This window comes from Ectopseudomonas toyotomiensis (assembly GCF_900115695.1).
Taxonomy (GTDB): Bacteria; Pseudomonadota; Gammaproteobacteria; order Pseudomonadales; family Pseudomonadaceae; genus Aquipseudomonas; species Aquipseudomonas toyotomiensis.
The window spans coordinates 507,762-552,739 of sequence record NZ_FOXK01000003.1 but is presented as its reverse complement, the minus strand read 5'-3'; the positions used below and the strand labels follow the sequence as shown (position 1 = coordinate 552,739).

Genomic DNA, 44,978 nt, shown 5'->3' with positions numbered 1-44,978 from the left:
GTGATTTCCATCGACGTGCCCAACAGCTCGCAGTGCGAAGTGGTCACGGCAACGATGACCTACCGCAACAGCGCGGGTGACGTGGAAGTTCTCGACTACGAACAACTCTCCAGCGTTTGCACCAACCAGAACTGACAACCAGCCGCCCAACTGATCGACAGGAGTTTGACCATGAAATTTTCTCGCACTCTGACTGCCGGGCTGCTCGCCCTGGCCATCAACAGCAGCTTCGCCGCCGGCAGCCCCGGCGTGGAGCGCAACACCCAAGGTTTCCTCGATGCCCTGGCAGCCGGTGGTGGTCAGCCGCTGGAAACCCTCTCGCCGAAAGACGCCCGCGCCGTACTGGTAGGTGCTCAGGCCAACGTCAAGGTGGACCTGTCCGGCATTATCGTGGACACCAAGGTGATCCAGGTTAATGGCCAGTCGCTCACCCTCAAGGTGGTACGTCCTGAAGGCGCTCGCGGCATTCTGCCGGGCTTCATGTTCTTCCATGGCGGTGGCTGGGTACTGGGTGATTATCCGACCCACGAACGCCTGATCCGCGACCTGGTAGTAGGCTCTGGCGCCGCTGCAATCTACGTCGACTACACGCCGTCGCCGGAAGCCAAGTACCCGACCGCGATCAACCAGGCCTATGCCGCCACGAAGTGGGTGGCCGACAACGGCAGCCAGATCGGTGTCGACGGATCGCGCCTGGCAGTGGCCGGCAACAGCGTCGGCGGCAATATGGCAGCCGTGGTCGCCATCAAGGCCAAGGAAGCCGGTACGCCGAAACTGCGCGCCCAGGTGCTGCTGTGGCCGGTGACCGACGCCAACTTCAACAATGGCTCCTACAACCAGTTCGCCGAAGGCCACTTCCTCACCCGCGGCATGATGGAATGGTTCTGGGACAACTACACCACCGACCCGAAGCAGCGTAACGAGATCCATGCGTCGCCCCTGCGCGCCAGCCTGGAACAGCTCAAGGGCCTGCCGCCAGCACTGGTGCAGACCGCCGAGATGGACGTGCTGCGCGACGAAGGCGAAGCCTACGCTCGCCGCCTGAACGCCGCCGGCGTACCGGTGACCGCCGTGCGCTACAACGGCATGATCCACGACTATGGCCTGCTCAATGTGGTGTCCGAAGTCCCGGCGGTACTCTCCGCCATGGATCAGGCAGCACAGACGTTGAAAAACAGCCTCAAGTAAGCGGCTGAAAAACGAAACCCCGCCACCGTTACCGGTCGCGGGGTTTTCTTTTGATCATCGTCCTTCGCGGCTGAAGCGGAATGCCGCCCAGCCGCTCCTACAGACACTGCCTTTGCGTAGAAGCGGCTTCAGCCGCGAATTGCTGGTCATACAGCGCTACGCACCTGCTCCCAGGTCAGATCCAGGCACTTGCGCGCTTTCTCCACCAGCTCATCGATCTCGGCAAGGCTGATCACCAGAGGCGGCGCAATGATCATGGTGTCGCCCACGGCGCGCATGATCAGACCGTTATTAAAGCAGTGGCCGCGGCAGATCATGCCTACCGCCTTGTCACCCGGATAACGTGTGCGCGTCGCCTTGTCCTGCACCAACTCGATGGCGCCAAGCATGCCGACGCCGCGCACTTCGCCCACCAGCGGGTGATCGGCCAGCTCACGCAGGCGCTTTTGCAGGTAGGGCGCGGTTTCTGCCTTCACCCGCTCGACGATGCCTTCTTCCTTGAGAATGCGCAGGTTCTCCAGGCCCACCGCTGCCGCCACCGGATGGCCGGAATAGGTAAAGCCATGGTTGAAATCGCCGTGCGCCTCGATCACCTCGAACACCTTGTCGCTGACGATCAACCCGCCCATCGGTACGTAACCGCTGGTAAGGCCTTTGGCGATGGTCATCAGGTCAGGCTTGAGGTGGTAGTACTGGCTGCCGAACCACTCGCCGGTACGGCCGAAACCGCAGATCACTTCATCGGCGACGAAAAGAATGTCGTACTTGGCCAGGATTTCCTTGATGCGCGGCCAGTAGGTCTCCGGCGGGATGATCACGCCACCAGCGCCCTGGATCGGCTCGGCAATGAAGGCTGCAACGTTTTCTTCGCCCAGTTCGAGAATCTTCTTCTCCAACTGGTCGGCAGCCCAGATACCGAATGCTTCAGGCGACTGGTCGCCGCCCTCACCGAACCAGTACGGCTGCGGGATATGCGCGATACCGGGGATCGGCAGGTCGCCCTGCTCGTGCATGAACTTCATACCGCCAAGGCTGGCGCCGGCCACGGTGGAGCCGTGGTAACCGTTGTCGCGGCCGATGATGATCTTCTTGCTCGGCTTGCCCTTGCACGCCCAGTAGTGGCGTACCAGGCGCAACATGGTGTCGTTACCTTCCGAGCCCGAACCGGTGAAGAACACGTGGTTCATGCCGGCCGGCGCCAGCTGGGAAATGGCATGGGCCAGCTCCAGCACCGGCGGATGGGCGGTCTGGAAGAAGGTGTTGTAGAACGGCAACTGGCGCATCTGCTGAGCTGCCGCTTCGACCAGTTCCTCGCGGCCATAGCCGACGGCCACGCACCACAGACCGGCCATGCCATCGAGGATCTTATTGCCCTCGCTGTCCCACAGGTGCACGCCTTTTGCCTCGGTGATGATGCGCGGGCCCTTCTCGGCCAGCTGCTTGTAATCACTGAACGGCGCCAGGTGGTGGGCCTGGCTCAGGGCCTGCCAGTGTGCGGTTTTCGGGTTGTTCTGGGCGTTGTTCATGTCGCCTCCTTCGATCCGAGACATCACAGGTACCAGCGATATTCGCGCGGGCTGATGTCGTGCATGAAGGCCAGGTGATCCTGGCGTTTGTTCTCGCAATAGACCATGACGAACTCGCTGCCGAGGCCAGCCGCGACGCGCTCGCTGACCTGCATGCGGCGTACGGCGTCGAGCATGTCCTTGGGAAAGTCGACGCCGCTTTCGCGGTCGTCATTCAGTGATGCGATGGGCTCGGCCTGGGCGTCGAGGCCCTGCTCGATGCTGGTCAGCAATGCCGCCAGCACCAGATAGGGGTTGGCATCGGCGCCCGGCAGGCGGAACTCCAGGCGCAGGTTGCGCGCGTCCGACTCGGGGATACGTACGCAGGCGTCGCGATCCTCGAAACCCCAGCTGGCCTTGCTCGCCGAGTTCACTTGGGCGCCGAAGCGGCGGTAGCTGTTGTGGTTCGGCGCGTAGATCGGCATCAGCTCCGGCAGCAGTTCCAGGCAACCGGCCACGGCATGACGCAGCGGGCGCTGCTCGTCGCGGGCCAGCAGGTTGTCACCGGCCTCGTCGTACAGACTGACATGGATATGCATGCCGCTGCCCGGATACTGCAGGTACGGCTTGGCCATGAAGCTGGCCCGATGGCCATGCTTGAGCGCCACGCCACGGCTCACCCGGCAGAACAGCGCCGACCAGTCGGCCGCCTGCATCGGGTCAGCGTTGTGGCTGAAGTTGATCTCGAACTGCCCCGGGCCGATCTCGGCGGTGATCACCGTGGTGTCGATGCCCTGCAGGCGCGCGGTTTCGCTGATGTCGTCGAGCACCTCGGAAAAACGCGACAGCCGTTCGATATGCATGTTCGGCTGGTCATCGGCATCGCCACTCAGGTCATCGCGCGGGTACTGCGGCAAGCCGTCCTTGAGCGCCTTGTCGAACAGGTAGAACTCCAGCTCGAAGGCCACCACCGGATGAATGCCACGCGCGGCCAGGCGCTGCACCACGCGCGCCAGCACTTCGCGCGGCTCGAACTCGATGGGCGCCTCGGTACCGTCGGAGCTGATCAGCATCTGCCCCAGCGGCTGGTGCTCCCAGTTCACCAGCTTGAGCGTGCCGGGGATCAGCCGCCGTGGCGCGTCCGGGTCGCCGTCATGAAAGCAGTAGTCGCCGATCTCGTACAGCCCGCCCTGAGCGCCGAGCAGTACACAGTTCTGCGGCAGTTTCAGGGCGCTGCCGGCGGCGACCTTCTCCAGCATCTCGATGGGGTAGCGCTTGCCATAGAAATGCCCGGGAATGTCCAGGCAGATCAGGTCGACGAAGCGCACCTCGGGGTGGACCTGGCGAAATTGACGGACTTCGTCGAGCAGCTCGACTCGGGTGGCGTTCATTGTGGTTATTTCCGGGTTCACGAGAAGGTTCAGGTGTAGATCCATAACACCCGCGCGGGGGTGTCGCCCTGATTGGCATAACGCAGGCGCGCATAGCTCGGCACCTGGAAAACATCGCCGGGATAGAGGGTGGCACTCTCTTCGTCCTCACCCAGCCACAGCGTCAATTGGCCTTCGAGCACATAGCCGGCCTGCTCGGAACGATCGCTCATCTGCCGCTCGCCACTGCTGGCGCCTGGCTCGAGCAGGCTGTCGACGACCATGAAAGCCCCCTGCAAAGTCGGCGAAGCCATGATGTCGGTGATGCCACCAGCCAGGTAAAGGGTGCGGCGTTCATCCGGCCGGGTGACCCAATCCAGGGCCTTGGGCTTGGGCAGGCTGTAGAAATAGGTGGTGGGTACGTCGAGCGCCTCGGCGATGGCGGTCAGATCCTCCACCGTCGGGCGTGACAAGCCACGCTCGACCTGCGAGAGAAAGCCCACGGAACGACCAATACGCTCGGCCAGCTCGTTGAGGGTGACCTTCTTGTGCTTGCGCAGGTCGTGGATGAGCACGGCCAGGGCCGCCATCTCCAGGTTCTTGTCCATCTCTGGGCTGTCCATTTCAGAAGCTGTCTCTTAGTCGGTACCAGGCCTTGCCAATGGCCTCGAGCGGCGCCGCCAGGCGCTCGCCGAATGGGAATTCGGGATTGCGCAGTTGCTGATACAGCGCCAGTTCGTCGTCATTGCCGAGAATGGCATCACTGACTGCCCGCGCCGCCGCCAGGGTCGGCAGCACACCATGCCCGGAAAAGCCCTGCAGCCAGTAACGACCGTTCTCGCCGCCAATGTCGGGCGTGCGAGCACGAGTCACGTCGATATGCCCGCCCCAGGCAAAGTCGATGGCTACGCCTGCCAGTTGCGGAAAGACGCGCTCGAGGAACGGCCGCGTGGCAGCAGCCATGTCCCTCGGTAGGCCGCCCAGATAGGTGCAACCACCACCGAACAGCAGGCGGTGATCTGGCGTACGGCGGAAATAGTCGAGAACGAACTGGTTGTCGGTGACGCAGGCATTGCGCGGCAACAATGCCTCAACGCGCTCTGCGCCCAACGGCTCGGTGGCGATCTGGTAGGTACCGACCGGCAGGATGCGCCGCGCCAGACGCGGCTCGAGGTGATCGATATAGGTGTTGCAGGCCAGCACCAGGGTGTCGGCCTGCGCGCTGCCCTGCTCGGTACGCACACGGTAGCCCGTGCCCTGCTTGTCCTGACTCAGCACACGGCTCTGCTCGAAGATCTGCCCACCGGCGCGAACGAAGGCTTCGGCCAGCCCGAGCGCCAACTTGAGCGGGTTGAGGTGCCCGGCCTCGGGGTCGTAGAGGCCAGCGCGGTAACGCTCGCTGGCGACCCACTCCGGCATCTGCTCGCGAGAGACGAACTGCAGCGTGCGATGGCCCCACTTGCGGGCGGCCTCCTCCTGCCACTCGTGCAGCAGCGCCACCCGCCGCGGCAGTACCGCGGTCCACAGGTGGCCGCGGCGGTAGTCACAGTCGAAGCCATGGCGCTGCGGCAGCTCGCGCAGCTCGCCGGCGGCCCAGGCCATGCCGTCCCACAGACGGCGGGCGCGTTCGAGGCCCAAGGCCTTCTCCAGCGGCGGCATATCGCAGGACCAGCCGAGAATCGCCTGGCCGCCGTTGCGCCCAGAGGCTGCCCAGGCCACACGGCTGGCCTCCAGCAGAATGACCTTGCGCCCTGCTTCGGCCAGGCGCAAAGCAGTGTGCAGACCACTGAAACCAGCACCGATCACCAGCACCTCACACTGCAGATCACCTTGCAGCACGGGATGATGCGTCAGTCGATCCTTGCAGCTATGGGCGTAATAGCTGTCGACGTGCTCACTGGCATGGCGAAACATAGATGACTCATGAAATTTAAAATAATTAATTTCATGAAAATCTATATAGATAATTTCACAAAGGCAAGCCTGAGCGGCTCAGGCGACCTGCTGCTGCAACTCCATACCGCATTCGAGATGAGTGAACAGCCCTTCATTTATCGCCTGGGCCAAAACCCGACGCAGGCCTTCGCTGCCGAGGAAAGCATCGCGTGCCGCTGCCGAACGCCACTGCCCTTCTACCTGCCATATCAAAGGATCACTACGTAGAGAGAACACACGCAGGCGTTCGCAACCTGGGATATCTCGACCAACCTCATGCAATCGCGCCAGGCACTGCCCCAACCGATTTGAACGGTCGTGGCGGGCGCGAACGGTCATACGGTGAATGATGCTCATGGCAACCTCCTGGAACTGAATCAATACATACCAGCAGCGTTTCGCTGCAGAACATGGGGTGCTGCGTCCGGCTCGGCAAAAGCCGCTTCACCAACGGCTCTTGAGTCAAGCCAGGCCGTGGCGAGCAATAACAGAGTCAGCGGTGCGATCAGCCATTTGCTGGACATGGTTCGCTCCTTTCGTGACGTATGTGAGCACCACTTAGCGGGTGATATGGCTACTGCACGTGTTCGAGCCGGTGCAGAGGCACCGCTCGATGGCTACAAAGATCAGGCAGAAGGTCATCAGAGCGTTAGTCGATTACTGGTAAATCCTTGCCTAAAACTCCATAGCAATGAAATTGCCGCACCGAGTTCATCGCACCCTGACCACCCTTGAAATACTCTGTATCACTGGCAATTTGCCCATTACTGGCAAATATTTGCCTAATCCTGCCGCCCCTCATGACTTGCCTGAAAAACCTGGATAGGCTTCGCTGACTTTCCGGAGGCGCGCCATGCAGTCACCCATTCACACCGCCACAACTCTCGACACCCCCCTTGCCGAACTGAGCCACGAAATGGCACGCCTGGTCGATCGCTTCGTCCCCGAGGACGGTTTGCATCTCACAGCGATTCCTGGCCTGAAACTGGCTCGCGCCACGACACCCAGCCTGCCGATGCAGACAGTCTACGACCCCTGCCTGTGCATCATCGCCCAGGGCCGTAAAGAGATACGTCTGGGTGACGAACTCTACGTCTATGATCCGCTGAATTACCTGGTGGCGTCGGTGGTGCTGCCGGTAACCGGCCGGGTGATCGAGGCCAGCCCGGATCACCCCTATCTGAGCATCGCTCTGGAGATCGATCCCGCGCTGATAAGCAGCCTGCTCACCGAAATGCCGGCGATTCCAGCCCCGGACGCGGCCTCCCAACGGGCGCTGTTTCTCGATCGTCTCGACCCGCGCCTGCTGGATGCGGTGATCCGCCTGCTACGCCTGCTGGAAACCCCATCCGACATCGCCATGCTGGCGCCATTGGCATTGCGCGAGATTTTCTACCGCATGCTGCTCAGCCCGCAGGGCCATCGCCTGCATGAAGTGGTGATCGCCGACAGCCAGAGCCAGCGCATCTCCCGCGCCATCGAGTGGCTGCGCAAGAACTTCGATCAGCCGCTGCGTATCGAGGAACTGGCCCGCGAAGTGAACCTGAGCCCCTCGACCCTGCACCACAGATTCAAGGCCGTCACGGCGTTCAGCCCGCTGCAGTACCAGAAGCAATTGCGCCTGCAGGAGGCCCGCCGGCTGATGCTGTGCGACAACCTCGAAGCGGCAGCGGCCAGCTATCGCGTCGGCTACGAAAGCCCATCGCAGTTCAGCCGCGAGTACAGCCGTCTGTTCGGCGATCCACCGCAGCGCGACATCGCCCGCCTGCGCCAGGCGGCGCAGAATCAGCAAGCATCCTGAACGCCGCCTTCCGTGGGAGGCGCTTTAGCGGCGACGGTGCTCAGCAGCGCCTCTGATCGCGGCTAAAGCCCCTCCCACGACATCTGCTACAGCCCCATCTGCTTGGCGATGATCTCGTTCATGATCTCGCGCGTGCCGCCGCCAATGGAAAGGATGCGGTTGTCGCGGTACAGGCGCTCGACCAGGCTTTCGCGCCATAACGGCCCAGATGCCGTTTTCTACAGCCCCATCTGCTTCGCGATGATCTCGTTCATGATCTCGCGCGTGCCGCCGCCAATGGAAAGAATGCGGTTATCGCGATACAGGCGCTCGACCAGAGATTCACGCATGTAACCCATGCCACCCATGATCTGCACCGCATCGTAGGTCAGGCGAGCAGCGATATCGGTGGCGAAGTTCTTGGCCATGGAAATCTCCTTGATCACGCTGCGGCCGGCGGCCATCTGTGCCGCCTGGCGGTAGGTGAATTCGCGAGAAACCTCGAGCTGCGTCGCCATTTCGGCCAGGCGATGTTTGAGCACCTGGAACTTGCCCACCGGCTTGCCGAACGCCTGGCGCTCGCGCGCCCATTTCAGGGACTCCTCCAGCGCCAGTTGTGCGGTCATGTTGGCCATGATCGCCAGGCTCAGGCGCTCGCTCTGGAAGTTGGCCATGATGCAGGCGAAACCGGCGTTCTCCACGCCGATCAGGTTCTCCACCGGCACCTTGCAGTCGTCGAAGAACAGCTCGGCGGTATCGGACGCCCACCAGCCCATCTTCTTCAGCTTGCGGCCGACACTGAAACCTGGCGTGCCCTTCTCCACCAGCAACAGGCTGACGCCACCGAAGCCCTCGCCACCGGTGCGCACCGCCACCGTGTAGTAATCGGCGCGCACGCCGCTGGTAATGAAGGTCTTGCTGCCGTTGATGCGGTAATGATCGCCATCGCGCACCGCGCGAGTCCTGAGATTGGCCACATCGGAGCCACCGGACGGCTCGGTCACCGCCAGCGCCATGATCTTCTCGCCAGCCAGCACCTGCGGTACCACACGTTCGCGCACGGCGGGCTTGGCCCACTTGACGATGGGCGGCAAGCCGATATCCAGCGAACCGAGCCCGGCCACCAGGCCGCCGGAACCGCTGCGCATCAGTTCCTCGCTGGCCACCACCTTGGCGAACACATCCCCCTCGTGACTGCCGCCGAACTGCTCCGGATAGCCAATACCGAGAATGCCCGCGGCGCCGGCCTTGAGGTACAGCTCACGAGGGAATTCCTCGGCCTCCTCCCAGTCATCGATATGCGGCTGGATTTCACGCTCGACGAAGCGCCGAACGGAATCGCGAACCAGTTGGTGAGACTCATCGAAATACGATTGTGGGGCGGCCATGCGGGTACTCCCGTTATTGTTTTGGCCACCCTAACCTAGCGCTTGCTTGGTTTTCAAGTTGAGCACTGCCCGCCGATCAGGATGTATGCGTCATACCGAAACGCTCCCGGTAAGCCGAAGGCGGTAGTCCGACAGCGTTGCGAAAGGCCACACGGAAACTCTCCACCGAGCGAAAACCGCACAGCTCAGCGATGCGCTCACTGCCATCAGTGCCGCTCTCCAGCAACTCACGGGCTCGTGCCAGGCGCTCGTGCTGCAACCAGGCCTTGGGAGTCATGCCTGTGGCCTCACTGAAACGGCGCAGGAAGGTGCGCTCGCTCATGGCCACACGACGTGCCAGCTGACTCACTTCCAAGGGCTCATGCAAATGCTGCCGCGCCCACTGCATAAGGGTGGAGAGGTCGCTGCGCGGCGCCCGGGCCACCGGGGCCGGAATGAACTGGGCCTGGCCACCGGCCCGCTGGGGCGACATCACCAATCGCCGCGCTACGGTGTTGGCCACCTGGGTACCGAAGTCTCGCGCCACCAGGTGCAGGCAGGCATCGATGCCGGCGGCGCTGCCAGCCGAGCTGATGAGCGAGCCGGCATCGACATAAAGCACGTCCGGATCTACCTCGACAGCAGGAAAACGACGCGCCAGCTCCTCGGCGTAGCGCCAGTGGGTAGTAGCGCGTCGACCGTCCAGCAAGCCGCTGGCGGCAAGGACGAAAACGCCGGAACAGATGGAAACCAGCCGAGCGCCACGTCCATGAGCGTCGCGCAGGGCGGTCAACAAACGCTCGGGGGGAACCTCGGTGCGGTCACGCCAGCCGGGAATGACAATGGTGCGCGCCTCGGCCAGGCGCTCCAGTCCTGCCTCGGCGAGTATCTGGATACCGCCCATGGCGCGCATGGGGCCGCTGTCCAGGCCTACGATGCAATGGCGGTACCAGGGGAAATCGAACTCGGGCCGGGGGAGACCGAAGATCTCCACGGCAATGCCGAACTCGAAGGTGCAGAGACCATCGTAGGCAAGGATGGCCACCAGGCCGGGGGCGTCGTGCATTTGGCGGAAACTTACCAGTTACTGTCTTGCCCGCCACTTTAGAGCAGGACGCGCGCTGGATACAGTGGCGCCATTACTCAACCGATGGAGAGTCACCATGCCCAGCCTCGTTCGTCAGCACCCTGCTGCCAACCCGGAAAACGCAATTGCCCATTTCACCCAGCGCCTGGCCTTCGAGACCGACTGCTCGGACGTGCATGTCAGCCAGCAGGTGGGCGAGGTCGACTACGTGCTGGTCGACGTGCGTGGAGAAGCCGCCTACACCGCTGGCCACGTACCCGGCGCGATCAACATCCCCCATCGCCTGATGAGCGCGGAGTTCATGGCCGGATATCCACGCGACACATTGTTCGTCGTTTACTGCGCCGGGCCACACTGCAATGGCGTGCACCGAGCAGCTGTCCGCCTGGCCGGGTTGGGTTTCGCGGTGAAGGAGATGCTCGGTGGCGTCACGGGCTGGCTGGACGAGGGGTTGAGTCTGACCGGCGCGCAAAGCCCGCAGGAAGCCCGCCCGGCCTTTTCCTGCGCATGCTGAGCCCATATGTACGCGAGGCGCGGGCCGAGGATGTGCCCGCCCTTCTCCCGCTGATGCGCGAGCTAGCCCGCTTCGAGGATTACCTGGAGGATTTCGCGGTGGACGAGGTGCAACTGATGGCCCGCGCATTCGCCGCGGAACCCCAGTGCCGGATATTCGTGGCAGAGGCCTCGGACCGCCTGCTCGGATATGCCGTAACACAGGAGCTCACCTTCACCTACGACCTGCGCCCGACGGTTCGGCTCAAGGAGTTGTACGTAGCCCCTGATGCACGCTGCCAGAGACTTGGCGAACAGTTGCTGGCCGCTGTGGCCCGTTGGGCAAAGGCTCGCGGCGCAGGTCGATTGAAATGGGATGTACTAGCGGGAAACCAAAAAGCCGAGCGTTTCTACCAGCGCCTGGGCGGGCATCCGGATGCCAAGTGGATCGCCTATACGATGGATCACAGCGCCATGACTGCCCTGGCAGAGTATCACTGCGAAACAGACTGCTCCGCTAACGCAGCGCCCGCCTGACCCTCGCCTGTATCTCGTACGCAGGCCCTTCCACAGACTGGAAATCGCGCGTGTAACGCTGGGCGAAACCATCGGTGCCCCACTCGCGGTATTGCTGCACATGCCACAATTCATGCGCCCACAGCGCTGCATCCTCTGCCGCAGCATCAGCGTTGCGAAACACCACCACGTCGACCAGCGTCACGGCCTGCACATCGGGGCTCTGCAGCATGACGGTGGCGGCGTCCATCTCGTCGGTGATGCCCACGCGAAAGCGCACTTCATCAAGCAACGCATCGTCGTAGAACGGCGCAAGCTGGGCACGAATCATCAGAGGGATAGGTTCGGTGCCGGCTCGCAGTGCTGCCTCACGCGACTGCAGCAACCAGGCCTCCAAGCGCGCCGCCGCCATATTCAGGCCATCTTCACGTACCCGTACAGGATCGGGCACGCACAAGCAGGAAGCACCCAGGCACACCTGTGCCTGCCCGGTCGGACATTGAGCCTGTGCGGCCAGAGGCGCCCCGAGCAGGAACACCAGCGCAATACGGCGCAGAGTGTCGGTGGTCACTGGCACTCCGAATCGAGAGGGTTTGACTGCTTACAGGCTGATCGGGCGCCGACCTGCCAAGGCATGGGCCAGCGTGCCGCCGTCGACCAATTCCAGCTCGCCACCGAGCGGCATGCCATGGGCGATGCGCGAGGCGACCAGGCCTTTGCCGGCGAGAATCTGAGCGATGTAGTGCGCCGTGGCCTCGCCTTCCACCGTCGGGTTGGTGGCCAGGATCACTTCCCTGAAAGCACCGGCATCGATGCGCTCCAGCAGCGCAGGAATACCGATGGCCTCTGGCCCCAGACCATCGAGTGGCGATAGATGCCCCTTGAGCACGAAGTAACGACCGCGAAAACCGGTCTGCTCCACCGCGTGCACGTCCATCGGACCTTCGACCACACACAGCAGGCTGTCGTCACGACGCTCGTCCAGGCATAGCTGGCAAATTTCGTCCTCGCTCAGGCTGCGGCAGCGCTTGCAGTGCCCCACGCCCTCCATCGCTGCATTCAGTGCCTGCGCCAGGCGCAGACCACCACTGCGATCACGCTCGAGCAGCTGCAACGCCATGCGTTGCGCGGTCTTCTGCCCCACACCGGGCAGGATGCGCAGAGAGTCGATCAACTGGCGAATCAGGGGGCTGAAGCTCATGGCGTTCCTAGGGTTCGTAGCCCGGATACAATCCGGGAGCACAGGTCACTGATCATTCCCGGATTGCATCCGGGCTACAAATTTGAAGCCTGTCGCCGTCCTGCACATGCGATCAACACAAGTAAGAGTGGCGATCAGGCAGCGTACAGGGCAAGGCGCCGGCGGACGAGGAACCGCAGTGTGCTGGAGCACATGAGGATTCCGAGTTAGCCGGCAACGCCACCATGTGCGTCGCCTGGACGGCACGTGGCCCGTCAGAAGGGCATTTTGAAGCCGGGGGGGAGCTGCATCCCTGCGGTCATGCCGGACATCTTCTCCTGGCTGTTCTGCTCGACCTTGCGCACCGCGTCGTTGACGGCAGCGGCGATCAGGTCTTCGAGCACTTCCTTGTCTTCCTGCATCAGGCTGTCATCCAGGGTGATGCGCTTGACGTCGTGACGACCGGTCATCACCACGCTGACCAGGCCGGCGCCAGACTGGCCGGTGACTTCAGCGTTGGCCAGTTCTTCCTGCATCTTCTGCATTTTTTCCTGCATTTGCTGAGCCTGCTTCATCAGGCCTGCCATGCCACCTTTCATCATGTCGGTATCCTCGGTGTTCGGGGTTAAACAAGTCGTTGAAACGACCGGTTAGCTGGGAATATCGATAGGTTCGATGCTGTCGTCGCGCACCTTGGCCGCGAACTGCTGAATCATCTGCTGCACCAGCGGGTCGGCATGGATCGACGCCTCGGCGCTGCGCTGGCGGTCGGCACGGCGCCGGGCTGCGGCCTGCGCCGGGGTTTCCTGCTCAGGTTTGCACAGCTCGATACGCAGTTTGATGATGCGCCCCTGTTGCTGGTTCAGCGCGTCGTTGAGACGACGCTGCTGAGTCGGATTGAACAGCGCACTGTGCGCCGGGTCCAGGTGCAGCAGCCAGTCATCACCGTTGGCTTCGATCAGCGTGCAGTTGGCGGCGATGCTGCCAGTCATGCCGCCCAGGCCAAGCTGCGGAAACAGTGACAGCCACTCTGCCGCCAGACCGGTAGCCGGCTTGGCGGCCGGTAGTGGTTCTTCGACCGCAGGCGTCGCGGCTTCGGCTTGGCCGAAATCGTAGTCGAGGGTTTCGGCGTCCATTTCCACATAGTCGTAGTCGCCGAGCGGTGGCTCGTCTTCACCACCATCTACATCGGCTAGCGGTGGCGCGACCTCACTCAGTGCGGGCACTTCGACCGATGCAACTTGCGCAACTACCGGCTCTGCGGTGTTCACCTCTGGCTCTACCGGCGCAACAGGCGGAACGGGCTCAGCCACAAGCTCGACAGCCTTGGCAGTTGCCCACGGCACATCAACCACAGGAGCAGCTGGCTCGGGCTCGGGCTCGGGCTCGGGCTCGACGGGCAGATTAGCGGCCGGTGCTACAGGCACTTCAACAGGCTGAACCGGCTCACTCACGACAGGCGTGACACTCGGGGCCGGCACAACAGGGCCAGGCTCGACCGCCGCCGTAACAACGGGAGTCTGTGCGACGGGAGCAATAACAGGAGCAGAAACCACAGGAGCCGGCATAGCGGTGCCGGCCACTGGGTTTTGTTGGGAATCAGCAGTGGCCTGGCTGATCCCCAAGGGCTTTAGCGTGACCTTGGGCGCGTCGTCGGCTCCCGCCGGGCGGAAGGCCAGCATGCGCAGCAGCACCATCTCGAAGCCACCGCGCGGTTCAGGTGCCAGGGGCAAGTCACGGCGCCCGATCAAACCCATCTGATAGTAGAACTGCACATCCTCGGCTGGCAGCGCCTGAGCCAGTTGCAGCACACGCTCGCGGTCGCCCTGGCCGTTGTCGACGGCCTCCGGCAGCGCCTGGGCAATCGCGACACGGTGCAGAACGTTGAGCATCTCAGACAGCACACCATTCCAGTCCGGACCCTGCTCGGCGAGATGACGTACCGCCTCGATCAGAGCTCGTGCATCGCCCTCGATCAGCGCATGCAGCACGCCGTAAACCTGACCATGGTCGAGCGTACCGAGCATGGCGCGCACGTCGGCCGCCAGCACCTTGCCCTCGCCGAAGGCAATCGCCTGGTCGGTCAGGCTCATGGCGTCGCGCATCGAGCCATCGGCAGCACGGCCGAGCAACCACAGGGCATCGTCCTCGAAGGGGACGTTCTCGGCGGTCAGTACATGGGTCAGATGCTCGACCACCCGCTCCGGCGGCATGTTCTTCAACGAGAACTGCAGGCAGCGCGACAGCACGGTAACCGGCAGCTTCTGCGGGTCGGTGGTGGCGAGCAGGAATTTGACGTGGGGCGGCGGCTCCTCCAGTGTCTTCAACAGGGCGTTGAAGGAACTGGTGGAGAGCATGTGCACTTCGTCGATCAGGTAGACCTTGAAGCGACCGCGACTCGGCGAGTACTGCACATTGTCGAGCAGCTCACGGGTGTCTTCGACCTTGGTGCGGCTGGCGGCGTCCACTTCGATCAGGTCGACGAAACGCCCCTCATCGATTTCCCGACAGACCGAGCAGGTGCCGCAAGGGGTGGAACTGATGCCGGTTTCGCAGTTCAGGCACTTGGCGATGATCCGCGCAATAGTGGTCTTGCCCACACCGCGGGTGCCGGTGAACAGGTAGGCATGGTGCAGGCGCTGGCTGTCCAGGGCGTTGATCAGAGCCTTGAGCACATGCGTCTGGCCGACCATTTCGCGGAACGAGCGCGGACGCCATTTACGTGCAAGAACCTGATAACTCATGGAAAACCGTCATATGAGGAAAGCAAAAGTGGGCTAATCCTAGCGGAGCAACCGGCAAATTGCATCCGCCACCCGCATGTGTGGGGCAGCATCGCCCTGACTTGAGAAATAGCGCTGGTTATTTCTTGCACAAAGCATTATCATCCGCGCCGTTCGTACCACGCTGTAAGTCATTAAGGCCTTTGCGCCCCCTCGCTGGTTTCCCGGTTCAACGTCTAGCGCATCTCCGCGCTGCCGCCCTCCCCGATCCCATCTGCTGACTGATCAGGCCGACTCGCCGTTTATCGGTGCAGTTCCTCTGCCTGCCTCCGACGTACCTACCACGCCGAAGAACCGTAACAATGGAACTTTATCGTGCTAATCAAGCTCCGATCGGTTGACATGCTATGGCCGCTTTTCGGCCAACCACATGGAGCTACACCCCGCGCAACGAAGCGCACATGCTTTAAGGAATACCTAGAAAAATGAATGCTCAACATCAAATTCAGAAAGCCATCAGCACGCTGACTCACGCCTTCGCTCCTTTCGATTGCCGCATACAGGCAACGCGTAAGGGCAGCTTCAGTTTCACCCTGGTCGACAAAACCGGTATCGCCCAGTACAGCCAGCGTCTCTACCCGGGCCAGTACAACGAAGAATCGCTGCAACAAGTGATCGAACGTACCCGCCAGTCGCTGACCGCGTGAACTAAGTTGTCATCCTGAGGTCGAAGGTGACCAACCTCAGGATGGAGTAGGACATGGAACTCACCAACCAGCAACTCGTCGATCACCTGTTCAATCCGTTGCGTGCCAGCTTCAGCTCACCACGACCGGACGGCAGCATCATCCTCGCCCTGCTCGACGAGAGCGACAGCACTGTCTACAGTCGCGTCCTGGCCAAGCCACAGATCAACGACCAGAATGCCTTCGCCCAGAGCCTGGAAGAAATCCGCCTGGAACTGGCCGTACGCGCCGGCAATATCCCAGCCGATCTGCGCAAGACGCTCAAAGAACAGGACAGCGTGTTGAATTACCGCATCGCCTGAGCCTGCAAACACCCCAAAGCCCGCATCCATAACGCGGGCTTTTTATTGCGCACTGCAAAAATCCGCCAGATAGACGCTGAAGATGCAGAGGTAAAAAAGGGGGTGGCGAAAGCCTGAAAGACTGGAGGTGGACCCCACCAGCCACACCCCGGCACACGATGTTCCCGCTGTGGCTGCTCCCTTCCGGGCCTGACCAAGTTAACGGGTAATCGTTGCGAGGGGACCGGCAGGGCCACCATAACGCTGCTCGCCATTGCGACGAGCCGCGCCATTGTAACGGCTAAACGCAAACTTACAACTGCTTCAAACACTTAGATACGCGAGACACTGATGTCACACCCGGAAACGTCCCACCAACTGGGCCAGCCCGTGGGACAGCTCGGACAGGTGTTGGCTGGCCCGTGTGCTCTGTTCGGAGGTCTGCGCCGCTTCGTTGGAGAGGTCGCGAATGTCACTGATATTGCGCGCGATTTCCTCGGTGACGCTGCTCTGTTCCTCGCAGGCGGTGGCGATCTGCGCAGCCATGTCGTTGATGCGCTGCACCGAATCGCCGGTCACGCTCAAAGCCTGATCAACACCAGCCGCCTGTTCCACGCTCTGCCGCGCCCGCGCGCTACCCGAATGCGTGGCCTTGACCGCATTCTGCACTCCAGCCTGCAGACGCTCGATCATCTGCTGGATGTCCTTGGTCGACTCTTGGGTACGCGCTGCCAGCGCTCGCACCTCATCGGCGACCACGGCAAAACCGCGGCCCTGCTCCCCTGCCCGCGCCGCCTCGATGGCTGCGTTGAGCGCCAGCAGGTTGGTCTGTTCGGCGATGCCCTTGATCACCGCCAGTACCGCACCGATGTTGGCGGTTTCCTGCTCCAGGGTCTGGATGGTGTCGGATGCGCTCTCCACTTCCTGGGCCAGTTGGCGAATCGAATGAATGGTCGCACCAACCACCTGGGCGCCTTCTCGCGACTGGACCTCGGCATGGCGCGCGGCATCGGCAGCATTCTGCGCATTGCGCGCCACTTCATGCACGGCCACGCTCATTTCGGTGGCCGCAGTGCTGACCTGATCGACCGCCGCGTGCTCGCTGCTGATCAAACGATCATTGGCAGCCGCCATGCCTGCGAGACTCTGTGCCGAGTCGGCCACCTCACCAGTGACCCGTCCGACTTCCTTGATCAACGGCTGCAGTTTGTCGAGAAAGCGGTTGAAGGCGTGGCTGAGCTTGCCCAATTCGTCCCTGGAGAGCACGTCCAGACGCACCCGCAGGTCGCCATCACCGTCGGCGATCTGTTCGATGCGATAAAGAAGGTTATGCAGCGGACGGGTCACCAACAACGGGAAGCCCACCACCAGGACCAGGCACACCAGCAAGCCGATGGCGATGATCAGTCCCTGCTGCCAGACCAGCGCTTCGCCGCGGGCAATGGCATCGGTGCCAACGGCATTGGCGGCGTTGTCTTCCAATTCACCGAGCTTGTCGATGGCAGTGCGTGCCTCTTCGAACTGCGCCTCGCTGTCTGAGAAACTCAGCCGGCTGGCCTCGTTGGGATCGCTGCTGGCCATTTCCAGCACACGCGACGAGGTTGCCTTCCAGCGTTCAAAGCCACGGTCGAACTCGGCCACCAAGGCCAGCGCTTCGCTGCCTGGCTGCATCGCAGCGAACTTGTGCACACGGTCATAGGCCTGCTGCAGGTTCTCCGCATGCGAGGCATGTAATTGTGCCGCGTGCGCACCGGAGTCCTCATCGAGCAGGCTGCGCTCAGCGACGAAGGCCTGGTAAAGATCGCGGTCGGCGTTGAGCAGCAGGCTGATGGCCGGCAGATGGCGATTGGTCAGGGTGGTACTGGATTCGGCGACCTGAGTGATACCGCGCACCCCCAAGGTGCCCATCGCTACCAGCAAGGCGGCCAGCAACAGAATGGGCAGGGCAATCTTCCAGCGGAACCCCAGATCGGCAAATGCGCGCAACATGATGGCACTCCAGCATTAGGCAAGTATCAGTAGCTTAGTCGAGCCTCGCCAAGTCGCTGTCTGACGGTGCAAAAATCCGGAAAACCTCCGGCGCTGAGCTAACCTTCTCCACTATTACCCGCGCCACTCGTCGCATCCCGCAGTTCGGCCATGATGAGCATTCCCGAGGCACGCGCACGCCACCTCAGGAGCAATCATGGCCAATTCGCATAGCCCGTTCCATCCGATCATCTACGTGCGTGGCTACGCCATGACCCCGGGGGAGATCGACCAGACCAGTGCCGACCCGTTCTGCGGCTTCAACCTCGGTTCTACCGTCTACCGCGCGGTGGCGGAAAAGACCCGCCAGCCACGCAAATTCGTCTTCGAGTCGCCGGTGATCCGCCTGGCCACGGAATTCGACTATCAGGACGTATACGAGAACGGCTACGACATTCTCGACCCGGAATGGGCCGCCAACACCGACAATCGCCTGGGCAGCCGTTCGATCATCATCTATCGCTACTACGACGAGGCCTCACGGCTGCTGGGTATCGGCAGCACACCGAGCCTGGAGGTGTTCGCCAGCAAGCTTGGCGAGCTGATACTCAAGGTGCGCGAGCTGATCTGCGCCAACCCCAAGAACGGCATTACCAAGACCGACTTTCGCTGCTACCTGGTGGCCCATTCGATGGGTGGCCTGGTCTGCCGCGGCCTGCTGCAAAATCCCAAGCTGGATCCGGGCGGCGCGGCTCAGCTGGTGGACAAGGTGTTCACCTACGCTACCCCGCACAACGGCATCGACCTGCTCGGCATCAACCCGCCGAGCTGGCTGAACCTGAGCGACATCAGCAATTTCAACCGCCAGCGTCTGGCGACCTTTCTGGATCTGGAAGCTGCCTACAAGCTCACCGAACGGGTCGACTGGCTGCCCGAGGCACGCTTTGCATCCAAACGCTTCTTCTGCATGGTTGGCACCAACCGCATGGACTACGAAGCTGGCCTGGGCCTGTCGCGCACCTTCGCCGGCCATGGCAGCGACGGCCTGGTGCGCATCGACAACGCGACCCTCTGCGGCCTGGACGCTCGCGGCAAACCGACAGCGCCCTGCGCCAAGGCCTTTACCTATCGAGCACATTCCGGCTACTTCGGCATCGTCAACAGCGAGGAGGCTTACCAGAATCTCACGCGCTTTCTGTTCGGCGATGTACGTGTGGACATCTGGGCTGAAGTCGACGCCATCATTTTGCCCAGGGAGCTGCGCAAGTCTGAGCGCCAGGGGCAAACAGTCAACGCCCTGTACCAATTCGAAGTGCTCGCCGCCCCCCGTGGCAAGCTCTGGTACCTGAGCCGGCGTACCGCCGAAGAGGATTCGGTGGCCTGTCTCGCCCATCAGCACTGGCTCAAGGCACCGCAGGAGAACGGCAAGCTATTCCTTGGCAGCCTGTTTCTCGCCGATCGGGCGCGTGTGAACAGCAGGCGCAAGGGGCTGGCCTATACCTTGACCTTCAACGTGCGGGTGCCGGACTACGAGGTGGAACGCAAGCTATGGGTCAACCAGCATTTCGAGGGCAGCTACCTGTTCCGCAACAGCCTGGTGCTGGAAATAACCCCGCCCAGTGCCGACAGCGGCTGGCAGGTGAGCCATGCCTGGCAGAACCAGGGGGTGCACAGCGCCGACCATAAACTCGATGGCAACCTCCAGAGGGATGGAAGCCTGGAGATCGAGGTGCCGTTTGACAGCGCCAGCGAACCCGGCATCAGTGGGAGGCTGCGTTTTTTGCTTGCACGCTGGAACCACCAGGACTGATGCGACACTAAGCCCTATCGGCAGTGCCCGTTGCGGCACTGCCGAATCACCTCTTTTATGTTAGCGTTCCCACGTTTTCGACTGCACAGATCCATATCGGCAGCATCGAACCTCTCACCTGCAAACGGAGTTACATCATGGCAATCACCAAAGACCAACTGATCAGCGACCTGGCCGAGGCCGTATCCCTGCCCAAAGCCACTGTCCGCACCCTGATCGATCAGCTGGGCGAAATTGTCGGCGACGCACTGGAAAACGACGGTGAGATCACCCTGCCAGGCATCGGCAAGCTGAAAGTGAGTGAGCGCCCAGCGCGCACTGGCCGTAACCCGCAGACCGGCAAGAGCATCGAAATCGCTGCCAAGAAAGTGGTCAAGCTGGTACCTGCCAAGGCCCTGACCGACGGCCTGAACTGAGTGTTCGCCGGCCCGGAGCGCAATGCCCGGGCCGGTTCTCCTGACTACTCCACTACCTGCAGTTCGGTAACGATGTAACGGTTACCCTGCTGCTGCGCTTGAAACTGCACCTTCTCCCCCGCTGAAAGCCCTTCCAGCAGTTCCGGCTTCTCGACCTCGAACACCATGGTCATCGGCGGCATGCCGATACTGGCGATGGGGCCGTGACGCAGGGTGATCTTCTGCGCGGCGACGTCCACCTTGCGTATCTCGCCCTGGCTCAGCGGCGCGGAGTCGGCGGCCTGCAACGGCAGGCTGAACAGGGCGGCCAGCGCCGCGATCAGCAATGGCTTCTTCATGCGTGTTTCCTCTCGTAGGTCAATCGGCCTGCACCTGGATGGTGCCGACCATACCGGCCTGGTAGTGGCCGGCGATCAGGCAGGCGAAGTCGAATTCGCCGGCGCGGTTGAAGGTCCAGATCATCTCGCCGCTCTGCCCCGGCGCAACGTGGGCCATATAGGGCTCGTCGTGCTGCATTCCGGGAAAACGCAGCATCGCCTCGGCGTGTTCATCCAGGGTTTTGCGGGTACCGATGACGAACTCGTGGAGGATCTTGCCGTCGTTGTGGTGGACGAAACGAATGGTCTCGCCCTGCCTGACCTGCAGCCGATCCGGGGTGAAGCGCATCCGGTCGGTCATGCGGATCTCGATGGTGCGGCCGACCTGCGCCGCATCACCGGCGATGCCCCAGGGTTTCTGCTCCCTGATCGTTGCGGCGGCCTGATGGCCCCCGTACGTCTCGCTGTGGGCCAGCGCTGCCGAGCTGCCGAGCAGCCCGATCAGGGTCAGAACCAGTAACTGTGCTGTTTTCATCTGTGAATCCTCGCTTGCTATGGGGACCGAGCCGCGTGGCAGCCCGCCCCGTCAATGCCCGGCATGACCACCAGGCTTGCGTACCTGCACTTCCACCGGCGCCTCGAGCGGCTGCTTGAGCGGCATCGACTGACCACCGCCGTCGTGCGAGCGGCTCGGGTTGGCCAATGCGCCCTTCCACTCATAGGCCACCGTGCCGGCCGGATGCTTGAACCAGCCCGGGTCGCGGTAGTCGCCGGCGGCCTGCTCCTTGCGCACCTTGAGCATGGTGAACATGCCGCCCATCTCCACCGAGCCGAAGGGGCCGTCGCCGGTCATCATCGGCACGGTGTTGTCCGGCAGCGGCATCTGCATCTCCGCCATGTCGGCCATGCCGCGCTCGCCCATCACCATGTAGTCCGGCACCAGCTTGGCGATCTTGCGGGTCATGTCGCGGTGATCGACGCCGACCAGGGTCGGCACGTCGTGGCCCATGGCGTTCATGGTGTGGTGACTCTTGTGGCAGTGCAGGGCCCAGTCGCCCTCCTCGTCGGCGATGAACTCGAGCTGGCGCATCTGCCCCACCGCCACGTCGGCGGTCACCTCCGGCCAGCGCGAGCCGAGCGGGGTCGGCCCGCCGTCGGTGCCGGTGACCTCGAATTCGTGGCCGTGCAGGTGGATCGGGTGGTTGGTCATGGTCAGGTTGCCGACGCGCAGGCGCACGCGCTCGCCCTGGCACGCCACCAGCGGGTCGATGCCAGGGAACACGCGGCTGTTGAAGGTCCACAGGTTGAAGTCGAGCATCTGCATGATCTTCGGCGTGTAGGCGCCCGGCTCGATGTCGTAGGCGCTGAGCAGGAAGCAGTAGTCGCGGTCCACCTCGGCGATCAATGGGTGATGCTCTCTGGGGTGAGTGACCCAGAACCCCATCATGCCCATGGCCATCTGCACCATCTCGTCGGCGTGTGGGTGGTACATGAAGGTGCCGGGGCGGCGGGCGACGAACTCGTAGACGAAGGTCTTACCCACTGGGATCGCCTGCTGGGTCAGGCCCGCCACGCCGTCCATGCCGTTGGGCAGGCGCTGGCCGTGCCAGTGGATGCTGGTGTGCTCGGGCAGCTTGTTGGTGACGAAGATGCGCACCCGGTCGCCCTCCACCACCTCGATGGTCGGTCCCGGCGACTGGCCGTTGTAGCCCCACAGGTGGGCCTTGTAGCCGGGCGCCAGCTCGCGCACCACCGGCTCGGCGACCAGGTGGAACTCCTTGACGCCATTGTTCATGCGCCACGGCAGGGTCCAGCCGTTAAGCGTCACCACCGGGTTGTAGGGTCGCCCGCTGTTCGGCTGCAGCGGCGGCTGGGTGTCGGCGCTGGCCTGCAGCACCGGTTCGGGCAGGGCCGCCATGGCCACCCGGCTGACCGCCGAAGTGGCCACCGCAGCGCCGATGGCGCCGGCCCCGAGAAAGAAATCGCGTCGTGAAACCATCTGGGAAATTCCTTGTTCAATGGCCGGCGGCGGCCGGCTCGGCAGCTGCGGCAGGCGCCGCGCCGAGCGAGGGATTGGGGGCGCCCAACAGGGCCATGTCGAGGTCAGCGCGCGCCAGCCAGAAGGCGCGCTGCGCCTGCAGGTAGCCATCCACCGCCTGCACCTGGCGGCGCGCATCGGCAAGCAGGTCGAAGGTGCTGATGAACATGCCGTTGTAGCGCAGCAGGTTTTCCTCGGCGATGCGCTGACGCAGCGGCAGCACCTCGGTGCGGTAGTGCTGCGCCAGCTCGAAGGCGTTGCGGTAGGCGTGGTAGGCCTCGCGCACCTGCGAACGCGCGTTGATCGCCGTCTCGGCGGCGCGGTTGAGCGCCTGACGATACTGCGCCTCGGCCCGCGCCACCTTGGCGCCGCTCCAGTCGAACAGCGGCAGCTCGACGCTGATCTCGTAGCCGCGCTGGGTCGGCTCCTCGTTGGAGCGGTTGTTGACCACACCCAGCTCCAGCAAGTTGATGAAACGCGTGGTGCGGGTCAGGCCGAGGTTCTGCGCCAGGCGCTCGGCATCCAGGCGCACGGCCTGGATGTCCTGGCGCTGGTTCATGGCCAGGCGCTCTACGTCCGGCAACTCGTCCGCGGTTTTCGGCAACGCCGGCAGGCGTTCGGGCAGGCGGTAGTCGAGCTGCTCGCCCCACAGGCCGAGCAGACGGGTCAGCTGTTCGCGGCTGCGCACCCGCGCCTGTTCGGCCTGCAACAGACCGATGCCGGCCTCGGCGTAGAAGTTCTGCTGCTCGGCCTGCTGCAGCTTGCTGAAGTTGCCCACTGCGGCCATGCGCCGGGCCAGCTCGGCGCCGGCTTCGGCGGCGTCCAGCACCTGCCGCGCGTAGACCAGGCTCTCCTCGGCGGCAACCGCCTGGTACCAGGCCTTGCGCGTCTCGCTGGCGAGCTCGAACACCGCCAGGCTGGTCTGCCGCTGCAGCTGCTCGAAGCGCCGGCCTTCCAGGCGCGAGGTCAGCGGCAGGGCGATCAGCCGCGCCAGATTCAGGTGCAGGCCGCGCTCGTATTCGACCTCGCTGCCCTTTTCCAGACGCCCGTAGGAGAAGCCGGGGTTGGGCAGGCGCCCGGCCTGCACGCGCTCGGCCTCGCCGATGCCCAACTCGTCGAAAGACGCCTGCAGGCCGCGATTGTTGAGCAGCGCCAGCTGCACCGCGGCGTCCAGGCTCAGGGGTTCGGCCAGCAGCTCGGCGACCCGCACCTCGATTTGGCTGCGCCCGGCTTCGTCGCGAGCCCACAGCAGTTGCTTGTCCAGCTGGCGCTCGGCGCTTTGCTGCACCGGGTCGAAGCCGCCGTCCTGGCTGAAGCCGGCGCAGCCGGCCAGCAGCAACGCGGCGCAGAGCAGTACGGCGGGTTTAATGGTGGTCATGGCCACCTCCCTCGACGGGCTCGGCGCCCTGCTCGGCCGGCTGCTCCCAGCCTTCCATGCTGTAGGTGCGCCAGCCGCCGATACGGCCGACCAGATCGTTGGCCGCGCGCCAATCCTGCAACGGCTCGTCGGCCTGGGCGCGGTAGTCTTGCAGAGGGGAACGGTAATCCTGCGCCGGCACGGCGGCGTTGGCGTCCAGCGGGTCGGGCTGGGCCGCCATCAGCATGCCGGGCAGCGCCAGGGTAGCGATGCCCAGCAGCCATCCGGCAGGGAATTGCAAAGTCATGATGTGTTCTCGCGTACGGCGGCCAGGCGGCCGCGTGAGCTACAGGCGCCGCAGGACGGCGCTACCTAAGGGGCTCAGGCGAGAGAAAGACGCGGGGGGCGTTCGGGCGTGTCGGCCACGCCGACGATAAGGCGGTCGGGCCAGGCTGTAGCCGGCTCGACGGTTTGCAGGGCAGAGTCATTCAGAAATGGCTGGCTGGGCGCGGCGACACCGACGCAGAAGGCGCACAGGGTGCAGAGGCTGCCATCGGCGGGAGCCTCGCTGCTGGCCACCGGGGCGGCGTCCTGATGCACACCATGTGCGCTGTCGGCCGCCATGTCGTGGTGCATACCTTGCTCGCCATGCTGACTGGCGCTGATCTGCAGAACTCCACTGCGATGCACCTGCTCGCACAACTGCATGCCGAGCGCGGCCATGGCCTGTGCCGGCAGGGCCAGCATCAGCATCCAGATCAGGGCGGTACGCAGGGTTTTGCGCATGGAGTGGCGAAGCCAGAGTCAGAGGGCGATGGGGCGGATTATCCGCGCGCTGGCCGCTTTGTCCAGCGCTACAAGCTCAGATGCCCGGCATACAGGCCATAGCCGGCCAGCACGGCGGTCAGCAACACGGCGGCGAAGATCGGCCATTCGTAGCGGGTGAACAGCACCTGCCCCTGCTCGCGCTTGGCCTGGCGAAACAGCAGCGCGCCCGGCGCGTAGAGCAGCGCCGATAGCAGCAGGTACTTGACCCCGCCGGCATACAGCAGCCAGATCGCGTAGCCCACCGCCAGCAGGCCGACGGCTAGATCCTTGCGGCGCAGCCCGGCCTGGCCTTCGTAGGTTTCACCGCGCAGCGCCAGCAACAGCGCATAGACCGCCGACCACAGGTAGGGCACCAGAATCATCGACGAGGCCAGGTAGATCAGCGACAGATAGGTGCCCTGGGAAAACAGGGTGATCAGCAGAAACAGCTGGATCATGCCGTTGGTCAGCCACAGCGCGTTGACCGGCACCTGGTTGGCGTTCTCCTTGCGCAGGAAGACCGGCATGGTGCCGTCCTTGGCGGAGACGAAGAGGATTTCTGCGCACAGCAGCGCCCAGGACAGCAGCGCACCAAGCAGCGACACCGCCAGGCCGATGCTGATCAGCACCGCCCCCCAACGCCCTACCACATGCTCCAGCACTCCGGCCATGGACGGGTTCTGCAGCGCCGCCAGCTCGGGCTGGGTCATCACCCCCAGCGACAGCAGGTTGACCAGCATCAGCAGCGCCAGCACACCGAGAAAACCGATCACCGTGGCCTTGCCCACATCGCGGCGGCGCTCGGCACGCGACGAGTACACGCTCGCCCCTTCGATGCCTATGAACACGAACACGGTGACCAGCATCATGTTGCGCACCTGCTCCAGCACGCCGCCGAACTGCGGGTTGCTGCGGCCCCAGATATCACGGGTGAAGACGTCGCGGTCGAAGGCCAGGCCGACAATGACGATGAACAGCAGGATCGGCACCAGCTTGGCCACGGTGGTGATCAGGTTGATCAGCGCCGCTTCCTTGATGCCGCGCAGCACCAGGGCGTGCACGCACCACAGCAACCCCGAGGCGCAGGCGATGGCCAGCGGCGTGTTGCCTTGGCCGAAGGCCGGGAAGAAATAACCGAGGGTGGAGAACAGCAGGACGAAGTAGCCGACATTGCCCAGCCAGGCGCTGATCCAGTAGCCCCAGGCCGAGGAAAAACCCATGTAATCGCCGAGGCCCGCCTTGGCGTAGACGTACACCCCGCCATCGAGCTGCGGCTTGCGGTTGGCCAGGTTCTGGAACACGAAGGCCAGCGCCAACATGCCCACCGCGGTGATGCCCCAGCCGATCAGCACCGCGCCGACATCGGCCCGCGCGGCGATGTTCTGCGGCAGCGAGAAGATCCCGCCGCCGACCATCGAGCCCACCACCAGTGCGGTCAGCGCCCCCAGGCCCAGCTTGCGACTTTCCCCTGTCATGCCCACCTCGTGCGGACGCCAGCGACTCCGCTCTCACTCTAGCAGCCCGGCAGCAGCCTGATGCCAAAACGGCAGGCCGGTACAAGCCGGATCGACCGCAAGGGCAGAAGATGCCCGACGCAGTAGCGCTACAGCTCCTTCAGCCATCATGAGGTGAATCGCCATGCAGCCTTCCCCCAACCTGGGCGCCGGCAGTCCCGGCGTCGAATGCAACACACAATCCTTTCTCGAAGCCCTGGCCGCCGGTGGTGGCACGCCCCTGGAACGGCTATCGCCTGCGGAAGCTCGCGCCGTGCTGGTGGGCGCGCAAGCCTCGGTCGAGGTCGATCTTTCGGCCGTGGAAACCCGTGAACACAGCATCGAGGCTGCCGGCCAGACGCTCAAGCTGGTGGTGGTGCGTCCGGCGGGCAGCCAGGGCAACCTGCCGGGCTTCATGTTCTTCCACGGTGGCGGCTGGGTGCTGGGCGACTATCCCACCCACGCACGGCTGATCCGCGACCTGGTGGTGCATTCCGGCGCCGCGGCGATCTACGTCGACTACACCCCCTCGCCCGAAGCGAAATACCCGACTGCGATCAACCAGGCCTTTGCTGCGACCCAATGGGTGGCCGCCAATGGCAGCCAGATAGGTGTCGATGCCTCGCACCTGGCAGTGGCCGGCAACAGTGTCGGCGGCAATATGGCGGCGGTGGTCGCCATCAAGGCGAAAGAGGCCGGTACGCCGAAGCTGCGTTTTCAGCTGCTGCTGTGGCCGGTGACCGACGCCAGCTTCAACAACGCCTCCTACAACCAGTTCGCCGAAGGCCACTTCCTCACCCGCGGCATGATGGAATGGTTCTGGGACAACTACACGACCGACCCGAAGCAGCGTAACGAGATCCACGCCTCGCCACTGCGCGCCAGCCTGGAACAACTCAAAGGCCTGCCGCCAGCACTGGTGCAGACCGCCGAGATGGACGTGCTGCGCGACGAAGGCGAAGCCTACGCCCGCCGCCTGGGCGCGGCCGGAATCGCGGTCAGCGCGGTGCGCTACAACGGCATGATCCATGACTATGGCCTGCTCAACGTGATCGCCGAGGTGCCTGCGGTGCGCACTGCCATGCAGCAGGCTGGTGCGGCGTTACGCGAACACCTGGCCTGAGCGCCACAGCCCAATACCAGAATCGCAGTTACATCCAATCCAGGTGGCGGCCGCTCTGCAATAGTCCTTTCGCCTTCTCGACGGCAACGGCCGACGGGATGCGTGCATCGTCCACCGCCCCACCAACAGGTAACCGCTATGAGCAATCCAAAAACCGAAGTCCTGACCCCGCACAACAGCCAGTTGATCTTCATCGACCAACAGCCGCAAATGGCCTTCGGCGTGCAGAGCATCGATCGGCAAACCCTGAAGAACAACACCGTGGGCCTGGCCAAGGCGGCCAAGATCTTCAACGTGCCGACCATCATCACCACGGTCGAGACCGAGAGCTTCTCCGGCCACACCTATCCCGAACTGCTCGCCGTATTCCCCGACGCGCCGCTGCTGGAGCGCACCTCGATGAACTCCTGGGATGACCAGAAGGTTCGCGACGCGCTGAAGAAGAACGGCCGCAACAAGGTCATCGTCTCCGGCCTGTGGACCGAGGTGTGCAACACCACCTTCGCCCTCTCCGCCATGCACGACGCCGGCTACGAGATCTACATGGTCGCCGACGCCTCCGGCGGCACCTCGCAGGCCGCCCACGACTACTCCATGCAGCGCATGATCCAGGCCGGCGTGGTGCCGGTGACCTGGCAACAGGTGCTGCTGGAATGGCAACGCGACTGGAAGAACCGCGACACCTACGACGCCGTCATGGCCCTGGTCAAGGAGCACTCCGGTGCCTACGGCATGGGCGTCGACTACGCCTACACCATGGTCCACAAGGCGCCTGAGCGTGTCGAGCACGGCCCGACCCTGGCCCCGGTCGCGGCGCCCATCTGAGCCAATGACGGCGGAAACGCCCCCGACTCGACCAGTGGCGCGCATTGGTGCGCGCCGCTGGATCGACAAGACCAAGGCCTCGAGCAGAGTCTCCAGCATGAGCGAGACGCAAGCGGAAACCGTCACCCTGGTGGTGCGCCATCAGGTTCGCCCCAGCCACGTGCCACATTACGAGGCCTGGTTGCGGCGCATCATCGCCACCGCCAGCCAATGCCCCGGCCACCTCGGCGTGGACGTGGTACGCAGCCGTCAGCCCTGCGTGGCGCAATTCACCTGCGTGCTGCGCTTCGCCAGTCTGCAACAGTTGCAGAACTGGATCGAATCGGAACAACGACGTCAGTTGATAGCCGAAGTCGAGCCACTGCTGCGCGCCGGCGATCAGCTGGAAATCGCCGAGAACAAGGAATTCTGGTTCATGCCGGAAAGCGCGCAAGCGCCACCGCCCCGCTGGAAACAGGCCTGCGTCACCTTCCTGGTGATCCTGCCGCTGAGCCTGCTGGTGCCGTTGCTCTGGCAACCGCTGTTCCAGCGCATTCCCTGGCTCGGCGGTTACCTGCCGAGCAACGTCGTGATCACCCTGAGCATCGTCCTGCTCGTGGTGTACCTGTTCATGCCCATGGCCACGCGGCTGTTCGACGCCTGGCTGAACCCAACCGTAGACGAGGATCGATCATGAGCCAGGACCCCTCCGACCCGAAACGCCGCCACTTTCTCGCTACCAGCAGCGTCCTTGGCGCGGCAGGGGCATTGTGGTCAGCCCTGCCCTTCGCGGCCATGGCCAGCGACTCTTCCGTCAGTTCATCAGGAGGCAACATGAGCGCCGATCTCATTCTCTACAACGGTCGCCTGCACACGGTCGACCGCGAAAAACCCCAGGCCAGCGCCGTGGCCATCAAGGACGGGCGCTTCGTCGCCGTCGGCAGCGATGCCGAGGCCATGGCCCTGCGCGGCGATGCAACCCGCGTCATCGACCTGCAGAAACGCACCGTCATTCCCGGCCTCAACGACTCGCACCTGCACCTGATTCGTGGCGGCCTCAACTACAACCTCGAGCTGCGCTGGGAAGGCGTGCCGTCGCTGGCCGACGCCCTGCGCATGCTCAAGGACCAGGCCGACCGCACGCCGACGCCGCAGTGGGTGCGCGTGGTCGGTGGCTGGACCGAGTTCCAGTTCGCCGAGAAACGTCTGCCGACCCTGGATGAGCTGAACAAGGCAGCGCCCGACACCCCGGTGTTCGTCCTCCACCTCTACGACCGCGCCCTGCTCAACCGCGCGGCATTGCGCGCCGTGGGCTACGACAAGAACACGCCGAACCCGCCCGGCGGCGAGATCCAGCGTGATGCCAGCGGCGAGCCCACCGGCATGCTGATCGCCCGGCCCAATGCGCTGATCCTCTATGCCACCCTGGCCAAGGGGCCGAAGCTGCCGCTGGAGTATCAGGTCAACTCCACCCGCCAGTTCATGCGCGAGCTCAACCGCCTGGGCGTAACCAGCGCCATCGACGCCGGTGGCGGCTATCAGAACTACCCGGACGACTACCAGGTGATCCAGGAGCTGGCCGACAAGGATCAGCTCACCGTGCGCATCGCCTACAACCTGTTCACCCAGAAGCCCAAGGAAGAGCTGACCGATTTCAAGAACTGGACCAGCAGCGTCAAGCTGCACCAGGGCGATGATTTCCTCCGCCATAACGGCGCGGGCGAAATGCTGGTGTTCTCCGCCGCCGACTTCGAGGACTTTGTCCAGCCGCGCCCGGACCTCGCACCGAGCATGGAGGCCGACCTTGAGCCAGTGGTGCGTCATCTGGTCGAGCAGCGCTGGCCATTCCGCCTGCACGCCACCTATGACGAGTCCATCTCGCGCATGCTCGACGTGTTCGAGAACGTCGACCGCGACATGCCGTTCAACGGCCTGCCCTGGCTGTTCGACCACGCCGAGACCATCAGCCCACGCAATATCGAGCGCGTACGCGCGCTCGGCGGCGGCATCGCCATCCAGCACCGCATGGCCTTCCAGGGTGAGTACTTCATCGACCGCTACGGCGCCAAAGCCGCAGAAGCTACCCCGCCGATTCAGCGCATGCTGGCCGAAGGCGTACCAGTCGGCGGCGGCACCGACGCCACCCGCGTGGCCAGCTACAACCCCTGGACCGCGCTGTACTGGTTGGTCAGCGGTAAGACGGTCGGTGGCACCACACTCAACCCACAGGGCTTGTCACGCGCCACCGCGCTGCAGCTGTTCACCCACGGCAGCGCCTGGTTCTCCAGCGAACAGGGCAAGAAGGGCCAGATCAAGGTGGGCCAGTTGGCTGACTTGGTGGCCTTGAGCGCGGACTTCTTCAGCATCGAGGAAGAGCAGATCAAGTGGTTGGAATCGGTACTCACCGTCGTCGGCGGCAAGGTCGTACATGGTACCGGCGAGTTCGACAAGCTCGCCCCGCCGACGCTGCCGGTACTGCCGGACTGGTCGCCGGTGGCCATGGTGCCAGGGCACTGGAAGCCGACAGCGGCGCCCATGGCTGCCAGCATCCACCAGTGCATCGGTGCCTGCGCGGTGCATGCCCACCAGCATGACCGCGCACGTCGCAGCAGCATACCGGTGAGCGACCACCAGGGCTTTTGGGGTGCCTTCGGATGTTCGTGCTTCGCCTTCTGAACCTGGCCAGCCCGCGGTCAGCTCCCACGAGCTGGCTGCTGGGAGCAATCCTGGTGGGCAGCGGCGGCCAGGCCATTGCAAACGTCGCCGACGAGCACGGTAGATGGGACTTGCTGCTGCGCAACTACTTCCTGAACAACGACCTGCGCGATAATTCTGGCACTGGAGGGCCCAGCTATCAGCAGGAATGGGCACAAGGCTTCATCGGCAACCTCCGTTCTGGCTTCACGGAAGGTTCGGTCGGGCTGGGCATCGATGTGCATGGCTTCGTCGGCATCAAGCTCGACGGTGGCCGCGGCCGTGCCGGCACCGGCTTGTTGCCGGTCGACTCCCGGGGGCGCAGCCATGGCTACGCCTCCGCCGGCGGTGCCCTCAAACTACGCGCTGGCAACCACCTGCTGCGCTATGGCGAAATGACGGTCGAGACACCGGTATTCGATACCGGCGACAAGCGCCTGCAACCGGAATACGCCACTGGAGTGATGCTCGACAGCACGCTGTCACCCAGCCTGTTGCTCCAGGCAGGGCGTTTCACACGATTCAAGAACCAGAACGGCAGCTCTTCCCATGACGACTTCAGCGGCGTAGGTGCCTCGACTCAGGGGGCCGCCATGACGCTTGCCGGTGTTCGCCTGCTCGATAGCCAGGACATCAGCGCAGCACTCTATGCAGCGCAGTTGGAGGACACCTGGCGCCAGGGATATCTGAATCTGAAAGTCCAGCGCGGTCACTGGACCTTGGACACCAATCTGTACCGTACCCACGACCAGGGTGCGGCCCGTGCAGGCGCCATTGATACCCTGGCCTACAGCCTGCTGACGCGCTATCAACTTGGCGCGCAGAAGTTCACCGTCGCCTATCAGCGAGTCAATGGCGACACGCCCTTTGACTTTGTCGGTGGTGACTCGATCTACCTGGCGAACTCGGTCAAGTACGCCGACTTCAATGGCGCCCAGGAACGCTCCTGGCAGGCCCGTTACGATCTGGACTTCGCTGCATTCGGCATTACCGGGCTGAACCTAATGGCACGCTACATCCGCGGGCACGGCATCGACAGTTCACGCGCTCCTGCCGATGGTGCCTACGCATCGAACAGAACAGCTTCAGGTGGCCGCCACTGGGAACGTGACATCGATCTGCGTTACACGGTACAGCACGGCTCGGCTAAAGGCCTGCGGATGAGCCTGGCCCATGTCAGCCACCGCGGCAACAACTCCCAGAATTTGCCCGACATCGACCGGCTCTACATCACCCTCGAATACCCATTACAAGGCCTGTTCTGATCATGCCCACCGCAAAACCATCTCCTTGGGGCGCACTCAACCACGTCACCTTCCGCTGGCTGTGGCTAGCCAGCATCGCCTCGAACATCGGCACCTGGATGCATGAAGTCGGCGCCGGCTGGCTGATGACCAGCCTGTCGGCCAACCCCATGCACGTGGCACTGGTACAGGTCGCCGGCTCCGCGCCGATGTTCCTTTTGGCGCTGCCGGCCGGGGCCATGGCCGATATCGTCGACAAGCGCCGCTATCTGCTCGGCGTGCAGCTGTGGATGGCGGCGGTGGCGACGCTGCTGGCCGTGCTTACCCTGCTCGGGCTGACCACGGTCTGGCTGCTGCTGGGTATGACCCTGGCCATGGGCGTCGGTACCGCCTTGATGATGCCGGCCTGGTCGGCGCTGACGCCGGAGCTGGTAAGCAAGCGCGACCTGCCCTCGGCCATCGCCCTGTCGAGCCTCGGCATCAATGTCGCCCGCGCACTCGGCCCGGCAATCGCCGGGGTACTGGTCAGCTTGAGCGGTCCCTGGGCGACCTTCGCCCTCAATGCCCTGTCGTTCTTCGCAGTGATGGCGGTGCTGCTGACCTGGAAGCGCGAGCGCCAGGTTGCGGCCTTCCCGGCCGAGCGCCTGCTGGGTGCCATGCGCGCCGGCTGGCGCTATAGCCGCGCATCAAAACCGCTGCAGGCGGTGCTGGTGCGCGCGGCGGCGTTCTTCGTCGGCGCCAGCGCCGGCATGTCGTTGCTGCCGTTGATCGTGCGCGGCGAGCTGCAGGGCAGCGCCAGCGACTTTGGCCTGCTTCTGGGTAGCGTTGGTATCGGCGCAGTACTTGGCGCCATGCTGCTGCCCAAACTGCGTGAGCGCATCAGCGTCAACAAACTGGTGGCCATTGCCAGCGTCCTTTACGCACTGGTGCTGCTGGCCCTGGCATGGGTGCGTGACTTCGCCGTGCTGCTACCGGTGATGCTGCTCAGCGGCGCGGCGTGGATCGCCGTACTGTCGAGCCTGCAAGTCAGCGCGCAGACCTCGGTGCCGGATTGGGTGAGAGCCCGGGCGCTGTCGGTGTATATCCTGGTGTTCTTCGGCAGCATGGCCGCTGGTGGTGCACTCTGGGGTTATGTCGCCAGCCAGGCGTCGATTTCCGTCGCGCTGTTGGCCGCGGCTGGTTGCCTGGCGCTGGGCTTGCTGCTGACGCTGCACTTCCCACTGCCGGTAACCGAAAGCGAAGATCTCGCCCCATCGCTGCATTGGCCAGCGCCGATCCTGGCTGACGAAGCCGATCTGGAACGCGGCCCGGTGATGGTCACCCTGCAGTACGACATCGCTCCGGAGCATGCGGCCGACTTCCGCCAGGCGATGGCCGAGGTCGCCCGCATGCGCAGACGCAACGGTGCGTTCTCCTGGGGGCTGGTACAGAACAGCGAGAATCCACGGCACTGGCAGGAGTTCTTCTTCGATGAGTCCTGGCTCGAACACCTGCGTCATCACGGTCGGGTAACGCGCGCCGAGCAACGCATCGAGGCTGCTGCCAGGCATTTCCAGAGCCCGGACGTGCCCGTGCATATCGAGCATTTTCTGATGCCAGCCAAGGATGTGCTCCATGCCACCCCCTGAGGACGGCAGCTGCCCGAACCAGGGCGTGACAGGTTGAGTGCAACATGCCTCGTCACGCCCTGTTCATTCACGGCACCTGGCTCACACCAGCGATCTGGGAGCCATTTCAGAGACGCTTCAGCGCCTGCGGTTATTGCTGCACGGCGCCGCCTTGGCCGGTTGCCAAAGGTGGTCGCCAACCCGGCATCAGCGCCCTCCTCGCCCACTACGAAACACTGGTACGCAGCCTGGAGCAGCCGCCGCTACTGATTGGCCATGACCTCGGTGGTCTGCTGGTGCAGTTGCTGCTCGACCGCGGCCTGGGTCAGGCCGGCATCGCCATCGACCCACTACCACCGCGCGCCGGTTTGCTGGGCTTGTATAGCACCTGGCCATGGTTGTTGCCCTGGGTGGGTTGGCGTGACCTTCTGTACATGACACCGCAGTATTTCGCGCGCAATATGGCGCAAACGCTGACACCTGCAGAGCAAAGCGCCGCCTATGCGCGCCACATCGTTCCGGCGCCTGGCCGGGTGTTCGTCGAGGCTGCGCTGGGCATCGGTAGCACCGTCGATTTCACCAACGGCGAACGTGCACCTCTGCTGCTGCTGGCTGCAGGCAGTTCCCACATCGTTCGCGCCAACGTAGTGGCCGCCCTTTATCGTCGCCACCGAGGCTCGTCAGCCATCACCAGCTTCAAGCAGTTCCCCGGCTACAGCCACTGGCTGATCGCCGAACCCGGTTGGGAAAGAATTGCCGACTACAGCATCGAATGGGTTCAGAACCAAGTTGGACGTTTTTAAATCAAACACCCCACAAGCTCGCCTCGGCGTCCTGGCAAGCCTGTTGTGCCTGGTGCTTTTCAGCGCTGCCGCGCTGGCCGACAGAAGTGCTCTGGAGCAGCAACTGGAACATCGGCGCTGGACGCTCAACGACGACAGCCCCAGCCAGATCGGCGCTTTGGCCGAAGCCCGGGACGGCTACCTGTGGCTGGGCACTCACGACTCTCTGTATCGCTTCGACGGCTTCGATTTCACCCGATATCGCACGCCCGCTGGTCATGAACTGGGCATCGTGTCCAGCCTGCTGGCCAGCGACGCCGGGCTTTGGGTCGGCCTGCGCAACGGTGGCGTTCACCTGATCGCATCGGTGGAGGAACACCCCAGCAGCTTCGATCTGGCCCGCGGCGTGATCTACGCCCTGGCGCAGACGGCAGACGGCAGCATCTGGGCTGCAGCCAACGACGGCCTGATGCGTTTCGATGGCAAACGCTGGCAGCAACTGGGTATCGCAGACGGTTTTTTCGGCGAAAATGCCTACAGCGTCTTCGTCGACAGCAGTGACCGTCTCTGGGTGGCCGATGAACAGCGACTTTACGTGCTGCTCCCTGGCGCCCAGAAGCTGCACGACACCGGCGTACGCAGCCAACGTACTCGGCAGATCGCACAAGCCGCCGACGGTGCATTGTGGTTGATCGAGCGCGACCGCGAGAGTCTGCTGCGGGTAAAGATCGATCAGCCGCAACTGCAGGCGACCCATATAGCCCTTGGAGAAGGAGCCAACGCCATGCTGTTTGACCGGCATGGTTGCCTCTGGCTGAGCACCGCTGGCGGCGGTCTGCTGCACGTGGCCAAACCCAACGAGCATGGCAACGGCAGCTTCGATGATATCGAGCGGCTTTCGTCACGTGATGGTCTTAGCTCCAACTTCGCCTGGCCGCTGCTGGAAGACAGCGAAGGTAGTCTGTGGATCGGCACGCAGAACGGGCTTGATCGACTGCGCGAACGCCCTCTGCGCCCTGCAGGTTTTCCGCCCCAGGCGAATAACCTGGCAATTGCAGCCGATGACGCCGGCAATCTCTGGGCGGCCAGCAGCAACCTGCCGCTCATGCGCCTGGATGCACAGGGTTTGCACAAGCTGCCGCTGCGTACACCGATCAGCGCGATCAGCAAAGACCCTGGCGGCTCGGTATGGCTGGCCGGCTCCGAGGGAATCTGGCGCAGCACTGGTGAACAGGTAGAAAAAGTCTCCGTCCTGCCGGTCGAGCGTGATCTGGACTCCTCGGTGCGCACATTGCTGATCGACGATCAGGGCGCGCTCTGGCTGTCGCTCAACCGACAGGGCCTCTACGTGCTGCGCGATGGCGACTGGCAACAGCTTCCCGCCCCTAGCGACGATCCAGCGCAACTGATGCCGGTGAGCTCTGCCCTCGCCCCTGATGGCAGGCGCTGGTTCGGCTATCGCAACAACCTGATCGTCAGCCATGACGACCAGGGCGAACGCCATTGGGGTAGCGCTGATGGGCTGGATATTGGCCACGTGACGGCGATGGCCCATTCGCAGGAGCACAGCTGGTTCGGTGGCCAACGCGGCCTGGCGCGCTTCGATGGCAAGCGTTTCCAGCACCTGCCGCTGAGTGAGAGTGGGCTGTTCGACAATCTCTACGCGATCATCCCGGTTACCGGTCCTCGGGGCGAAGATCTCTGGCTGCACGGCAAAGGTGGCGTCTTTCAGTTACCGGCCGCAGAAATCGAAAAGGCGCTGAACAATCCCAAGCACCATATCCATTACCGTACCTACGATCTGCAAGGCGGGCTCGCCAACGACCCGCACCAGGTGCTCGCTCTGCCAACAGCGGTGCGCGGTAGTGATGGTCGCCTGTGGTTCGTCACCCGCAACGGCGTGGCCGGCTTGAGTCCGGATCGGGAGATTCATAGTTACAAGCCGCCCAAGGTGCGTATCGACTCGTTACTGGCTGACGGTGCGACCATCTCCTTGCAAACGCCAGCAACCCTGCCCGCAGACAGCAAACGCCTGGTCATCCACTACGGTGCCCTGAGCCTGTCCGCACCGGAGGGCCTGCATTTTCTCTATCGTCTCGATGGTTTCGACAGCGAATGGCACTCCGCCGGACGTCAGCGTGAGGCGACCTATACCGGCCTGCCCGCCGGCGACTATCGCTTTCGCGTACGCGCGCTCAATCAGAATGGCGTGGCCAGCGAGCAGGATGCCGAACTCAGCTTCAGCATCGACCAGGTGTTCTACCGCCATCCGCTGTTCATCCTGAGCGTGGCGCTGGTCATGCTGCTGATCCTGCATCTGCTCTATCGCAATAACATGCAGCGCGCAGCCGAACGTCTGCGCACACGCCTGGAAGAACGCCACGACGAGCGTGAGCGCATCGCCCGCGAGCTACACGACACCTTGCTGCAAGGGGTGCAGGGGCTGATGCTCCACGTGCAGGCCGCTGCAGACAGTCTGCCAGGCGATCAACCGGCGCGAGGCAAACTGGAGAATGCCCTGGATCGTGCCGATCAGGTGATCGCCGAAGGTCGTGAGCGGGTGCGCAACCTGCGCCACGCACAGGAGGCGTCGAACGACTTGCCGCAAACGCTGCGCGAGCTCGATCAATTGCACGAACATGCCGATACCGAGTATCGGGTCGAGATCGCAGGCACACCCTGCTCCCTCCACCCGGTGGTACATGACGAGCTCAGCCAACTCGCCCGCGAGGCGGTCAGCAATGCCTTTCGTCATGCCAGGGCTCGTCATGTGCGCGTACAGCTGGATTACCATCCCCGGCAGTTTTCACTGCACGTTAGCGACGATGGCCGCGGCCTTCTGGCCGAGTACCTGCTGGGCGCAGAGCCGGTCGATCACTGGGGTCTGAAAGGCATGTATGAACGCGCCGCCAAGATTGGCGGCACACTTAATATCGACAGCGCCCCCGGCCACGGCTGCCATGTAAGGCTGACCCTCGCCGGACCATTGGCCTATCGCCAGTCGCCCCCTCGCGCTCGGCGCTGGCTAAACTGGAAACGATTGATCAGGAGCTCGCAGTCATGACCGCTGCCAACCCCATCCGTGTGCTGGTCGCCGATGACCACCCTCTGCTGCGCGAGGGCATCGCTGCCGTACTCGCCGGGCAGGCGGATATCGATCTGGTCGGCGAGGCCAGCGATGGTCGCGAAGCACTGGAATGTTTTCGTCAGCTACGGCCCGACGTCACCCTGATGGACCTGCAGATGCCCCATATGAACGGCATCGACAGCATCCTGGCGATTCGCGGCGAATGCCCGGATGCGCGCATCGCCATCCTCACTACCTACCGCGGTGATGTACGTGCGCTGCATGCTATCCAGGCTGGCGCGCAGGCCTATCTGCTGAAAAGCACACTGCGCAAGGAGCTGGTGGAGACCATTCGCAGTCTGGCCGCTGGTAAACGCCATATTCCGCCCGAGATCGCCGCCGATCTGGCTCAGCACATTGGCCAGCAGTGCCTCAGCCGACGTGAAGTGGAGGTTCTGCAGGCAGCAGCTCTGGGTTACTCGAATCGCGATATTGCGCTGCAACTGCGTATCACCGAAGACACGGTCAAAGGCCATATGCGCCTGATCATGGACAAACTCCGCGCCAACAATCGCACCCATGCAGTGGCCATCGCCGTGCAGCGCGGCGTGCTGGAGATCGGCACCCCACTTTAGTGTTGTCACCCTTCCCCTCCTTGTGAGCTGTGCGCCGCCGACTGCGCCGCGCATGCTTTACAACCAATGAGATAAGGAGGCTGGCAATGGGCTCGTTCGGCGAACTTCAGGCAATTACGCCCTGCTTGCACCAGGCCAGGCCAGACCCGCAGCTGCTGGACCGTATCGCTGCCTTGCTCGCGGAGGCTGAAACGCAGCTGCTGGAGGACACGCAAAGCGCCTACGTGCATGTCGAGCAGGCCATGACGCTGCTACGCCAAGTCAACGCCAGCAAGCAGTGTGGCATTCGTCATTGCACAAACGGTCTGACACGCTGGCAGACGCGACGCCTGGATCAGTACATCAGCGACAACCTGGCCGCTGCCATTCGTACCTGCGATCTGGCCGCCCAACTCAAACTGAGCAGCAGCCATTTTTCCCATGTATTCAAACAGACCTTCGGCATCACACCACTGGCCTACGTGGCACGCAAACGCATCGAAGCAGCCAGGGAGATGATGCTGGCCACCGACCAGCCATTGACGCAGATCGCCCACGCCCACGGCTTCTGCGACCAGTCGCATTTCACCCGCACCTTTCGCCGCGAGACCGGATTGAGCCCCTTGATATGGCGGCAGCGCTGCGCCTCTCGGACGCAGGCCATCGCCGAGCCGTGATCAGCCGAGCATGGTCACGTGGCGTGGATGACTGGCGACCCTATCGAGCCAGGCGCGAACCGCCGGAAAGGCTTCGAGGCTGAAGCCGCCCTCGTGAGCCACGTGTGTGTAGGCATACAGAGCGATATCGGCGATGGAGTAATGCTCGCCGACCAGATAGGGCGTGCGTTCGAGCTGCTTCTCCATCACCTTCAGGGCCTTGTAGCCGAGCTTCAGGCAGCGCGCGTGCTCCTCGCGGCGTTCCTCGGGCATGCCCTGATAGAGCTGGATGAAACGCGCAACCGCAACGTAGGGCTCATGGCTGTACTGCTCGAAGAACTGCCACTGCAGCACCTGGGTGCGCAAGCGCGGCTCGGTCGGCAGGAACTCACTGCCATCGGCGAGGAAGTTGAGGATGGCGTTGGACTCCCACAGACAGGTGCCGTCTTCCAGCTCCAGCACCGGGATCTTGCCGTTGGGGTTCTTGGCGAGGAAGGCTTCGCTCTGTGTCTCGCCCTTGAGGATATCGATGGCAATCCACTGGTACTCCTTGCCCAGCAGATGCAGCATCAGCTTGACCTTGTAGCAGTTACCCGAGCGGTAATCGCCGTAGACCTTGAACATCGCGTTGCCCTCCCTCTCCAACTTCGCGGCACGCTCGCCGCCAATGGCCCCTGCTTCTGGAGCGGATTTATCCGCGAAAATCGCGGCTGAAGCACAAGGCCGCCCAGCCGCTCCTGCAGGGGTAAGAATTAATCACCGGTTCTGCGCCTCTCGGATCACCGCCGCCAACCGGCGCAGCCCCTCACCCAGACGCTCCGGCGCCACATGGCTGAAATTCAGTCGCAGGTGGCCTGGGTTGGCGTCCGGATCGATGAAGAACGGCTCGCCCGGCATGAAGGCGACGTTCTGCGCCAGCGCCGCGTCGAGCAGCGTGCGGGTGTCGAGCGGCTGCTTCAGGGTCAGCCAGAAGAACAGGCCACCCTGAGGGATTTCCCACTCGGCCAGATCGCCGAAGTGCTCCAGCAGCGCCGTCTGCATGGCGTCGCGGCGAATGCGGTAGAAGTCACGCAGCTCGGCCAGGTGGCCGCGGTACTGCTCGTTGCCCAACCACTGCAGCGCCTGCCACTGACCGATGCGGTTGGTGTGCAGGTCAGCCGACTGTTTCAGGCGCAGCAGATGCGGGTACAGGTCCTTGGTGGCGATCAGGTAGCCGACACGCAGGCCCGGCAGCAGCGTCTTGGAAACGGTACCGGTGTAGATCCAGCTGGCCTTCTGCAGGCGGCTGACGATGGGGGTGGCGCTACCGGCATCGAACACCAGCTCGCGGTACGGCTCGTCCTCGATCAGGGTAACGCCGAACTCGTCGAGCAGGGCCGCCACGGCTTCACGCTTGGCTTCGCTGTAACGGGTGCCGGACGGATTCTGGAACGTCGGGATCAGGTAGGCGAAAGCCGGCTTGTGATCCTCCAGACGCTGACGCAGAGCCGCCAGCTCAGGGCCGTCGGCCTCTTGCGGTACGCTGATGCAGTCGGCGCCGAACAGTTGAAAGGCCTGCAGGGCAGCCAGGTAAGTCGGCGCTTCGAGCAGCACTTCGGTGCCCGGATCGATGAACAGCTTGGACGCCAAGTCCAAGGTCTGCTGCGAGCCGCTGACGATCAGCACCTGGCTGGCATCGCAGGGCACACCCAGGGCGCGCGCTTCGGCAGCGATAGCCTCGCGCAACGCCGGCTCGCCCTCGCTCATGCCGTACTGGCCCATGCTCGCCGGCATCTTGGCCCAGTCCACCTTCGGCAGCATCGGCTCGGCCGGCAGGCCACCGGCAAAGGACATCACTTCCGGACGCTGCGCCGCGGCAAGAATTTCACGGATCAGGGAGCTTTTCAGGCGGGCGATGCGTTCGGAGAAGGCCATGGGGTGTCCTGGGGTGCAAAAGTCATTGGAATTAAGTCAAACTGCTTGACCGAAACTACGCCGCCGACCAGAGATACGTCAATATGACTGACCTAAAAAATTTCTCCGAGAAGTTTTTGACGTCGCCCGCCGAGGGCAAGCAGGCCGGCCGTCATGGGGCGCAGGTCATCAAGAATTCCGCCGCTCAGCAGGCCGCCATGGAAGCCTTCTTCTTCGGCTACCAGGCCTTCACTGCCAAGCCCGACGAGATGCTCGCCAAGCGCGGCCTGTCACGCGTGCATCACCGCATTCTGTTCTTCATCGCCAAGTACCCGGGCCTGAACATGACCGAGCTGCTGGGTTACCTGGGCGTGAGCAAGCAGGCGCTGAACATGCCGTTGCGCCAGCTGATCGAGATGAATCTGGTGCAGAGCGAGGCTGCCGCGGACGACAAGCGCAAGCGTGTGCTCGGCTTCACCACCGAAGGCGCCAAGCTGGAACAGGCCCTGCGGCGCGAACAAGCACGCCTGCTACAGCGCGTGTTCGGCGAGATGGGCGAAGAGGCCGTGCAGGGTTGGCTGGAAGTCAATCACGCCCTGGCACGTAGCCGCCAGGAACGCACCTAGGCATCATCGTCACACTTCCCCGTAGGAGCGGCTCTGCTCGCGAACCCGCGCCCTTTACGGGCCGAGCTCGCGCCTGCATCCGCGATTTCCTTGCCGTCCTTCCCCTGCCCTTCGCGCCACCGGTCATGCCACGCCAAAGCGTGATTGCACCCTGACACGACCTCTGCAATCATATGCGAATCATTATCACCTTAACTTAGATCTCGCGAGGTGCGCGTGTCGGTTCAGGATTCCAGCAATCAGCAGCTGGTCGGTGTGCTTTATCGCGATCACCGTGACTGGCTGTTCGGCTGGCTGCGCAAAAGCCTGAACTGCGCGCAGCGCGCCGAAGACCTGAGCCAGGACACCTTCGTCCGCCTGCTCGGTCGCGCCGACCTGCACAGCCCGCGCGAGCCCAGAGCCCTGCTCACCACCATCGCCAAGGGGCTGTTGGTCGACCAGTTTCGCCGCCATGCGCTGGAGCGTGCCTATCTGGAAGAACTCGCGCTGGCTCCTGAAGCCGTGCAACCCAGCCCGGAAGAACAGGCCCTGGCCCTGGAGCAACTGGCCGAGATCGATCGCCTGCTCGGCCAGCTGTCGAGCAAGGCACGCGCAGCGTTCCTCTATAACCGTCTGGATGGCCTCGGTCATGCCGAGATCGCCGAGCGTCTTGGCGTGTCCCCGTCACGCGTGCGTCAATACCTCGCCCAGGGCCTGCGCCAGTGCTACATCGCGCTGTACGGAGCGCCGCAATGAGCCAGGTCTCGGCTCGCGTGCTCGATGAGGCCATCGCCTGGCAGCTGTGCCTGGACTCAGGCGAAGCCAGCGAGCAGCAACGTCACGACTTCGCCCACTGGCTGGCCGCGCACCCGGAGCATGACCTGGTCTGGCGACGCCTCGGCGGTATCGACCAGCAGCTTTCTGCCGCCAGCACGCCGATGGCGCGACGCGCCCTGTTGCAGAGCAGCGTCAGCCGTCGCCGCAGCCTGCGCCGCCTTGGCGGTAGCGCACTGGGTCTGCTTCTGGCCACGGGCATAACGCTGGTGCTGCTGGCTCAGCAGCGCCCGCTTGGCGACTACCTCGCCGACTACCATACCGCCAGCGGAGAACAACGCGACCTGCTGCTCGCCGACCGCAGCCAGGTGCGTCTCAACAGCCGCAGTGCGCTGGATATCGAATTCGACGACAACGAACGACGCCTGCACCTGCGCAGCGGCGAAATTCTGGTTCAGACCGCCAAGGGCGATACCCGCCCCTTCATCGTCGAAACGGAGCAGGGACGACTGCGTGCCTTGGGGACGCGCTTCCTGGTCCGGCGCGAAGGTGCTGCGACCGAACTGATCGTGCTGCAGTCAGCGGTCGCTGCCAGGCCGCTGGCCGGCTCGCAGGAACGCATCATCCACAGCGGCGAACAGGTGCTCATGGACCGCCAGCACCTCAGCGACAGCCACCCAGCACCCATCGGTGCCGACGCCTGGAGTCGCGGCATGCTGGTGGCGGACAACCTGCCCTTGCAGCGTCTGATCGATCAGCTCGGCGAATACCGCAGTGGCTATCTGAGCCTCGATCCGAGCCTGGCCGGGCTGCGCATCAGCGGCAGCTTCCCACTGCACGATAGCGACAAGGCGCTGGCCGCTTTGGCGCTGAGCCTGCCCGTGCGTACAGAGCAATTGGGCCCTTGGTGGACTCGTGTGGTGCCGGCAGAAAAATAATTTTCTCCGGCCCTGTCATTTTTCTTTCCTGATTCGGCAAAAGGACATTGAGATACATTAACTCTTAGGAGACGTTCGCAATGTCCTTCCGCCCTGCCCCTTTCCGCCACACGCTGTTGGCCCTGACCATCGCCTTTGCCGGCCATGCCGGGCTGGCCCATGCTGAAGTCTACCAACTACCCTCCGGTCCTCTGGCAGCCACGCTCAACCAGATCGCCAGCCAGGCCGGTGTGACCCTGAGCATCGATCCGGCCCTGACCGAAGGTAAGCGCTCGGCACCGGTCAGCGGCGACTACGAAGCCGTCGAAGCCCTCAATCAAGCGCTGCGTGGCACCGGCCTGCAGCTGCAGGGCGGCAACGGCGGCGCCTACAGCCTGGCCCCTGCGGCAGAAGCAGCGATGGCACTGCCGGACGTGACCGTGACAGCCAGCGAACAGGCCGCCGAGACCGCCTGGGGCCCAACCCGTGGTTATCTGGCCAACCGCACCGCGACCGGCACCAAGACCGACACGCCGCTGCTGGAAACCCCGCGCTCGATCTCCGTCGCCACCCGTGAGCAGATGCAGGACCGCAAGGTGCAGAACCTCGATGACGCCGTGCGCTATATGCCGGGTGTCATCGCCAGCAGCTACGGCAGCGACAGCCGCGCCGACTGGATGAAAATCCGCGGTTTCGAACCGATCCAGATGCTCGATGGCCTACCACTGCCCAAGGGCAGCTACGCCATGCCCAAACTGGAAACCTGGAACCTGGAACGCGTCGCCGTACTGCGCGGCCCGGCCTCGGCAGTGTATGGCCAGACCCCGCCAGGTGGCCTGGTGGATGCCGTCAGCCGCCGCCCGCAGGCCGAAAGCAGCCATGAAGTGCAGGTGCAAGTTGGTAACTACAACCACAAGCAGATCAGCTTCGACAGCACTGGCAAGATCGACGATGAAGGTCGCTTTCTCTACCGTTTCAGCGGTACCGGCCGTGACAGTGGCACCGTTATCGAGCATATGGACGACCAGCGTTTCAACCTGGCTCCCAGCCTGACCTGGAACATTGCCGACGACAGCAAACTGACCTTACTCGGCCAGTTCAACCGTGACGATACCGGCGGCACCAGCCAGTTCCTGCCGCTGCAAGGCACCAAGTTGAGCACCCCGGCCGGCAAGGTCGACTACCACAAGAACCTCGGCGACCCGGACTGGGAGTTCTACGACAAGACCTTCTATGCACTGGGCTACGCCTTCGAGCACCGCATCAACGATACCTGGCAGTTCAATCAGAACCTGCGCTACAGCAAACTCGAACTGGATAACCAGATCATTACAGCGGGTAACTGGGTAGGCGCCGTTGACGATGATGGCACCTTGCAACGCGGGGCCAACATATACGACCAGAATATCCGTCACTTTGCCGTGGACAATAATTTTCAGGCTAACTTCAACACCGCAGAAGTTGAGCACACTTTATTACTCGGTATTGACTATCAACGGGTGAATACGGATTACCGCTGGCAATATGGCGCAGCTCCCGCCAGCAATATTAAAAACCCGATCTATGGCCAGGACTTCAGTAACGTCTCTTACAGGGCGTACCAAAACTACAATCAAAAGAACCGCAACGTCGGTCTGTACCTTCAAGACCAAATGTCCTTAGATGCCTGGCGCCTTACTCTCGGCGGTCGCTGGGACCGAGTGGACAGTGATGCAGTGTTCTACAACGCTGACAACTATAAAGACAGTCGACGAGACAGCCAATTCAGCGGCAATGCTTCGCTTAGCTATGTCTTCGAATCCGGTTTCGTGCCCTATATTTC

44 protein-coding genes, 1 other RNA gene and 1 pseudogene (1 of these 46 only partly in view) are annotated in these 44,978 nt (G+C 63.4%); 23 read left to right on the top strand and 23 right to left on the bottom strand.

Annotated features, from left to right (window positions below; translation table 11 throughout):
• Complete coding sequence (locus BM186_RS26975; RefSeq protein ID WP_279626845.1) at positions 1 to 135, top strand: DUF2790 domain-containing protein; 135 nt, start codon at positions 1 to 3, stop codon at positions 133 to 135.
• A 36-nt stretch (positions 136 to 171) separates the two neighbouring features.
• Positions 172 to 1,188, top strand: a complete 1,017-nt coding sequence (locus BM186_RS08825; protein WP_074914717.1) for an alpha/beta hydrolase — start codon at positions 172 to 174, stop codon at positions 1,186 to 1,188.
• Between the two features lie 146 nt (positions 1,189 to 1,334).
• Here the strand turns inward: BM186_RS08825 and BM186_RS08820 are convergent, their stop codons facing one another.
• From BM186_RS08820 to BM186_RS26605, 6 genes are all read right to left on the bottom strand, one after another.
• Positions 1,335 to 2,714, bottom strand: coding sequence for an aspartate aminotransferase family protein (locus BM186_RS08820; RefSeq protein WP_074914715.1), 1,380 nt, complete (start codon positions 2,712 to 2,714; stop codon positions 1,335 to 1,337).
• Between the two features lie 23 nt (positions 2,715 to 2,737).
• On the bottom strand, positions 2,738 to 4,084 hold the full coding sequence (locus BM186_RS08815) for a glutamine synthetase family protein (RefSeq protein WP_074914713.1): 1,347 nt from the start codon (positions 4,082 to 4,084) through the stop codon (positions 2,738 to 2,740).
• A 29-nt stretch (positions 4,085 to 4,113) separates the two neighbouring features.
• On the bottom strand, positions 4,114 to 4,671 hold the full coding sequence (locus BM186_RS08810) for a helix-turn-helix domain-containing protein (RefSeq protein ID WP_074914745.1): 558 nt from the start codon (positions 4,669 to 4,671) through the stop codon (positions 4,114 to 4,116).
• A 16-nt stretch (positions 4,672 to 4,687) separates the two neighbouring features.
• Positions 4,688 to 5,977, bottom strand: a complete 1,290-nt coding sequence (locus BM186_RS08805; RefSeq protein ID WP_074914711.1) for an NAD(P)/FAD-dependent oxidoreductase — start codon at positions 5,975 to 5,977, stop codon at positions 4,688 to 4,690.
• 78 nt (positions 5,978 to 6,055) lie between these two features.
• Positions 6,056 to 6,355, bottom strand: a complete 300-nt coding sequence (locus BM186_RS08800) for an antibiotic biosynthesis monooxygenase (protein ID WP_074914709.1) — start codon at positions 6,353 to 6,355, stop codon at positions 6,056 to 6,058.
• Between the two features lie 20 nt (positions 6,356 to 6,375).
• Positions 6,376 to 6,522, bottom strand: a complete 147-nt coding sequence (locus BM186_RS26605; RefSeq protein ID WP_017677236.1) for a hypothetical protein — start codon at positions 6,520 to 6,522, stop codon at positions 6,376 to 6,378.
• A 329-nt stretch (positions 6,523 to 6,851) separates the two neighbouring features.
• Between BM186_RS26605 and BM186_RS08795 the strand changes: the two genes are divergently transcribed.
• Positions 6,852 to 7,799, top strand: coding sequence for an AraC family transcriptional regulator (locus tag BM186_RS08795; RefSeq protein WP_074914707.1), 948 nt, complete (start codon positions 6,852 to 6,854; stop codon positions 7,797 to 7,799).
• Positions 7,800 to 7,885: 86 nt separating this feature from the next.
• On the opposite strand, the pseudogene BM186_RS08785 reads toward BM186_RS08795, so the two are convergent.
• Positions 7,886 to 9,166 (bottom strand): annotated as a pseudogene (locus BM186_RS08785) (acyl-CoA dehydrogenase family protein).
• 76 nt (positions 9,167 to 9,242) lie between these two features.
• Entirely contained in the window at positions 9,243 to 10,211 is a 969-nt protein-coding gene (gene ftrA / locus BM186_RS08780; protein WP_074914703.1) for a transcriptional regulator FtrA, read from the bottom strand.
• Between the two features lie 97 nt (positions 10,212 to 10,308).
• On the opposite strand from ftrA, the gene BM186_RS08775 reads away from it, so the two are divergent.
• Together BM186_RS08775 and BM186_RS08770 are read left to right on the top strand one after the other, a co-directional pair.
• Positions 10,309 to 10,746: a rhodanese-like domain-containing protein gene (locus BM186_RS08775; protein WP_074914702.1), complete on the top strand. Its 438-nt coding sequence runs from the start codon at positions 10,309 to 10,311 to the stop codon at positions 10,744 to 10,746.
• Positions 10,740 to 11,261, top strand: a complete 522-nt coding sequence (locus BM186_RS08770; protein WP_072424792.1) for a GNAT family N-acetyltransferase — start codon at positions 10,740 to 10,742, stop codon at positions 11,259 to 11,261. The genes BM186_RS08775 and BM186_RS08770 overlap by 7 nt, the downstream gene beginning before the upstream one ends.
• Here the strand turns inward: BM186_RS08770 and BM186_RS08765 are convergent.
• From BM186_RS08765 to dnaX, 4 genes are all read right to left on the bottom strand, one after another.
• Positions 11,242 to 11,811 (bottom strand): eCIS core domain-containing protein, encoded by a 570-nt coding sequence (locus tag BM186_RS08765; RefSeq protein WP_074914700.1) that lies wholly within the window; start codon positions 11,809 to 11,811, stop codon positions 11,242 to 11,244. The two genes, BM186_RS08770 and BM186_RS08765, sit on opposite strands and share 20 nt — an antisense overlap.
• 30 nt (positions 11,812 to 11,841) lie before the next feature.
• Positions 11,842 to 12,441, bottom strand: coding sequence for a recombination mediator RecR (gene recR / locus BM186_RS08760; RefSeq protein WP_074914698.1), 600 nt, complete (start codon positions 12,439 to 12,441; stop codon positions 11,842 to 11,844).
• 254 nt (positions 12,442 to 12,695) lie between these two features.
• A complete protein-coding gene (locus BM186_RS08755) occupies positions 12,696 to 13,022 on the bottom strand; it encodes a YbaB/EbfC family nucleoid-associated protein (protein WP_003460931.1) in 327 nt (108 codons plus the stop codon).
• Between the two features lie 48 nt (positions 13,023 to 13,070).
• Positions 13,071 to 15,164 (bottom strand): DNA polymerase III subunit gamma/tau, encoded by a 2,094-nt coding sequence (gene dnaX / locus BM186_RS08750; RefSeq protein ID WP_074914696.1) that lies wholly within the window; start codon positions 15,162 to 15,164, stop codon positions 13,071 to 13,073.
• A 464-nt stretch (positions 15,165 to 15,628) separates the two neighbouring features.
• Between dnaX and BM186_RS08745 the strand changes: the two genes are divergently transcribed.
• The gene (locus BM186_RS08745; protein ID WP_074914694.1) at positions 15,629 to 15,850 is read left to right on the top strand and encodes a hypothetical protein; all 222 of its coding nucleotides are present in this window, start codon (positions 15,629 to 15,631) and stop codon (positions 15,848 to 15,850) included.
• A gap of 53 nt (positions 15,851 to 15,903) precedes the next feature.
• On the top strand, positions 15,904 to 16,191 hold the full coding sequence (locus BM186_RS08740) for a DUF3509 domain-containing protein (RefSeq protein ID WP_017677242.1): 288 nt from the start codon (positions 15,904 to 15,906) through the stop codon (positions 16,189 to 16,191).
• 132 nt (positions 16,192 to 16,323) lie between these two features.
• Here the strand turns inward: BM186_RS08740 and ffs are convergent.
• Together ffs and BM186_RS08730 are read right to left on the bottom strand one after the other, a co-directional pair.
• An RNA gene (ffs, locus tag BM186_RS08735) (signal recognition particle sRNA small type) lies at positions 16,324 to 16,420 on the bottom strand.
• Between the two features lie 104 nt (positions 16,421 to 16,524).
• On the bottom strand, positions 16,525 to 18,159 hold the full coding sequence (locus BM186_RS08730; RefSeq protein WP_074914692.1) for a methyl-accepting chemotaxis protein: 1,635 nt from the start codon (positions 18,157 to 18,159) through the stop codon (positions 16,525 to 16,527).
• A 196-nt stretch (positions 18,160 to 18,355) separates the two neighbouring features.
• Between BM186_RS08730 and BM186_RS08725 the strand changes: the two genes are divergently transcribed.
• Together BM186_RS08725 and BM186_RS08720 are read left to right on the top strand one after the other, a co-directional pair.
• Complete coding sequence (locus BM186_RS08725; protein WP_074914690.1) at positions 18,356 to 19,948, top strand: esterase/lipase family protein; 1,593 nt, start codon at positions 18,356 to 18,358, stop codon at positions 19,946 to 19,948.
• Between the two features lie 137 nt (positions 19,949 to 20,085).
• Positions 20,086 to 20,364, top strand: coding sequence for an HU family DNA-binding protein (locus BM186_RS08720; RefSeq protein ID WP_072424786.1), 279 nt, complete (start codon positions 20,086 to 20,088; stop codon positions 20,362 to 20,364).
• 44 nt (positions 20,365 to 20,408) lie between these two features.
• On the opposite strand, the gene BM186_RS08715 is transcribed toward BM186_RS08720, so the two are convergent.
• The 7 genes from BM186_RS08715 to arcD form a co-directional block, all read right to left on the bottom strand.
• Positions 20,409 to 20,702 carry a copper-binding protein gene (locus BM186_RS08715; protein ID WP_074914688.1) on the bottom strand — a complete coding sequence of 98 codons (294 nt, stop codon included), beginning with the start codon at positions 20,700 to 20,702 and terminating at the stop codon, positions 20,409 to 20,411.
• A gap of 19 nt (positions 20,703 to 20,721) precedes the next feature.
• Positions 20,722 to 21,216, bottom strand: a complete 495-nt coding sequence (locus tag BM186_RS08710; RefSeq protein WP_074914686.1) for a cupredoxin domain-containing protein — start codon at positions 21,214 to 21,216, stop codon at positions 20,722 to 20,724.
• A 51-nt stretch (positions 21,217 to 21,267) separates the two neighbouring features.
• Positions 21,268 to 22,680, bottom strand: coding sequence for a multicopper oxidase family protein (locus BM186_RS08705; RefSeq protein WP_074914684.1), 1,413 nt, complete (start codon positions 22,678 to 22,680; stop codon positions 21,268 to 21,270).
• Positions 22,681 to 22,696: 16 nt separating this feature from the next.
• Positions 22,697 to 24,097 (bottom strand): TolC family protein, encoded by a 1,401-nt coding sequence (locus BM186_RS08700; protein ID WP_074914681.1) that lies wholly within the window; start codon positions 24,095 to 24,097, stop codon positions 22,697 to 22,699.
• Positions 24,084 to 24,383 carry a hypothetical protein gene (locus BM186_RS08695; protein WP_074914678.1) on the bottom strand — a complete coding sequence of 100 codons (300 nt, stop codon included), beginning with the start codon at positions 24,381 to 24,383 and terminating at the stop codon, positions 24,084 to 24,086. The genes BM186_RS08700 and BM186_RS08695 overlap by 14 nt, the downstream gene beginning before the upstream one ends.
• 74 nt (positions 24,384 to 24,457) lie before the next feature.
• Positions 24,458 to 24,862 carry a hypothetical protein gene (locus tag BM186_RS08690; RefSeq protein ID WP_074914675.1) on the bottom strand — a complete coding sequence of 135 codons (405 nt, stop codon included), beginning with the start codon at positions 24,860 to 24,862 and terminating at the stop codon, positions 24,458 to 24,460.
• A gap of 68 nt (positions 24,863 to 24,930) precedes the next feature.
• Positions 24,931 to 26,358: an arginine-ornithine antiporter gene (gene arcD / locus BM186_RS08685; RefSeq protein WP_074914672.1), complete on the bottom strand. Its 1,428-nt coding sequence runs from the start codon at positions 26,356 to 26,358 to the stop codon at positions 24,931 to 24,933.
• Between the two features lie 163 nt (positions 26,359 to 26,521).
• On the opposite strand from arcD, the gene BM186_RS08680 reads away from it, so the two are divergent.
• The 10 genes from BM186_RS08680 to BM186_RS08635 all read left to right on the top strand — a co-directional run bounded on the left by BM186_RS08680 (position 26,522) and on the right by BM186_RS08635 (position 38,988).
• Positions 26,522 to 27,499: an alpha/beta hydrolase gene (locus BM186_RS08680; protein ID WP_074914670.1), complete on the top strand. Its 978-nt coding sequence runs from the start codon at positions 26,522 to 26,524 to the stop codon at positions 27,497 to 27,499.
• A 138-nt stretch (positions 27,500 to 27,637) separates the two neighbouring features.
• Positions 27,638 to 28,324: a hydrolase gene (locus BM186_RS08675; RefSeq protein WP_021489897.1), complete on the top strand. Its 687-nt coding sequence runs from the start codon at positions 27,638 to 27,640 to the stop codon at positions 28,322 to 28,324.
• Between the two features lie 97 nt (positions 28,325 to 28,421).
• On the top strand, positions 28,422 to 29,000 hold the full coding sequence (locus BM186_RS08670) for an antibiotic biosynthesis monooxygenase (protein ID WP_074914743.1): 579 nt from the start codon (positions 28,422 to 28,424) through the stop codon (positions 28,998 to 29,000).
• Positions 28,997 to 30,979, top strand: coding sequence for an amidohydrolase (locus BM186_RS08665; protein WP_074914667.1), 1,983 nt, complete (start codon positions 28,997 to 28,999; stop codon positions 30,977 to 30,979). The genes BM186_RS08670 and BM186_RS08665 overlap by 4 nt, the downstream gene beginning before the upstream one ends.
• Entirely contained in the window at positions 30,958 to 32,262 is a 1,305-nt protein-coding gene (locus BM186_RS08660) for an OprD family porin (RefSeq protein WP_083431580.1), read from the top strand. The genes BM186_RS08665 and BM186_RS08660 overlap by 22 nt, the downstream gene beginning before the upstream one ends.
• A gap of 2 nt (positions 32,263 to 32,264) precedes the next feature.
• On the top strand, positions 32,265 to 33,869 hold the full coding sequence (locus BM186_RS08655; RefSeq protein WP_074914665.1) for an MFS transporter: 1,605 nt from the start codon (positions 32,265 to 32,267) through the stop codon (positions 33,867 to 33,869).
• A gap of 44 nt (positions 33,870 to 33,913) precedes the next feature.
• The gene (locus BM186_RS08650; protein ID WP_072424775.1) at positions 33,914 to 34,651 is read left to right on the top strand and encodes an alpha/beta fold hydrolase; all 738 of its coding nucleotides are present in this window, start codon (positions 33,914 to 33,916) and stop codon (positions 34,649 to 34,651) included.
• A 52-nt stretch (positions 34,652 to 34,703) separates the two neighbouring features.
• Positions 34,704 to 37,694 carry a sensor histidine kinase gene (locus BM186_RS08645; RefSeq protein WP_241519849.1) on the top strand — a complete coding sequence of 997 codons (2,991 nt, stop codon included), beginning with the start codon at positions 34,704 to 34,706 and terminating at the stop codon, positions 37,692 to 37,694.
• Complete coding sequence (locus tag BM186_RS08640; RefSeq protein ID WP_074914661.1) at positions 37,691 to 38,332, top strand: response regulator; 642 nt, start codon at positions 37,691 to 37,693, stop codon at positions 38,330 to 38,332. The genes BM186_RS08645 and BM186_RS08640 overlap by 4 nt, the downstream gene beginning before the upstream one ends.
• An 86-nt stretch (positions 38,333 to 38,418) precedes the next feature.
• Positions 38,419 to 38,988, top strand: a complete 570-nt coding sequence (locus tag BM186_RS08635) for an AraC family transcriptional regulator (protein WP_072424772.1) — start codon at positions 38,419 to 38,421, stop codon at positions 38,986 to 38,988.
• On the opposite strand, the gene BM186_RS08630 is transcribed toward BM186_RS08635, so the two are convergent.
• On the bottom strand, positions 38,989 to 39,591 hold the full coding sequence (locus BM186_RS08630; RefSeq protein ID WP_074914658.1) for a glutathione S-transferase family protein: 603 nt from the start codon (positions 39,589 to 39,591) through the stop codon (positions 38,989 to 38,991). It abuts the gene before it with no gap.
• Positions 39,592 to 39,723: 132 nt separating this feature from the next.
• Positions 39,724 to 40,881 carry an aminotransferase-like domain-containing protein gene (locus BM186_RS08625; RefSeq protein ID WP_074914656.1) on the bottom strand — a complete coding sequence of 386 codons (1,158 nt, stop codon included), beginning with the start codon at positions 40,879 to 40,881 and terminating at the stop codon, positions 39,724 to 39,726.
• Positions 40,882 to 40,964: 83 nt separating this feature from the next.
• Between BM186_RS08625 and BM186_RS08620 the strand changes: the two genes are divergently transcribed.
• From BM186_RS08620 to BM186_RS08605, 4 genes are all read left to right on the top strand, one after another.
• Positions 40,965 to 41,486, top strand: coding sequence for a MarR family winged helix-turn-helix transcriptional regulator (locus BM186_RS08620; RefSeq protein ID WP_074914654.1), 522 nt, complete (start codon positions 40,965 to 40,967; stop codon positions 41,484 to 41,486).
• Positions 41,487 to 41,696: 210 nt separating this feature from the next.
• Positions 41,697 to 42,221: an RNA polymerase sigma factor gene (locus BM186_RS08615; RefSeq protein WP_394327885.1), complete on the top strand. Its 525-nt coding sequence runs from the start codon at positions 41,697 to 41,699 to the stop codon at positions 42,219 to 42,221.
• Positions 42,218 to 43,177: a FecR family protein gene (locus tag BM186_RS08610; RefSeq protein ID WP_074914651.1), complete on the top strand. Its 960-nt coding sequence runs from the start codon at positions 42,218 to 42,220 to the stop codon at positions 43,175 to 43,177. The genes BM186_RS08615 and BM186_RS08610 overlap by 4 nt, the downstream gene beginning before the upstream one ends.
• Before the next feature lie 80 nt (positions 43,178 to 43,257).
• Positions 43,258 to 44,978, top strand: partial view of a TonB-dependent siderophore receptor gene (locus tag BM186_RS08605; RefSeq protein WP_074914649.1) — the 5' portion only. It continues 718 nt past the right edge of the window; the window shows 1,721 of its 2,439 coding nt (coding positions 1–1,721); it begins with the start codon at positions 43,258 to 43,260; its stop codon lies beyond the right edge, outside the window.

What these genes read in the sequence shown, in the direction of transcription:
- BM186_RS08695 (WP_074914678.1), bottom strand. Translation starts at nt 24,383, where the DNA reads ATGACTTTGCAATTCCCTGCCGGATGGCTGCTGGGCATCGCTACCCTG.
- BM186_RS08795 (WP_074914707.1), top strand. Translation starts at nt 6,852, where the DNA reads ATGCAGTCACCCATTCACACCGCCACAACTCTCGACACCCCCCTTGCC.
- BM186_RS08740 (WP_017677242.1), top strand. Translation starts at nt 15,904, where the DNA reads ATGGAACTCACCAACCAGCAACTCGTCGATCACCTGTTCAATCCGTTG.
- ftrA (WP_074914703.1), bottom strand. Translation starts at nt 10,211, where the DNA reads ATGCACGACGCCCCCGGCCTGGTGGCCATCCTTGCCTACGATGGTCTC.
- BM186_RS08775 (WP_074914702.1), top strand. Translation starts at nt 10,309, where the DNA reads ATGCCCAGCCTCGTTCGTCAGCACCCTGCTGCCAACCCGGAAAACGCA.
- BM186_RS08660 (WP_083431580.1), top strand. Translation starts at nt 30,958, where the DNA reads ATGTTCGTGCTTCGCCTTCTGAACCTGGCCAGCCCGCGGTCAGCTCCC.
- recR (WP_074914698.1), bottom strand. Translation starts at nt 12,441, where the DNA reads ATGAGCTTCAGCCCCCTGATTCGCCAGTTGATCGACTCTCTGCGCATC.
- BM186_RS08800 (WP_074914709.1), bottom strand. Translation starts at nt 6,355, where the DNA reads ATGAGCATCATTCACCGTATGACCGTTCGCGCCCGCCACGACCGTTCA.
- BM186_RS08630 (WP_074914658.1), bottom strand. Translation starts at nt 39,591, where the DNA reads ATGTTCAAGGTCTACGGCGATTACCGCTCGGGTAACTGCTACAAGGTC.
- BM186_RS08725 (WP_074914690.1), top strand. Translation starts at nt 18,356, where the DNA reads ATGGCCAATTCGCATAGCCCGTTCCATCCGATCATCTACGTGCGTGGC.
- BM186_RS08755 (WP_003460931.1), bottom strand. Translation starts at nt 13,022, where the DNA reads ATGATGAAAGGTGGCATGGCAGGCCTGATGAAGCAGGCTCAGCAAATG.
- BM186_RS08745 (WP_074914694.1), top strand. Translation starts at nt 15,629, where the DNA reads ATGAATGCTCAACATCAAATTCAGAAAGCCATCAGCACGCTGACTCAC.
- arcD (WP_074914672.1), bottom strand. Translation starts at nt 26,358, where the DNA reads ATGACAGGGGAAAGTCGCAAGCTGGGCCTGGGGGCGCTGACCGCACTG.
- BM186_RS08680 (WP_074914670.1), top strand. Translation starts at nt 26,522, where the DNA reads ATGCAGCCTTCCCCCAACCTGGGCGCCGGCAGTCCCGGCGTCGAATGC.
- BM186_RS08670 (WP_074914743.1), top strand. Translation starts at nt 28,422, where the DNA reads ATGAGCGAGACGCAAGCGGAAACCGTCACCCTGGTGGTGCGCCATCAG.
- BM186_RS08720 (WP_072424786.1), top strand. Translation starts at nt 20,086, where the DNA reads ATGGCAATCACCAAAGACCAACTGATCAGCGACCTGGCCGAGGCCGTA.
- BM186_RS08810 (WP_074914745.1), bottom strand. Translation starts at nt 4,671, where the DNA reads ATGGACAAGAACCTGGAGATGGCGGCCCTGGCCGTGCTCATCCACGAC.
- BM186_RS08715 (WP_074914688.1), bottom strand. Translation starts at nt 20,702, where the DNA reads ATGAAGAAGCCATTGCTGATCGCGGCGCTGGCCGCCCTGTTCAGCCTG.
- BM186_RS08635 (WP_072424772.1), top strand. Translation starts at nt 38,419, where the DNA reads ATGGGCTCGTTCGGCGAACTTCAGGCAATTACGCCCTGCTTGCACCAG.
- BM186_RS08730 (WP_074914692.1), bottom strand. Translation starts at nt 18,159, where the DNA reads ATGTTGCGCGCATTTGCCGATCTGGGGTTCCGCTGGAAGATTGCCCTG.
- BM186_RS08815 (WP_074914713.1), bottom strand. Translation starts at nt 4,084, where the DNA reads ATGAACGCCACCCGAGTCGAGCTGCTCGACGAAGTCCGTCAATTTCGC.
- BM186_RS08620 (WP_074914654.1), top strand. Translation starts at nt 40,965, where the DNA reads ATGACTGACCTAAAAAATTTCTCCGAGAAGTTTTTGACGTCGCCCGCC.
- BM186_RS08710 (WP_074914686.1), bottom strand. Translation starts at nt 21,216, where the DNA reads ATGAAAACAGCACAGTTACTGGTTCTGACCCTGATCGGGCTGCTCGGC.
- BM186_RS08655 (WP_074914665.1), top strand. Translation starts at nt 32,265, where the DNA reads ATGCCCACCGCAAAACCATCTCCTTGGGGCGCACTCAACCACGTCACC.
- BM186_RS08665 (WP_074914667.1), top strand. Translation starts at nt 28,997, where the DNA reads ATGAGCCAGGACCCCTCCGACCCGAAACGCCGCCACTTTCTCGCTACC.
- BM186_RS08675 (WP_021489897.1), top strand. Translation starts at nt 27,638, where the DNA reads ATGAGCAATCCAAAAACCGAAGTCCTGACCCCGCACAACAGCCAGTTG.
- BM186_RS08805 (WP_074914711.1), bottom strand. Translation starts at nt 5,977, where the DNA reads ATGTTTCGCCATGCCAGTGAGCACGTCGACAGCTATTACGCCCATAGC.
- BM186_RS08650 (WP_072424775.1), top strand. Translation starts at nt 33,914, where the DNA reads ATGCCTCGTCACGCCCTGTTCATTCACGGCACCTGGCTCACACCAGCG.
- BM186_RS08825 (WP_074914717.1), top strand. Translation starts at nt 172, where the DNA reads ATGAAATTTTCTCGCACTCTGACTGCCGGGCTGCTCGCCCTGGCCATC.
- BM186_RS08770 (WP_072424792.1), top strand. Translation starts at nt 10,740, where the DNA reads ATGCTGAGCCCATATGTACGCGAGGCGCGGGCCGAGGATGTGCCCGCC.
- BM186_RS08705 (WP_074914684.1), bottom strand. Translation starts at nt 22,680, where the DNA reads ATGGTTTCACGACGCGATTTCTTTCTCGGGGCCGGCGCCATCGGCGCT.
- BM186_RS08610 (WP_074914651.1), top strand. Translation starts at nt 42,218, where the DNA reads ATGAGCCAGGTCTCGGCTCGCGTGCTCGATGAGGCCATCGCCTGGCAG.
- BM186_RS08640 (WP_074914661.1), top strand. Translation starts at nt 37,691, where the DNA reads ATGACCGCTGCCAACCCCATCCGTGTGCTGGTCGCCGATGACCACCCT.
- dnaX (WP_074914696.1), bottom strand. Translation starts at nt 15,164, where the DNA reads ATGAGTTATCAGGTTCTTGCACGTAAATGGCGTCCGCGCTCGTTCCGC.
- BM186_RS08690 (WP_074914675.1), bottom strand. Translation starts at nt 24,862, where the DNA reads ATGCGCAAAACCCTGCGTACCGCCCTGATCTGGATGCTGATGCTGGCC.
- BM186_RS08700 (WP_074914681.1), bottom strand. Translation starts at nt 24,097, where the DNA reads ATGACCACCATTAAACCCGCCGTACTGCTCTGCGCCGCGTTGCTGCTG.
- BM186_RS08625 (WP_074914656.1), bottom strand. Translation starts at nt 40,881, where the DNA reads ATGGCCTTCTCCGAACGCATCGCCCGCCTGAAAAGCTCCCTGATCCGT.
- BM186_RS26605 (WP_017677236.1), bottom strand. Translation starts at nt 6,522, where the DNA reads ATGTCCAGCAAATGGCTGATCGCACCGCTGACTCTGTTATTGCTCGCC.
- BM186_RS08820 (WP_074914715.1), bottom strand. Translation starts at nt 2,714, where the DNA reads ATGAACAACGCCCAGAACAACCCGAAAACCGCACACTGGCAGGCCCTG.